Here is a 57226-nt window from a genome sequence, read left to right as displayed (position 1 = left end):
CGCGTCAAGCTTCTGCACGTTCTTCACCTCACGCACCACGTGGTCGCGGTCGTCGATCTCGTCCGGAATCCGTGTCCTGAGCGCGCCGGTCTTCGGGTCGGTCACCTGTATCGGCCGCTTGGCGCCTTGGTCGATGCCGGCGAGCTGTTCGGCGCGGCGGCCCTTGAGGCGGTTGTCGTTGATCCGTTGCGTCGGTGTCGGATCCACCCGTCGTGGCACCAGAGTGAGCAGCGTCTTGACCGCCGGCAACGCGGTGTTCATGGCGGTGGCGGCCGTCGTCAGGTCCGTCAGCGAGGCGGTGGCCGTGGTCCGCAGCGCCGTGTTGAGCCCGTTGATCTGCGTGACCGCCGTCGCGATGAACGTCCGCTTGATGGCCTCGGTGATCATGTGCAGTTGCGGCGGGTAGCCGTCCAGGATCTTGACGATCAGGTCGAGGCTGCGCACGACAAAAGCCATGTCGTCCTTGACCGACTTGAGCTTCTCCCCGTAGTCCTTGGCCGCGCGCGACAAATCCCCGCACGCGCCGGCGATGTCGGTGCTGACGCCGCGCGCCTCGTTGAGCCGGTCCACTACGAAGGCGATCTCCGCGGCCTCGACGTCGACGATGAGGCGCTGCTCCTCCGGCCCGGGCTCATCGTCGATGTGCACCAGGTCGTGTCCGAAGGTTTCCCACGCCGAACCGACCGCCTGCACCCGGTCGGGGTGCCCGTCGGGCCAGCCGTCGGTGATCTGGCCGCGCACCAAATCCCAGTGCGGCGGTTCCGGATCGCCGCCCCCGGCGACCGAGCCGACGTCGACCGCCGCGTCGATGTAGGTCCCGGCGGATTGTCCCGGCGGGGTGATCGGCGCGCCAAAGGCGTCGCGCTGGTTGAGGGTGGACGCCTCTTCGGTCTCGTCGTGGTTGATGCCGTCCTGGCGCAGCAGGCTGCCGAGGTTGTCGAAGACGTTGACCAGCCGGAAGGCTACCTGGCCGGCCTCGTCGGCCGCGGCATCGAAGGCCGTCGCCCACTGCGGGCCCACCCCGTGGGTGCCGGCGGCGTTGGCCGCTTGTACGCCGGCAAGTTTGCGCAACGCGGCGGCGGCGTGGTCGCTGTTGTCCTTGTAGGCAGCGGCCGCGTCGTAGAACAATTCCGGATCGACGTCCGTCACTCCACGCCCCGCTCTCAAACCGGCGAACCGATTCTATGGCAGCCTGGGATTTCGCGTTTACACCCGATAAGGAGCCCGCCATGTCCTATGACCTGACGGTTTACGGGTCAGGCAACGTCGACGACCAAGAGCTGGAAGCGATCGTCGAATCCGTGCCCGGGTTGTCGATCGGGGACAGCGGGGACGGCGAGGTCACCGTCGTGCGCGGCAAGCACGACACCTACGCATTCACCGTGTTCGGGCCCCACGGAATCGAGCCCGAGGATGTGCCCGACGACGTCGTCCCCTACGTGCTCGAGCCTTCCACCAGCTGGCAGATCAGCGTGGAGGGCAGTGACCCGGCGGAGGTGCGGCCGGCCCGGCGGTTCGCCAAGGCGTTGGCCGTCGCCGCTGGCGGCGTGGCGGTCGATGAACAGACCGAGGACATCCTCGGCGCCCGCGGGGCCCGCAAGGTCAGCCGGCCCGACACCGAGCTGATCCGAGTCCTCGAGCTTGATTGGTACTCGCCGGTGTCGGCGCCCAACGCGGCCACAGTTTGGTTGGAGCTTGCGAGAAAGCTTCTCCCCGAGGCCCTTCCGCGCCGCTTCGGCGAAGTGGACCCGCTGCGTTACCGCCTGGACCGCGACGGTGATGCCCGGTTCGTGGACGTGTATTCCGATGTGGCGCGGTTCAAGGCGACGTTCCCCTGCCTCGAGGGCGGGCTCTACCCGAAAGAATGGGGTGGCGTCTGCGTTGACACTCTGTGGCTCGTGGCCGAACCGCTAGACGACTCGCGCTGGCGAAACGCCGTGCGCCGCTTCTTCGTCGAATTCGCCCGCCGCCGCGGCAGCGTGCTGGCTACCGGCGAGGTGCTGCGCAACCACAAGCTCTCCGGGCCGCGCGACGACAGCATAGATCTGAGCGGGTCGCTGCGCGGTGAGGACGGGATCCTGGGCTTACCGGCCAATCCCGTTTGGTGGACCTGGTTCGGCGATGGTTACCTGCCGCTTGTGCGGGACTTCCTGCCACCCGACGACACGACGTTCTACGACGAGGGAGCGCTTTATGCTGCCACCGACGAGCCCACGGACCGCGGCCAGCTCGCGGCACTGCCCGATCCGTTTCCGAAAAGCCTCCGGGTCAGCGCCATTCCGTCGGAATATGGGCCAAGGAGCAGCCCGACCAATACGCCGGCCGCTATCCGCCCCACATCGAGGTGTTGACCTCGGCGTTGTGGGTGTAGTTGCGGTGGGCGATGTGCGCGTTGAGGTGCATGTCGAACACCAGCTCGCTCGTCTCGTCCGCCCAACGCTGCCAGTGCTGCACCCGCTCCAGGAACGCGTCGAAGCCCACACCTTCCCACCTGCCCTGCAGGCCCCGCAAATCCTTGGCCACCTCGGCCAGGCGGTCCTTCATCACGAGACAGAACTGGCGCATCGCGTCGGCCGCGTCGACCAGTTCGTCCTCGTTGACCGTGCGCCTGGCCATGATTCACACCCCCGGGGGCTTGATGGAGTGAAATGCGTTGGCCCCGTTGGCTTCCATGTGCGCGTAGGCCGCCGCGGCCGCGGATAGCGATTCCCCGATCCAGCGCAGGTCTGCGAGCATGGCGCCGCATTCCTCGTCGATGTCGGCCCACACGTTGAGATACGCGGTGGCCGCCTGCCCGGTCCAGGTGCGGCCGAGGTCGCCCATCTGCGTTCCCAGTTTGCGTCGCAGGCCCTCGATCTCGTCGGCCGCGTTCGTCGTCGCCTTTGACGCGTGGGTCAGCTCAGCACAGTAGACGCGCAGCTCGTTGGCGGCCATGCCAAGCACGCTACCCTCGGGCCATGGGTTGGCGCGACACCGTGACGGAGCAGGCGCAGGCCGACCTGGACGGCCTGGTCGACGCCGCGGTCAGCTTTGCGGCCGAGCGCATCGCCGGGGCGGGCGAGTTCCTGCCGTTCGCCCTGGCGGTGTCCGCCCACGGGCAGCGCCAGGCCATCGCGCCGAACTACCCGCGCGGCCGGGATCTGCAGGTGGCCGACCAGCTTGCCGCCCAGTGGAGCGCGCTGATCGAGGTGAAGGACTCGCTGCGGGCCGCCGTCGTGGCGGTGAACGTGACGCTGACCGAACGCAACCGGGACGGCATCGAGCTCACCGCCGAGCACCGCGAGGGCGTGGCGATCGGATTGATCTTTCCCTACACGCTGGACTCCGACGGCCGGTTGGCGCTGGACTCGCCGTCCGCCCACCGGGCGGAGCGCCGCGTCTGGGTCGCGTGAGCGCTACGTCGGCGGCGGCAAGTCCCTCAGCTGCGCCAGCGCGTCGGCAACCCGCGTCTCCAGTTCAACAAGGTCCTCGTCCACCCACTCGTCGGCGAATTCGGCTGCCTCGCCGATTGCTTCGTTGATCCGCCGGGTGACCTCCTGGGCGCCCAGGGCCAGTATGTCGGGCTCGATGACCAGGCCGGTCAGGCGCAGATGGCCGTTCATGGTCACCTCGACGGTGCCGGTCTGGTCGCTGACCACGATCGCCACCCGTTGCATCCGCCGAACCTGTTCGTCGAGAAGCGATATGACCGCCCGGAACTCCTCGATCATTCGCCCGATCTGCGGGTGCGCCGGGTCGGACATGCCGAATCCCTATGCACGGATCGAGAATTGGGCGACCGCGGGCTGGCCCGGTCGCGCGCAGCGGTAGCCGCCGCGGCGCAGCGCGTCGGTCGGGGCGGTCATCGGCTCGAAGCAGACGATCCGTTTCGCGGGGTCGTCCCCGGTGGGCGCGAAGATCTGCGTCGCGGGATACCCGCGCTCGAAATGCACCTCGATGCGGCGCCCGCCACCCGAGACCGCGAACACCGCGCCGTCGGGCACCTGGTCGTAGGCATCGTCAAAAGCCTTTTCCCCCAAGGTATCCGAAAGCGCCACCTGAGGCTCGGATTCGCCGGTGGGCAGCCCGAGGCCGTCGAGCCGCAGATGCCGCAGCGGCGGCGTTTCGATCACCCACTCGGCGCGCGGTGCGTCGGGCAGCTGCAGGTAGGGGTGAAAGCCGAAGCACAGCGGGACGGCGCGGGCGCCGGTGGCGGTCACCGTGGTGCGCACCGTCAGCGTTCGCTCGGCCAGCCGCACCGCCACCGTCAGCACATGCGGATACGGGAAGCTGGCCAGCAATTGCGGATCGGCGGCGAAATCCAACTCCGCGGCCAGCTCGTTGGCCGACTCGGCCGTCACCCGCCAGCCCGGGTAGGCGGCCAGCACGCCGTGGATCGGCAACCCGTTGGGATCGGCACGGACGCCGTTCTGGCCCGGCGTCAGCGTCGCCGTCACGCCTTCGGCGGTATAGCTGTTCGCGCCCAACCGGTTTGCCCAGGGATACAGGATCGGGATGCCCATCGTCTTGCCCGCCGTCACGTAGGCGTCCAGCCCGCGGCGTTGCCCGAGCAGCTCCACGCCGGCATCGCTCAGCGAGGTGCCGATCATGCCCGCCTCGGGCACGAATTCCGCCGCCACCGGCGATGCCGGGTCGCGCAGGGTGACGACGCGCATGCTTACCTCCACAGTGGGTCGTGCTGGATATGTTCCGGCGGAGCGCCTTTGGCGATCAGGGCGGCCTTGGTGGCCTGCACCATCGCCGGCCCGCCGCAGATCAGGATCTGCCGGTCGCCCCACCCGCCGTACTTGGTCACCACGTCGGGCAGCCGGCCGGTCTGCCGCACGTGCAGGCCACGCGGCGGCGTGCAGTCGGGATAGTCAGCGGCCCACGCCGGGTCGGCGCCGTACTCCGAGACCGGCGAGACCGACAGCCACGGATTGTGGGACGCCACCTGCCACAGGGTCGGCAGGTCGTAGAGCTCGCAGCGATAGCGGGCGCCGAAGAACAGGTGCACCCGCGGGTTCACCGCGTACCGGCTCAGGTCCATGATCAGCGCCCGCAGCGGCGCCAGGCCGGTGCTACCGGCGACCATCAGCACGTCGCCGCCGTCCCGGTCGACCCGCAGGCCGCCGTGCGGGCTGGACAGCCGCCAGCGGTCACCGGGCCGGGTCTCGTTGACGATGGCGGTGCTGACCAAGCCGCCGGGCACCACGCGGACGTGGAACTCGATGCCGCCACCGGGATCCGCCGGGATGGCGGGCGACAGGTACCGCCAGCGGCGCGGGCACTGCGGGACGTGGACGTTGACGTACTGGCCGGCGTGATAGTCCATCGGGCGGTCGAGCTGCAGCCGGACCACCGCAAGGTCGCGGGAGGCCCGCATGTGCTCGATGACCGTGCCGTCCCACCAGGCGGGCCCCTCCTCGGCGTCCGCGGCGCCGCGCATCACCCCGATGATCAGGTTGAGTGACTGGTTGGCCGCCTCGTCGACGGCGTCGGTCCAGGCATCGCCGAGGTACGTCCGCAACGTCGACAACAACGCGCGACGCAACGTGTCGTAATGCTCTGGCAGCACACCGTATTTGCGGTGGTCCCGGCCGAGCTGAGCCAGAAAGGCGACCGGTTCCTGGGCTCGTTGGGCGACGAGTTCGCCGTACACCCAGTGCAGGGCGTGGGCGAAAGCGGCCCGCTGGCCGCCCATTTCGGGCGGGAACAGGTCGCGTACCGACACGTCGAGGCCGAACCAGTGGGTGTAGAACCGGCGGATGAGTTCGTTGCCGGGGCCCGACTCCTGCTGCGCGAAGGCGTCGCGCAGCACCCGCAACGCTTCGGTGTCCTCGAGCCCCACGGGGCCCGATTCTAGGCTCGCCGCGCGCCGGGATATTTTCAACAATTAATGAAATGATACCGTCGTCGTATGCCGTCACCTGCTGCTTCCGCATCCGATGCGCGAAAGCGCAGGGGCCGCCGCCAGGGCGAGCCCGTGTCGAAGGATGTGGTGCTCCGCGCGGCCAAGCAGCGGTTCGCCGCCCAGGGCTACGAGAAGACGACGCTGCGTGAGATCGGCGAGGACGCCCACGTGGACGCCGCGATGGTGCTTTACCTGTTCGGGTCGAAGGCCGAGCTGTTCCGCGAGTCGATGCGGCTGGTCCTGGATGGCGGCGTGCTGGTCGCCGCGATGACCGGCGGCTCGCGCGGGGACATCGGCGCCCGGTTGGTGCGTGCCTACCTGCAGATCTGGGACGAGCCGGAGACCGGTCCGACCATGGTCGCCATGCTGCACTCGGCGATGCTGAATTCCGACGCGCACGAGGCCTTCCGCGATTTCATGCGCGGTTACGTGATGGCGGCGATCTCCGGCGTCCTGGGCGAGGGTCCGGACACCTTGCTGCGGGCCAACCTGGCCGGCACCAACCTGGTCGGCACCGCGTTGTTCCGCTATGTGATGAAGGTGGGCCCGCTGGCCGACCTCGGCACCGACGAGGTGGTCGCGCTGATCGGGCCCAGCGTGCAGCGCTATCTGACCGCGGACGCGGACGAGCTGGACCTGCCCGCCGGCTATCGCCCGTAACCGGCTCAGCCCTGCTTGACGGTGTTGGTCGCCCCGGTGTTGACGACGTTCGGTGAGCCCCAGTGGAAGGTGACCGCGTTCCCGGTCCCGGAGGTGCTCACCGCGTCCGTGCTGTCGACCGCGACGCGGTTGCCGTGGCCGGAGACGCTGAGGCTGGTGCAGTGGCCCGTGACGGTGACGGTGTTGGTCTGGCCGCTGACTGACAGGTAGCCGCCCCGGCAGCGGATGGTCTTCGACGTGCCGGCCCCGTTGACCTGCAGCGTGCCCGACTCCGGGACGGTCACCGACGGTCCGGCCCCCCCGAGGTCGGTGCGGAACCCGGCTACGGCGAGTCCCGCCAGCGACAGCCCGCCGACCACGATGGCCAGCCTGAAGGCGCCGCGGACGCGGCCCGCGTCGGCCCGCTCCTGGTGTGGTTCGGTCTGCGTCATCGCCAGGTGGGTACCCCGCACGCCATATTGCCCAAAACTCGTTAGAGTTGAGCGGAACACACTCAACCTTGACGGCGTTGAACAACCCGACAAGCATTTTCCCTACTTATGCGAACGGAGGCGTCGTGGACTCTTTCAACCCGACAACCAAGACGCAGGCGGCGCTGACCTCGGCGCTCCAGGCGGCCTCGGCCGCCGGCAACCCCGAGATCCGCCCCGCGCACCTGCTGATGGCCCTGCTCACGCAGGCCGACGGCATCGCGGGACCGCTGTTGGAGGCTGTCGGCGTCCAGCCCGCGACCATTCGCACCGAGGCCGAGCACCTGGTCGAACGGCTGCCGCAGACCAGCGGTGCCAGCTCGCAGCCCCAACTGTCGCGCGAATCGCTGGCCGCCATCACCACCGCCCAGCAACTGGCCACCGAGATGGACGACGAGTACGTCTCGACCGAGCACCTGCTGGTCGGTCTGGCCACCGGTGACTCCGACGTCGCCAAGCTGCTGACCGGACACGGCGCGTCGCCGCAGGCCCTGCGCGAGGGCTTCGTCAAGGTCCGCGGCAGCGCCCGCGTCACCAGCCCCGAACCCGAGGCCACCTATCAGGCGCTGGAGAAGTACTCGACCGACCTGACCGCCCGCGCCCGCGAAGGCAAGCTCGACCCGGTCATCGGACGGGACAACGAGATCCGCCGCGTCGTGCAGGTGCTGTCGCGGCGCACCAAGAACAACCCGGTGCTGATCGGTGAGCCCGGCGTCGGCAAGACCGCGATCGTGGAGGGTTTGGCCCAGCGGATCGTGGCCGGCGACGTGCCCGAGAGCCTGCGCGACAAGACCGTCATCAGCCTGGACATGGGCTCGATGGTGGCCGGCGCCAAATACCGCGGCGAGTTCGAGGAGCGGCTGAAGGCCGTCCTCGACGACATCAAGAACTCCGCCGGGCAGATCATCACCTTCATCGACGAGCTGCACACGATCGTCGGGGCCGGCGCGACCGGCGAGGGCGCGATGGACGCCGGCAACATGATCAAGCCGATGCTGGCCCGCGGCGAGCTGCGCCTGGTCGGCGCGACCACGCTCGACGAGTACCGCAAGTACATCGAGAAGGACGCCGCGCTGGAGCGCCGCTTCCAGCAGGTGTTCGTCGGCGAGCCGTCGGTGGAGGACACCGTCGGCATCCTGCGCGGCCTGAAGGACCGCTACGAGGTGCACCACGGTGTGCGCATCACCGACTCGGCGCTGGTCGCCGCGGCCACCCTGTCCGACCGCTACATCACCGCCCGCTTCCTGCCGGACAAGGCCATCGACCTGGTCGACGAGGCCGCTTCGCGCTTGAAGATGGAGATCGACTCGCGGCCCGTCGAGATCGACGAGGTCGAGCGCCTGGTGCGCCGCCTCGAGATCGAGGAGATGGCGTTGGCCAAGGAGGAGGACGCCGCGTCCAAGGAGCGGCTGGAGAAGCTGCGCTCCGAGCTGGCCGACCAGAAGGAGAAGCTGGCCGAGCTGACCACCCGCTGGCAGAACGAGAAGAGCGCGATCGACGTCGTCCGCGAGCTCAAGGAGCAGCTGGAGGCGCTGCGCGGGGAGTCCGAGCGCGCCGAGCGCGACGGCGACCTGGCCAAGGCCGCCGAGCTGCGCTACGGGCGCATCCCCGAGGTCGAGAAGAAGCTCGACGCCGCGCTGCCGCACGCCGAGGCGCGCGAGAACGTGATGCTCAAGGAGGAGGTCGGACCCGACGACATCGCCGAGGTGGTGTCGGCGTGGACCGGCATTCCCGCCGGGCGGATGCTCGAGGGCGAGACCGCCAAGCTGCTGCGCATGGAGGACGAGCTGGGCAAGCGCGTCATCGGCCAGAAGCGGGCGGTGACCGCGGTTTCCGACGCGGTGCGCCGCAGCCGGGCCGGCGTCGCCGACCCCAACCGGCCGACCGGTTCGTTTATGTTCCTCGGGCCGACCGGTGTCGGTAAGACCGAGCTGGCCAAGGCGCTGGCGGAGTTCCTGTTCGACGACGAACGCGCGATGGTCCGCATCGACATGAGCGAATACGGCGAGAAGCACTCGGTCGCCCGGCTGGTCGGTGCGCCCCCGGGCTACATCGGTTACGACCAGGGCGGTCAGCTGACCGAGGCGGTGCGGCGGCGGCCGTACACGGTGATCCTGTTCGACGAGATCGAGAAGGCGCACCCGGACGTGTTCGACGTGCTGCTGCAGGTGCTCGACGAGGGCCGGCTCACCGACGGGCAGGGCCGCACGGTCGACTTCCGCAACACAATCCTGATCCTGACGTCCAACCTGGGGTCGGGCGGCAGCGAGGAGCAGGTGATGGCCGCGGTGCGCTCGGCGTTCAAGCCGGAGTTCATCAACCGGCTCGACGACGTGATCATCTTCCACGGCCTCGAGCCCGGCGAGCTGGTGTCGATCGTCGACATCCAGCTGGCCCAGCTGCAGAAGCGGCTGGCGCAGCGCCGCCTCACGCTGGAGGTGTCGCTGCCGGCCAAGCAGTGGCTGGCCCAGCGCGGGTTCGACCCGGTCTACGGCGCCCGGCCGCTGCGCCGGCTGGTGCAGCAGGCCATCGGCGACCAGCTGGCCAAGCTGTTGCTGGCCGGTGACGTCCACGACGGCGACACCGTTCCGGTGAACGTCAGCCCGGACGGGGATTCGCTGATCCTGGGCTAGTGGCGATCGCGAGCGCGGCCGCAGCGGGTCGCCGCAACAGCTCCAGCCGGGCGAAGCGGGTCGCCACCATTGGGCCGATTCATCGGGGGACCGTCCCACTCGCGGGGTGTTACGTCCTGTAATTGGGTTGTGACCAGCCGGACTTCTTTATTCCGGCGGAAATGCGGATACCCTGTGTGGGATGGTCCCCCTTTGGTTCACGCTGTCCGCGCTGTGCTTCGTCGGCGCGGGGGTGTTGCTGTACGTCGACCTCGATCGACGCCGCGGGCGCAGCAGGCGCCGCAGGTCGTGGGCGCGGTCGCACGGGTTCGACTACGAGCGTGAATCGGCCGACATCCTCAAGCGCTGGAAGCGCGGTGTGATCTCGACCGTGGGCGACATCGCCGCCGAGAACGTGGTGCTGGGCCAGATCCGCGGCGAGGCCGTGTACATCTTCGACCTCGAGGAAGTCGCCACCGTGATCGCGCTGCACCGCAAGGTGGGCACCAACGTCGTGGTGGACCTGCGGCTCAAGGGACTGAAAGAGCCACGGGAGAGCGACATTTGGCTGCTCGGTGCGATCGGCCCGCGGATGGTGTACTCCACCAACCTGGACGCCGCCCGGCGCGCCTGCGACCGCCGCATGGTCACCTTCGCGCACACCGCACCGGACTGCGCCGAGATCATGTGGAACGAGCAGAACTGGACGCTGGTCGCCCTGCCCATCACCAGCACCCGCACCCAGTGGGACGAGGGCCTGCGCACGGTGCGGCAGTTCAACGACCTGCTGCGGGTGTTGCCCCCGCTGCCGGAGGAAACCCAACAGGAGGCGGGCGCGCCCGCGGGGCTGCGCAACGCGTCGCCGAGCCGCCCGCTGGCCCCCGCCGGCCGTGCGGAGTTGCCGCCCCGGCGCGCGCAGCAGGACGTCGCGGGGCTGCTGGGCGACGCTCCTGCCCGCCGGCCGACCGAGCCGATCCGCCGGGAGCAGCGCGGCTCGGACGCCGTTCGCCGCCCGCCGCCGGCCGGGCGCAACGGCCACCAGGCCACCAACTATCAGCACTGACGGCGCGCCGGGCGCCGGGTGGGCGGCGCGGCCGCCGTCATTAGGATGTCGCTCATGCCACGTCCTGTCGCCCTGATCACCGGGCCCACATCCGGGATCGGCGCCGGCTTCGCGCGACGCTATGCCAGCGACGGCTACGACCTGGTCCTGGTCGCCCGCGACGTCGACCGGCTGCACGAATTGGCGCGCGAGCTGGAGGGCCGGGCCGGCAAGGTCGAGGTGCTGCCCGCCGACCTGGCCGACGCCGCCGGTCGCGACAAGGTCTGCGAACGCCTGGCCCAGGGCGTCCGCGTCCTGGTGAACAACGCGGGCTTCGGCACCTCGGGCGATTTCTGGGCCACCGACCCCGCGCTGCTGCAATCGCAGCTCGACGTCAACGTCACCGCGGTCATGCATCTCACCCGCGCGGCCCTGCCGGCCATGCTCGAGGCGGGCGCCGGCACCGTCATCAACATCGCCAGCGTCGCCGGCCTGGTGCCGGGACGCGGGTCGACCTACTCGGCGTCCAAGGCGTGGGTGATCTCGTTCAGCGAGGGCCTGTCCGTAGGCCTGCAGGGCACCGGCGTGGGAGTGCACGCCGTGTGTCCGGGCTACGTGCGCACGGAATTTCACGCCCGGGCCGGGATCGACATGGCCAAGTCGCCGTCGTTCATGTGGCTCGAGGTGGACGACGTGGTGGACCAGAGCCTGGCCGACATCGCCCGCGGCAAGGTGATCAGCATCCCCGGCCTGCAATACAAGGCGATCATCGCCGCGGAGCGGATGATCCCGCGGACGCTGATGCGGGCCGTGACCAAGCGGATCGGCGGTGGCCGTGGCCGGACCTGACCTGCGCGAGGAGCTGGCCGACCTGGTCCGCCGGCTGTCGGTGGTGCACGGCAAGGTGACGCTGTCGTCCGGCAAGGAGGCCGACTACTACGTCGACCTGCGCCGCGCGACCCTGAACCACCGGGCCTCCGCCCTGATCGGCACGCTGATGCGCGACCTCACCCACGACTGGGACTACGACGTGGTCGGCGGGCTGACGCTGGGCGCCGACCCGGTCGCCACTGCCGTCATGCACGCGCCGGGCCGGCCGATCGACGCGTTCGTAGTGCGAAAGTCCGCGAAAACCCATGGGCTGCAACGCCTTATCGAAGGATCCGAGGTCGCCTGTAAGCGGGTGCTGGTCGTCGAGGACACCAGCACCACGGGCGCGTCGGCGCTGACGGCGGTGCGCGCCGTCCAAGAGGCGGGCGGCCAGGTGGTCGGCGTGGCCACGGTCGTGGACCGGTCTACCGGCGCTGCCGAGGCCATCGAGGCCGAGGGCCTGCCGTATCGCAGCGTGCTGGGCCTTGCCGATCTGGGGCTGGGCTAGGTTGCATCGCCGTGCGCACCTCCTCGCGGTAGCGGCCTGTGCGCTGGCCCTGCTGACGGGCTGTTCGGGGTCCAGCCAACCGGTTCGGCCCTACGGCGCCCAGGGTGCGCGGCTTGGGGAGTCGATTTCGCTGCTGGGCTGGAACATGGCGGTGTCGAACCTGCGCTGGGACGGCGACTACGTGCTCATCGACGTCGACGCCTCCGCGGCCGACCCGCACGCGCCGCGCGCCAAAGCCGAGGACCTCCGGTTCGGCCTCTACGGCGCGCTGTCGCATCCGATCGAGTCGACCGGACTGGGCAGCTGCGACCGCGGGACGGCCAAACTGCCCGACGTCCACTCCCCGCTGTCGGCACCCGGTGACCGGCTGACCGGCACGGTTTGCCTTGGGCCACTGAAGGATCGGAGTCAGGTCCGCGGTGTGTACAGCTACTCGCCGCGCGACCGGATCCCGAACACCTCGGCGGCCTACCCGGCCGCCTTCCCGGTGGGGCTGATGCCCACCAACGCCAACGACACCGGCCTTGCGGTCAAGACCACCAGCCTGTCGGCCTGGCGCGCCGACGGCGCCCCGGTGACCAAGGCGCAACTCGGCGACCCCGCGGCGTTCAACGGGAACGGCTACATGCTGCTGGGCCTGGAGGCCGACGGGCTGGCGGCCGGGTACCGCGACGACTCGGCCAAACGCGGAGGGCCGCTGATGCTGCTCTCGTCGCCGACGCTGCCCGGCGCCGGACTGAACCCGGCCTGCGCGGCGTACGGGTCGTCGGTGCTCATCCTGCCCGACGCCTCGCTGGACGCGGTGCACGTCAGCGCGTCGCTGTGCACGCAGGGCGAGATCAACGAGGCGTTGCTCTACGCGACGGTGGCCGTCGACGGCACCCATGCCGCTGTGTGGACACCGCGATGAGCGATCCGGGGCCGACCGAGTGGGGCGCACCGGCCGGCGGGGTCGGGCCCTGGGCGGGCGAACCGCCCGACGACCCGCGGTATGACCCAGTCCTGTTGCGCGAGGGCGACACTCGCAACGTCGTCGATGCATACCGGTACTGGACGCGGGAGGCGATCATCGCCGACATCGACCGGCGGCGGCACCCGCTGCACGTGGCGATCGAGAACTTCGGGTACGACGCCAACATCGGCTCGGTGGTGCGCACCGCCAACTCCTTCGCGGTGCACACCGTGCACATCGTGGGCCGGCGGCGCTGGAATCGCCGCGGCGCCATGGTGACCGACCGCTACCAGCGGCTGTGCCACCACGACAGCACCGCCGAACTGCTGGACTTCGCCGTGCGGGCCGGGCTGACGGTCGTCGCGGTGGACAACGTGCCGGGGGCGGCCCGTCTGGAGGAGGCCGCGCTGCCGCGGGAGTGCCTGCTGGTGTTCGGTCAGGAGGGGCCGGGCATCACCGACGACATCCGGGCGGGCGCGGCCACGACGGTGTCGATCGCTCAGTTCGGCTCGACCCGCAGCATCAACGCCGGCGTGGCCGCCGGGATCGCGATGCACGCCTGGATTCGACAGCACGCGGATCTGTCCCGGGCCTGGTAGCGGCCGTCCGCGTCGAGTGTGCGCTCAGGGCGGGCATTCTCGGCGTGTCGCCGCCCTCAACGCACACTCGACGCCAACGATTCACACCCGAAGCCAAGCCGGGTCATGGCTGTCCGCCTACGTTGGACGAGTGCGTGACGTGCTTGCCGAGCTGATGTCGATCTGGCGCGCCGGCGACACCGCTGGGCTGGGGACGGTGGTGCGCACCTTCCGGTCCGCGCCGCGTCCGCCCGGGGCCGCGATGGTGGTGGCGCCGGACGGCTCGGTCACCGGGTCGGTGTCGGGTGGTTGCGTGGAGGGCGCGGTCTATGACCTCGCGACCGAGGCGGCGAAAACCGGGGCCGCGCGGCTGGAACGCTACGGCGTGAGCGACGACGACGCGTTCGCGGTCGGCCTGACCTGCGGCGGCGTCATCGACGTCTTCGTCGAGCCGGTTTCGCGCGCGTCGTTTCCCGAGCTCGGCGCGGTGGCCGACGACATCGCCGAGCGCCGCGCGGTGGCGACCGCGACCGTGATCGCGCACCCGGACCCGTCCTGGGTGGGCCGGCGGGTGGTCATCCGGCCCGACGGGATGGCGGGATCGCTGGGTTCGGCTCGCGCCGACGCCGCGGTCGCCGACGACGCGCGCGGCCTGCTGGCGCTGGGCCGCAGCGAGGTCCTCAAGTATGGGCCCGACGGGCAGCGGCTCGGCGACGGCATGGAGGTCTTCGTGGCCAGCTATGCGCCGCCGCCGCGGATGCTGGTGTTCGGCGCGATCGACTTCGCGGCCGCGCTGGCGCGGCAGGGTTCGTTCCTCGGCTACCGCGTCACCGTGTGCGACGCCCGCCCGGTGTTCGCCACCCGGGCGCGCTTCCCGACGGCCGACGACGTCGTCGTGGACTGGCCCCACCGCTATCTGACCGCCCAGGCCGAGGCGGGCGCCGTCGACCGCCACACGGTGATCTGCGTGCTCACCCACGACCCCAAGTTCGACGTGCCGGTGCTCGAGGTCGCGCTGCGCCTGCCCCAGGTCGGCTACGTCGGGGCGATGGGGTCGCGGCGCACCCACGACGACCGCCTGAACCGGCTCAAAGCCGCCGGCCTGACCGGCGCCGAGCTGGGCCGGCTCGCCAGCCCCATCGGCCTGGACCTCGGCGCGCGCACCCCGGAGGAGACCGCGGTCTCGATCGCCGCCGACATCATCGCCAAGCGCTGGGGCGGCGGGGGCCGCCCGCTGGCCCAGATCGCCGGGCGCATCCACCACGACGCCGGGGACCCCACTCTACTTCCGTAGTGTCGCCCGTAGGCTAGTGCTCGACGCCGTCGCCGCCGCCCACGAGAGGAACCCGCATGAAGATCGCCAACCGGTTCACCGTCAGCGCCCCCATCGACCGGGCCTGGGACGTGCTGAGCGACCTGGAGCAGGTGATCCCGCTGATGCCCGGGGCGGCGCTGACCGGCCACGAGGCCGACGACTACCTCGGCAAGGTCAAGGTGAAGGTCGGGCCGGTCACCAGCGAGTTCAGCGGCAAGGTGCGTTTCGTCGAGCACGACCGCGGCCAGTACCGGGCGGTCATCGACGCCAAGGGCAAGGAGACGCGGGGAACCGGCAACGCGGCCGCCACGGTCACCGCCCAGCTCTACGAGGACGGCGAGCGCACCGGCGTCACCGTCGACACCGACCTCAAGATCGCGGGCAAGCTGGCCCAGTTCGGCAGCGGCATGCTGCAGCAGGTGTCGGAGAAGCTGCTGGGCCAGTTCGTGGAATCGCTCGAAGCCGAACTGGCCGCGCAGAGTGTGGCGGCGCCGGCCACGCCGGAGGGCCCCCCGCAGATCGGACCCGTCCCCGAGCCGCGGCACGCGGCCCCCGCCGCGGAGCCCGCACCGATCGACCTGCTCGAGCTCGCCGGCGGCGACCAGCTCAAGAAGTACGCCCCGCTGGTGCTGGCCGTGCTCGCCGCGCTGGTGCTGGGTTGGCTGCTCGGCCGCCGGCGTTAGGGCGGCTGATCTATTTCTGCCGGCTCGGCCGCCGACTGGGCTAGGCCGATCGCTGCTCGCGTTGTGTCCTTGAGGGCGACCCCCGAGCGGCCGAGTTTGCGGGCCCCGGCCACCAGCGCGGCGGCGACCGCCGCGGCCGTCGCGTAGTCGAGGCCGTCGGGCGGATGGATGTTGGAGATGCAGTTGCGGTCGGCGTCGGTGAGCCCCGGCTTCGGCCGATGCGTCAAGTAGATGCCCAGGCTGTCCGCGACCGACAGGCCCGGGCGCTCACCGATGAGCACGAGAACCGTTGCGACGCCTAGGGCTTGACCGATGTGGTCGCCGAGCGCGACGCGCGCCTGGGTCGCGATGACAGGCGGCGCAATCCGGTAGCGGCCGTCGAATTCGCGGACCAGCGCGTCGACCATGCCCGCCGCGTGGTCGGTCAGGGCGCGCGGTGAGAGCCCGTCGGCGAGGACAAAACCAATGTCCGCGTTGGTCTTTCGCAGACCCGACAGGTCGGCCGGGCTGCGGCCCAGGTCGGGCCGGCGCAGGTACTCGCCACGCGAGGCCGCCCTGCTGCACACCCGCAGCGGCCCGTCGATGCCTTTGACGTTCAAATCGCGCAACCGCGCGATCAGGCCCTCGACGTCGAGCGGCTCGTGCACGGCGTCGCGCGCCGCGGCGTGCGCCGCCTGAAATTCCAGGACGCGCCGGGTCGGCAGCGAGTTGCCCGCCCGCCCGAGCCCGATGCGCGCCTGCGTGGTGGCGCGCAGGGGTGCCCAGATGTCGTCCATCAGCCGGCTGTCAGTGCCCGCAGCGGCGACGTCGCGAGGTCGACAGGCAGGATCCGGCCGTCGGCGTCGACCATGCCCAGGCCGGCCAACCATGTTTCGAATTCGGGTGCGGGCCGCAGCCCCAACGCTTTTCGCACGTACAGCACATCGTGAAAGGACAGGCTTTGATAGCCGAGCATGACGTCGTCGGCGCCGGGAACCGTGATGACGAACGCGGTGCCCGCCGCGCCGAGCAGGGTCAGCAGCGTGTCCATGTCGTCCTGGTCGGCCTCGGCGTGGTTGGTGTAGCAGACGTCGACGCCCATCGGCAGGCCGAGCAGTTTGCCGCAGAAGTTGTCTTCGAGCCCGGCGCGGATGATCTGCTTGCCGTCGTAGAGGTACTCGGGTCCGATGAATCCGACGACGGTGTCGATCAACAGCGGCTGCAGCACCCGGGCCACCGCGTAGGCCCGGGCCTCCAGCGTCTGCTGATCGACCGGCTTGTCACCCACACCCAGGTGGGCCCCGGCCGACAGGGCCGCGCCCTGCCCCGTCTCCAGGTACATGACGTTGTCGCCGACGGTGCCGCGGCGCAGCGACCGGGCGGCCTCGTTGGCCTCCATCAGCATGCCGATGGAGGTCCCGAACGAGGAATTGGCGCCCTCGGTGCCCGCGATCGACTGGAAGACCAGGTCGACGGGCGCGCCCCGGCCGATCAGCTCCATCGTGGTCGTGACGTGGCAGAGCACGCAGGATTGGACGGGGATCGCGAACCGCAGGCGAATGTCGTCGAGCAGGTGCAGCAGCTCCGACGCCGCGTGCGGCGAGTCGGTCGCCGGGTTGATGCCGATCACCGCGTCACCGCAGCCCATCAGCAGGCCGTCGAGCAGCGCCGCCGCGATGCCGCGGGGGTCGTCGGTGGGGTGGTTGGGCTGCAACCGGGTCGCGAGCGTGCCCGGCAAACCGATCGTGGTCCGGAAGGCCGCGGCGGCCGTCGCCGCGGCGGCCACCAGGATCAGGTCCTGGTTGCGCATGATCTTCGACACCGCGGCAACCATTTCCGGCGTCAGCCCGGGGGAGATCGCGGCGATCCGCGCCGCGCCGTCGTCGCGGGACGCCGCATCCAGCAGCCAGTCGCGGAAGCCGCCCACGGTCAAGTCCGCGATCGGTCCGAACGCCTCGGGGTCGTGGCCGTCGATGATGAGCCGGGTGACCTCGTCGGTCTCGTACGGCACCACCACATCGGTGAGGAACGTCGCCAGCGGTATGTCGGCCAGCACCCACGCGGCCGCCGCCCGTTCGGCGTCGGAGCCGGCGGCGCAACCCGCGAGCTCGTCGCCGGAGCGCAACGGTGTCGCCTTCGCCATCACGTCGACCAGGTCGGAGAAGGTGTGCGTGGTCCCCGAAATGGTTTGCCGGTAGCGCATATTTCAGTATGAGGCAGGATCGGGGACTATGGATCAGCTATGGGCCAACCGGGCGGCCAGCTCCGAAGCCGCTGTCGCGCAACGACACCTGAAACGGCTGTGGGGGCTGCCCGGGACCCAGCTGGGCGTGGTGGCCTGGCCGGCGACGCGGCGCGACCGGATGTTCGGCACCTGGCACTACTGGTGGCAGGCGCACCTGCTGGATTGCCTGGTCGACGCGCAGCTGCGCGACCCGCAACCCGAACGGCACACCAAGATCAACCGGCAAGTCCGCTCGCACCGGCTGCGCAACAACTTTCGCTGGACCAACAGCTACTACGACGACATGGCCTGGCTGGCGTTGGCGCTGGAACGCGCCGCCCGGATCGCCGGCGTCGAGCGCCACCGCGCCCTGCCCAAGCTGGCCGAGCAGTTCCTCGACGCGTGGGTGCCCGAGGACGGCGGCGGCATCCCGTGGCGCAAGCAGGACCAGTTCTTCAACGCCCCGGCCAACGGCCCGGCGGGGATCTTTTTGGCCCGCTACTCCGACCGGATGCGGCGCGCCCAGCAGATGGCCGACTGGATCGACGAGACCCTGATCGACCCGGAGACGCACCTGGTGTTCGACGGCATCAAGGCCGGCTCCCTGGTCCGCGCCCAGTACACCTATTGCCAGGGCGTGGTGCTCGGCCTGGAAACCGAACTCGCGGCACGCACCCATGACGATCGGCACGCGCCCCGGGTGCACCGGCTGGTCGCGGCCGTCGCCGAACACATGGCGCCGACGGGCGTGCTGGCCGGCGCCGGCGGCGGGGACGGCGGCCTGTTCTCCGGCGTCACCGCGCGCTATCTCGCGCTGGTCGCCACCACCCTGCCGGGTGATTCGGCCGCCGACGCCGCGGCCCGCGACACCGCCCGGCGGATCGTGCTGGCCAGCGCGAAGTCGGCGTGGGACTACCGCCAAACGGTGGACGGGCTGCCGCTGTTCGGCCCGTTCTGGGACCGCGACGCGCAGCTGCCCAGCCAGGCCGCCGGGGAGGCGCAGTTCGTCGACGGCGCGGTGAACAGTTCCGACGTGGCCGAACGGGACCTGTCGGTGCAGCTGTCGGGGTGGATGCTGATGGAGGCCGCCTGTAACGTCACCGCCGTGACCGCAGGGAGTGCGACGTGACCGAGCCCGGCAGCTGGATTCCCGACGAGGCCACGCTGGCCCAGGCAAACCTCACCCACTTCATGGCGTGGCTCGCCGAGACGGGCCGCGGCCAGTACGGCGACTACCACGCGCTGCAGCGCAAGTCGGTCGAGGACATCGAGTGGTTCTGGGACGCCGTCTGGCAGTACTTCGACATTCAGGGGGACAGCCCGCCCCGCGCGGTGCTGGGCAACCGCGCCATGCCCGGCGCCGAGTGGTTCCCCGGCGCCACGCTCAATTACGCCACCGAGATCTTTCGGCACGCCACCGACGAGCGGCCCGCCATGATCGTGGTCGGCGAGGACGGCGCCTGTGAGTGGTCGTGGGCGCGGCTGCGACGGGAGACCGGCGCGTTCGCCGCCTACCTGCGCGGCCTCGGGGTGCGGCCCGGGGACGCCGTCGTCGGCTATTTGCCCAACGTCGCCGAGGCCGCCGTCGCCGCCCTGGCCGCCGCCGCCGTGGGCGCGAGCTGGGCGGTGTGCAACCAGGATGTGGCCGTCGACGGCGTGATAGCGCGCCTGGGCCAGGTCGAGCCCGCCGTGCTGGTCGCCACCGACGGATCGGTGTACGACGGCAAGCGCATCGACCGGCGCGCGGAACTGGACACGATCCGGGCGGCGATGCCCAGCCTGCGGGCCACCGTGGTGGTGCCGCGACTCGGGCTCGCGGCTGGCGGCGACAGCGTCGCGTGGGCGACGGCGGTAGAATCGGATGCCGAGCTGGACATCACCCCCGTGCCCTTCGCGCACCCGCTGTGGGTGATGTTCTCGTCCGGCACCACCGGCAAGCCGAAGGGCATCGTGCACGGTCACGGCGGGGTGGTGCTCGAGCACCTGAAATACCTGAGCCTGCAACTCGAGCTGCACGCCGGCGAGCGCTTCCTGTGGTACTCCTCGACGAGCTGGATGATGTGGAACCTGCAGCTGTCCGGGCTGCTGGCCGACACCACCATCGTGCTCTACGACGGCAGCCCAACGCATTTGGGCACTGACGGGCTCTGGCGGGTCGCCGCCGAGGCGCAAGTCAATGTGCTCGGCACCGGGGCGGGCTACCTGCTGGCCTGCGCCAAGAAGGAGCTCAAGCCGGGGGCGACGTACCCGCTGGACGGGTTGCGCGCGGTGGGTTCCACCGGTTCGCCGCTGCCCGCGTCCGGATTCCGTTGGGTGCAAGAGGGACTCGGCCGGCCGGTGCCGGTGATCTCGATGAGCGGCGGCACCGACGTCTGCACCGCCTTCATCGGCGGCTGCGCGATCCTGCCGGTGGTGGCCGGCGAGCTGTCGTGCATCTGCCTGGGCGCGGCCATCGAATCCTGGGTCGGGCCGAACCATCCGGTCATCGGCGAAGAGGGCGAGCTGGTGATCACCGAGCCGATGCCCTCGATGCCGGTGTTCTTCTGGAACGACGACGACGGCAGCCGGTACCGGGCCGCCTACTTCGAGAAGTACCCGGGGGTGTGGTGTCACGGCGACTGGATCACCATCACCGATCGGGGATCCGTTGTGGTGCACGGTCGTTCGGACGCCACCCTGAACCGGCTGGGCGTCCGGATGGGCAGCGCGGAGATCTACACCGCGGTGGAGGGCATGCCCGAGGTGGGGGACTGCCTGGTGGTCGGGGTCGAGCAGGACGACGGCGGCTACTGGATGCCGCTGTTCGTGACCCTGGCCGACGGCGCCGAACTCGACGACGGGCTGCGGTCGCGGATCGTGGCGGCCATTCGTCAGCACGCCTCCCCGCGCCACGTGCCCGACGACGTCCTGGCGGTCCCCGGCATACCGCGGACGCTGACCGGCAAACGGCTGGAGATCCCGATCAAGCGGATCCTGCTGGGCGCCGCGCCGGGCGAGGCCGTGCAACAGAGCTCGATCGACCGACCGGAACTGCTAGACGCTTTCGTTGCGTACCGCCGGAGTCGGGTGTCCTGAATCGGGCTCCCCGCCGGCCACGCCGCGCCGGCGGGCCCGGTAGCTCCGCACGGCCGCGACGAACGCCGGCATCAGTGAGATCACCAGGATCGCCAGCAGGATCTTCTGCAGGTTGTGGTGTACGAACGGCACGTTGCCCAGGAAGTAGCCCGCCAGCGTCACGCCGCCGCCCCACAGGATGCCGCCGACGATGTCGAAGCCCAGAAACACCGGGTAGCGCATGTACGACACCCCGGCGACCGGCGGGACGAACGTCCGCACGAACGGTGCGAACCGCGCCAGGATGATCGCCCACGGCCCGTATTTCTCGAAGAAGGCGTGCGACTCCGTCACGTAGTGCTTCTTGAAGAACCGGGAGTCTTCCTTCTTGAACAGCGCCGGGCCGATGCGGCGGCCGATGAAATAGCCGGTCTGATCGCCCAGGATCGCCACCAGGGCGACGGCCGGGGCCAGCACCCAGATGCTGGCCGGCGGGTTCGGACCTGCGGCCAGCAGACCGCCGGTGAACAGCAGCGATTCGCCGGGCAGCAGCGGAAACAGCAGGCCGGTCTCGATGAAGACGATGATCAGGATGCCGGGCAGCACCGCGGACCCGAAGACGCCGTCGGCGCCCAACCAGTACATCGGGTCGAAGATGTGCGGCAGGGCCGTCACGGTGGTGCTCACGATGCTTCAACATACCGGTGTTGCGATACTGGATGGGCCCAGTCGCCAGGAGGAGCCCATGCCCATCGCCACTTCCGAGGTCTACGCCGAGATGCTGGGACGTGCCAAGGAGAACTCGTACGCCTTTCCGGCCATCAACTGCACCTCGTCGGAGACGGTCAACGCCGCGATCAAAGGCTTCGCCGACGCCGGCAGTGACGGCATCATCCAGTTCTCCACCGGCGGTGCGGAATTCGCCTCCGGTCTGGGGGTCAAGGACATGGTGACCGGTGCGGTGGCGCTGGCCGAGTTCACCCGCGTCGTCGCGGACAAGTACCCGATCAACGTGGCGCTGCACACCGACCACTGCCCCAAGGACAAGCTGGACAGCTACGTGCGGCCGCTGCTGGCGATCTCGGCCCGGCGGGTGGCCGCGGGTCAGGACCCATTGTTTCAGTCGCACATGTGGGACGGCTCGGCCGTGCCGATCGACGAGAACCTGGTCATCGCGCAGGAACTGCTCAAGCAGGCCGCGGCCGCCAAGATCATCCTGGAGATCGAGATCGGCGTGGTGGGCGGCGAGGAAGACGGCGTCGCCCACGAGATCAACGACAAGCTGTACACCACGCCGGAGGACTTCGAGAAGACCATCGATGCCCTGGGCCACGGCGAGCACGGCAAGTACCTGCTGGCCGCCACCTTCGGCAACGTGCACGGCGTCTACAAGCCCGGCAACGTCAAGCTGCGCCCCGACATCCTCGACCAGGGCCAGAAGGTCGCGGTCGCCAAGCTCGGCCTGCCCGACGGTGCCAAGCCCTTCGACTTCGTCTTCCACGGCGGATCGGGCTCGCTCAAGTCGGAGATCGAGGAAGCGCTGCGCTACGGCGTGGTGAAGATGAACGTCGACACCGACACCCAGTACGCGTTCACCCGCCCGATCGCCGGCCACATGTTCAGCAACTACGACGGCGTGCTGAAGGTCGACGGCGAGGTGGGCGCCAAGAAGGTCTACGACCCGCGCAGCTACCTGAAGAAGGGCGAGGCCTCGATGACCGAGCGCGTGGTGGAGGCCTGCGCCGACCTGCACTGCGCCGGAAAATCCGTGGGCGGCTAGCCCGATTCGCCGCGAATACCCCGGCCAGCCGGGCACTCGGCACCGGACGCGCGGCTGGCCGGGCACTCGGCGCTTAACGGGGCTAGCCGCTGGGGGACTGGCAGATCTTCCACTGCTCGTCGCGGTATTGCAGGTCCAGGCTGCGGGTCGACCGCAGCGAGGGGTCATACGCCATGAACGTGGTGACGTTGGCCTCGGCGTGCTGGCCGTTGACCACCACCTGGTCGATGCTGGCGATCACCGGATACTGCTTGGCCGCCGAGACCCGGCGGTAGGTCTCGTCCCACGAATGCTCGTTGTAGTCCGCGTACCCGTCGCGGGTGGTGCCACAGGTGATGGTGCGCAGCGTGGTCAGGTCGCCCTTTTGAATCGCGGTGTCGAAGCTCTGGATCGTGGTCCGAACCCGGTCTTCCTGCGACACCTTCGTGTGTTTGCCGCGGGTGAGCAGCACCGTGCCCAGGATCGCGATGGCGGCCAGCGCCAGCACGATCAGGACCAGCGCCAGCACCCAGCCCCAGTTGAACTGCCGGGACGTGCGGAGCTTTCCCCCTAGCCGGGGTGGGATCGATTGCGGCACGGCCGGTTTGGCGGGCTGACCGAACTGTGCGGTCTGGCCTTCCGGCGGTGTCGAGAACACTTCGGTGGCGGGCTCCGGGGTGGTGGCGATCACCGCGGTCTCTTTGGCGTCGAATCCGGGCGCGGTGAAGCGGCGTTCGCGCTGCTGGCCGTCCGCGTCCTGCTCGGGATCCTTCGGATCGCCGGCGGAATCGGGTCTGATCACCACCGTCTCGGTCTCGGAGTCACTCGGCACCAGCGGGACGCTCTCGGTCGCGTCCTCGCCTGATTGCGCGGCCCATTCGTGCCCAGGCGGATTCGGCGCGCCGCCGCGGTCGGGCTCGGGTGGCTGGGGCATGAGTACGGCTGTCCTCCGCTATCGGGTGGGGTAGTTGGAGAGCTTAGCGACCCGCCCCCCTCGATGGGGCGATGGTCGAGGTCCGCCACCCCGGCGAAACGGGGCAGCTGCAGAATAGGAGCCATGACGCCGCCGCGAGACCTTCTGGGACCTGACCCGACCCTGCTGCCGGGCGATCCCGACGCCGAGGCGGAACTGCTCGCCGGCGAGAAACCCGGGATCGTCGCCGCCGCGCACCCGTCGGCGTCGGTGGCCTGGGCGGCACTGGCCGAGCAGGCGCTGGCCGACGACCAGGCGATCACCGCCTACGCGTACGCCCGGACCGGCTATCACCGCGGCCTGGACCAGCTGCGGCGCAACGGCTGGAAGGGTTTCGGCCCGGTGCCGTATGCGCACGCGCCGAACCGCGGGTTCCTGCGGTGCGTGGCCGCGCTGGCGCGGGCCGCCGACACGATCGGCGAGCCCGACGAGTACCTGCGCTGCCTGGACCTGCTCGACGACTGCGACCCCGAGGCGCGCCCGGCCCTGGGGATCTAGAAGTCTTCCGAACAGCCCGCCTCGCCGGGGGTGTCGATCTGGACGGTGGCGTGCTGCAGCCCGCGGGCCGACAGCACCGCGCGCGCGTCGTGGAGCACCCGGGTGGAGTCGCCGGTGCTCCGCAAGTGCGCCGTGCACATGTCCTTGCCCGGCGACAGCGTCCAGACGTGCAGGTCGTGTACCTCGGACACGCCGTCGACGGCGCCCAGCGCCGAGCGCAGCTCCTCCACGTCGATGTGGGTCGGCGACGATTCGGACAGGATCCGCAACGCGTCGCGGGCCAGCGAGATCGCCCGCGGCAGCACCCACAGCGCGACCAGCACGGCGACCACCACGTCGGCATACGGCCAGCGCGTCGTCACGGTCACCACGCCGGCGATCAGTACGCCCAGGCTGCCGACGCTGTCGGCGACCACCTCCATGTAGGCGCCCTTGACCGCCAGGCTCTGTTCGGAGTGCGACCGCAGGAGCAACGCGACCACCAGGTTGGCGAGCAGCCCGGCCAGCGCGACCACGATCATCGGCACCCCGGGCACCGACGGGGTATCCCTGAGCCGCTGGATGGCTTCCCAGAGGATGAACAGCGCGACCCCCATCAGCAGCCCCGCGTTGGCGACCGCCGTGAACACCTCGGCCCGGTGCCAGCCGTACGTCCGCGACGGTGACGAGCTGCCCCGCCGGGCCAGCGTCACGGCGGCCAGGCCCATGAAGACGGCGACGACGTCGGTCAGCATGTGGCCCGCGTCGGCCAGCAGCGCGATCGAGTTGATCAGCAACGAGGTGGTCAACTCGATGACGAAAAACGCCGCCAGAATTGCGGCGGCGGCGACCATGCGGGGAATCAGCCGGGACCCGTCGGTCTCGGCGGGACTGTGATTGTGTCCGGCGCCCATGCCGTGCAATATATGCGGATCCACGCATATATGGCAAGGGTCAGAACCAGCGGCTCCAGAAGCGGGTCAGCACGTTGCCCGCGGACACCAGCCACGTCGGCACACTGGAGAACTCGAACAGCCAGAGCACCATCTGAAAGAACCAGTGGCTGGCGGCCAGGAGCAGGAACAGCAGGATGAAAAAGCCGTACTGCTTGGCCGGCGCCACCGCGCGCTGCGTCTCCGGACTCAGGTGCGGCTCCAGGGCGTCGTAGCCGTCCAGGCCCGGGATGGGCAGCAGGTTGAGCACCACCGCGGTCAGCTGCAGAAATCCCAGGAACGCGACCCCCGCCCACAGCACCTGGTGGAAAGGGTCGTAGAACAACCGCGTCAGCGCGAGCAGCAGCACCGCCAGCACCAGATTGGCGGCCGGCCCGGCCAGGCTGACCAGGCTGCGCCGGTTCGGCGTCATGAACCAGGTCCGCACGTACACCGCGGCGCCCGGCAGGCCGATGCCGCCGAGCGCGATGACCACCATCGGCAGCAGGAGCGACAGCGCGGGATGGCTGTAGCGCCGCGGATCCAGCGTCAGGTAGCCGCGCACGGCGGCGTCGTGGTCGCCGAATCGCCAGGCGGTCACGGCGTGCCCGAACTCGTGCAGGCACAGCGACACCAACCAGCCGGCGATCACGAAGGTGAACACCCCGAAATACGCCAGCGGCCGCACGGTGCTGCCGGCCAGCCAGGCCAGCACGCCGCCCATCGCCGTCAGGCCGACGAGGGCCAGGAATATGGGGCTGGGACGGACCGATTCGCGCCGGGCGGGCAGGCTCACCGGTCGAAACTAGCGGACCGCCAGCCAGCCTGCCGTCGACGGGGTTGGCGCGCTACCGTGCACCCTGCCGCGCGATGACCTGACTCGCGCGGTTCGCGGCGAACAGCGCGCCACCCGCGGCGGCGATCCGCACCAGATTGAGCCGGTACCAGGTCCGGATGAGGCGGTCCCGTTCTTCTGGTGGCGGTGGCGTCGTGGCAAACATCACCGCGAGGTTCACCGCCCGGATCAGGTAGCCGGTGACACCCAATCCGGCGATCGAGCAACCCGCCGTCACGGCTAGCCAACGCCTGGCATCGTCGATCTCCCAGCCTTTGCTCACGGCCGCGGCAGTCGTTGCCACTGTGATCGGCGCGGCTGGCGCGTAGTAGCGCAGCGGACTGCCCGGCGCCAGCAGTGACGACCGAGGGCTGCTTCCCGCCGGAGCGGCAGCTCGGGGCTCGGCGGCGAGCCGGTCCGGGATTTTCACAACCGCTTCGTAGATGTTGCCGAATAACCAGTGGGCGTGGCCGAGCTGGGCCAGGCCCAACACATCCGAAAGTCGGTTGAGGTGGCGGATGGTTGCTGCCATTGGTCTTCCCTCCACGAGGAGTAGATCTCTAGATCACGACGCATCGCCCGCCCAGAATGTGACCGGCCTGCCGGACTGATGCGTCAGCGGACCGCCAGCCAGCCTTCGACGTTGCGGTAGAACGTGGACCGGCGCGCCGGGCGCGGTGCGGGCACGCCGTCGCGCACCACGCTGACGCCGGTGCTGCCCAGCTGGACCGCGCGGCCGGCGACCCAGCGGCGCCGGCCCGTCGCCACGCGGGCGCGCAGGCCCGGGACGGCCAGCGTCGGCTCGACGTCGACGGCGGAGGCCTCGCCGTCGAACAACACGGTGTCGTCGACGACGGCCTCGCCGCGCAGGCGCCGGCCCTCGGCCGGCAGCCAGCCGGCCCGCCCGACGACCACGGACCCGGTCTCGTCGCGGACCAGGGTGACGCGCCGCGCGAGCCCTCGCCGGGCGCGCCGGGCCGCGCGCCGCCCGGCGGGCAGGCGGTAGATCCGGGTCGCGCGGGTGCGGCGGCGCGGCACGTAGGCCACCTCGATGTCGAGCCGGTCGGCGCGCAGCAGCCGGGTCAGCACGGCGGCCAGGTCGGCGTCGGCGCCTACCACCACCAGCCGCCGGTAGGGGCCGATCGCGCCATCGGTGTCGGCCGAGCGAATCGGCACGCCGGTCAGCGTCCGTGGCACCCGCCGATCGCCGAACAGCAACACCGCCAGGGCGGAATCTTCTCGCGTCACAGGCCGTCCAATGAACAGTCCCAATATCCTTGTCGTTCAATGTCTCTCGTCGGCTCGGCAGCCAGACCGCTTGGGCGCGGAACGATCTCGTCATAACGACGCAGTCACAATATCGTTTCGGACTACGAAAGTTGTTGCGTCGCTGCCTGCTAGCAACCGGATACTTTACTCCTGCCACGGGGTCAACGAATGGGTGGCTAAGAGAACGGAGAACTGCCATTCGCCGACTCACCGCCGTCTTCTCAACCGCGCGAACCGCGCCGCCCGTATCTGGTACCGGCCCCGCGCGCGTCCATTGCTGACAAAGCAACTCCGCCGTGTCGGCGCCGTAGCGCTTTCGACTGTCCTGCTGTGCATCACGCCGGCGACGGCCTGGGCCGACGAATCGATCGTGATCGACTTGGTCCGGCACGGCCAGTCGCAGGCCAATGCGGCGGGCGTGATCGACACGTCGGTGCCCGGAGCGGTGCTCACCGCGCTCGGCCAAGAACAGGCGCAGAACATCGCCAACGTGCTCGCCGCGCGGGGCCCGGTGGCCGCGATCTACGCGTCGCAGTTGATCAGGACGCAACAGACCGCGGCGCCGTTGGCGGCCATGTTGGGGATGAATGTTCAGGCATTGCCCGGGCTCAACGAGATCGACGCCGGCGCCTTCAATGGCTTACCGCAGTTCAGCCTCGCGGGGCTGGTGTACCTGCTAGGACCGGTGGCGTGGCTGCTGGGGCTACGCATCGTGCCGATGCTGGCTCCGGGCTCCGCCGACGCTAACGGGTTCGAATTCGACAAACGCTTCAACGGCGCGCTGCAGACGATGTACGGCAACGCGGTGACCAACGGGAGCCGTTTCAACGACTCCCTGCAATTGATGTACGGCAATGCCCTGGCCAGCCCGGTTCGGTCCGCGGGCGGCAAGATCACCGTAGTGGCGGTCTCCAGCGAGTTCGCGATCGGCGTCGGGACGATGATGACCGTCAAGAACCCCGATCCGCTGCTCCTGCTCTTCGATCCGCTGCCCAACGCCGGCGTTGTCGAGATCCAGGGCAATCCGCACGATGGCTGGACGCTGGTCAGTTGGAACGGGAAACCGGTGTGGCAGGGTTGGGCGGCCAAGAGGCCCGGTCGTGCCCCCAAGCAGCCCTTGTGCCTGATGTTGGGCGCGCCGACCGCCAGCGGTGTATGTGCGGCCAAACCGCCCGCGCCGGCAAGTGCTCCGCCCGCCGGCCCATCGGGGCAAATGCCGCTCAGCGGGCGGCTGCCCGCGGCGCCGGATGGATGAGCCGCGACCGTGCGGGACACGAGTCGCGATCAATCGGCCCTTGGCACAAGTCCGTAGCTACCCGACGTTTAGGATCGCCACGTGAGCGCGCCAAGCAAAGACGCGTCCGGCTACGCGCCCGGTCCTGAAGCGGTTAACCGCGGCGCTGGTGCAGGTCGGCAGCCCGGGCCAACGGAAGATGCCGAAAACCGTGGCGGCGCTGAGAGATACGGCGCCCTGCCAGTAGAGCCACAGTAAGCAGGCGGGAGCAAGTCATGCCGGCAATCGTCCTCATCGGCGCCCAATGGGGTGACGAGGGCAAAGGTAAAGCCACTGACCTGCTCGGTGGACGCGTGCAGTGGGTGGTGCGCTATCAGGGGGGCAACAACGCCGGGCACACCGTCGTCCTGCCCAGCGGCGAGAACTTCGCGCTGCACCTGATCCCGTCGGGAGTGCTCACCCCCGGCGTCACCAACGTCATCGGCAACGGTGTGGTGGTCGACCCCGGCGTGCTGCTCGACGAGCTCAAAGGCCTCGAGGACCGCGGCGTGGACACCACCAAGCTGTTGATCTCGGCCGACGCGCACCTGCTGTTGCCCTACCACGTGGCCATCGACAAGGTCACCGAGCGCTACATGGGCAACAAGAAGATCGGCACCACGGGGCGCGGCATCGGGCCCTGTTATCAGGACAAGATCGCCCGCCAGGGGATTCGGGTCGCCGACGTGCTCGACCCCGACCAGCTGACCCACAAGATCGAGGCCGCGCTGGAACTGAAGAACCAGATCCTGGTCAAGATCTACAACCGCAAGGCCCTGGACCCGCACCAGGTCGTCGAGGCGCTGCTGGAACAGGCTGAGGGGTTCCGCCATCGCATCCGCGACACCCGCCGGCTGCTCAACGCCGCGCTCGAGACCGGCGAGACGGTCCTGCTGGAGGGCTCCCAGGGCACCCTGCTCGATGTCGACCACGGCACGTATCCCTATGTGACATCGTCGAATCCGACCGCCGGCGGCGCGGCCGTCGGGTCCGGCATCGGGCCCACCCGCATCACCACCGTGCTCGGGATCCTCAAGGCCTACACCACCCGCGTGGGCTCCGGGCCGTTCCCCACCGAGCTGTTCGACGAGAACGGCGAATACCTGTCCAAGACCGGCGGCGAGTTCGGTGTGACCACCGGGCGGCGGCGCCGCTGCGGCTGGTTCGATGCCGTCATCGCCCGCTACGCCACCCGGGTCAACGGCATCACCGACTTCTTCCTGACCAAACTCGACGTGCTCTCCAGCCTGGAAACGGTGCCGATCTGCGTCGGTTATCGCATCGACGGCGAGCGCACCACCGACATGCCGATGACGCAGACCGACCTGGCCCGCGCCGAGCCGATCTACGAGGAGTTGCCGGGCTGGTGGGAGGACATCTCGGACGCCCGCGAATTCGACGACCTGCCCGCCAAGGCGCGTGACTACGTGTTGCGGCTGGAAGACCTTGCCGGAGCCCATGTTTCGTGCATCGGCGTCGGCCCGGGCCGGGAACAGACGATCGTGCGCCGCGACGTCCTGGCGGCCCGCCCGTGACGGAGCCGGATCCCAAAGAGCTCGACCCCGAATACGAACACCACGGCGGCTTCCCCGAATACGGGCCGGCCAGCCCCGGCCCGGGATTCGGCCGGTTCGTCGCGGCCATGCGCGGTCTGCAGGACCTGGCCGTGTCCGCCGATCCCGGCGATGACGTGTGGGACGACGCGGCCGACCGCGCCGAGGCCCTGGTGCAGCTGCTGGGCCCGTTCCAGGCCGACGAGGGCAAGGCGCCGGCCGGGCGGACGCCTGACCTGCCCGGCATGGGCAGCCTGCTGCTGCCGCCCTGGACGTTGACGAAATACGCGCCGGACGGGGTCGAGATGACCGGCTACTTCAGCCGATTTCACGTCGGCGGGAACCACGCTGTGCACGGCGGCGTGCTGCCGCTGTTGTTCGACCACATGTTCGGAATGGTGTCGCACGCCGCGGGGCGTCCCATCAGCCGGACGGCCTTCCTGCACGTCGACTACCGCAGGGTCACCCCGATCGACGCGCCGCTGGCGGTGCGCGGCCGCGTCACGAGCACCGAGGGCCGCAAGGCGTTCGTGGCCGCGGAACTGCTCGACGGCGACGAAGCGGTGCTGGCCGAGGCTAACGGGCTGATGGTGCGGCTGCTTCCCGGCCAGCCCTAGCGCGGCCAGGCCTGGCACCCGCGCGACCGACCTATCCTTGAGCGGTGACTGACGGCCCGACCGAAGGACAAGACGACAGGACCACCGCGCTCGCCGTGCCCTCGCAAGCGCCGACCACGGAAGCCGACGCCAGGCCGCGGGTGGTGGTGCTGGGTTCCGGTGAGCTCAGCCGGGAACTGTCGATCGCGCTGGGGCGCCTCGGCGCGCGGGTGATCGTCGTAGGTGAGCGCGCGGACGGGGCGGCCGATCAGTCGCTGATGGTCCCGATAACCGACGCAGAGGAGCTGACGAAGGCGCTGCGTGGGCTGCACGCGGACGTCGTCGTGGCCGCCACCGACGCCGTTGCGCCCCGGGCGCTCGAGGGCCTCGAGGCCGCGGGCACCCAGCTGGTGCCCGGCGCGCGCGCCGTGCGGCTGGCCGCCGACCGGGAGGGCCTGCGCCGGTTGGCCGCCGACGAGCTGGGACTGCCCACGGCGCCGTTCTGGTTCGTCGGCTCCGTCGGCGAACTCGAGGCCGTCGGGGCCCACGCCGGTTACCCGCTGCTGGTGAAGCCGGTGCTCGCGGCCGCCGGTCGGGGACAGTCGGTGGCGTCGGGCCCCGACGACCTCGCGGCGGCCTGGCAGCGCGCGACAGGAGGCCACGGGGACCAGCACCGCGTGCTGGCCGAGACCGTGGTGGAGGTCGAGTCTTACGTCACCCTGCTGGCCGTCCGAAGCGACGGGCCCGGGGGGCCGGCGATCGAATTCTGCTCGCCCATCGGCCATCGCGGTGGCCACGCCGACGCGCTGGAATCGTGGCAACCGCAGCAGATGAGCGCGGCGGCGATGGATGCCGCCAAATCGATCGCGGCGCGGATCGTCAAGGCGCTCGGCGGCCGCGGCGTCTTCGGCGTCGAATTGATGATCAACGGCGACGAGGTGTACTTCGCCGACGTCACGCCCTTCCCCACCGCCAGCGCCTGGGCCACCGTGCCCAGTCAGCGGCTCTCGGCGTTCGAGCTGCAGGCCCGCACCGTTCTGGGCCTGCCGGTGGACACCATGATGATTTCGCCGGGCGCGGCCCACCGGGTCGAACGCGCCGACGCGCCGGCCGCCGCGCTGGTCCGGGCGCTGAGCGTGCCGGAGAGCGACCTGCGCGCGGTCGGGCGCGGATACCAGGCGTTGGCGACGGCGCCGGAGGTGGCCGCGGCGCGCGACCGCGCCCGCGAGGTCGCCAGCCGGCTGGTCGCGCGCGAGCCCGCGCACTGAGTTATCCCGCGGCAAGGTGACCTCGTTACGATTCGAGGTCATGAGCACAGAGCGCGCGGGCTACGCCGGAGACATCACCCCCCAGCAGGCATGGGAACTGCTCAGCGAGAACCCCGAGGCGGTGCTGGTCGACGTGCGCACCGACGACGAATGGCGGTTCGTCGGGGTGCCCGACCTGTCCAGCCTGGGCCGCGAGGTGGTGTTCATCGAGTGGAACACCTCGGATGGCAGGTACAACGCCAACTTCGCCGACGAACTGCGCGACCGGGTGCCTGAAACCGACGCCGAACGTCCGGTCGTCTTCCTGTGTCGCTCGGGCAACCGCTCGATCGGCGCCGCCGAGGTCGCCACCCGGACCGGCATCACGCCGGCCTACAACGTGCTGGACGGCTTCGAGGGTCACCCGAACGCCCAGGGGCTGCGCGGCGAATCGGGCTGGCGCGCCATCGGATTGCCCTGGAAGCAGCTATGACCCACCCCTCGGGGGATTCCGTCCGCGCCCCCAAGGCGCTGCCCGACGGCGTCAGCCAGGCCACCATCGGCGTGCGGGGCGGGCTGCTGCGCTCGGGGTTCGACGAGACGGCCGAGGCGATGTTTTTGACGTCCGGGTATGTCTACTCCTCGGCGGCCGTCGCGGAGAAGTCATTCACCGGCGAGCTCGACCACTTCGTGTACTCCCGCTACGGCAATCCGACCGTGACGATGTTCGAGGAGCGGTTGCGCCTGATCGAGGGCGCCCCCGCGGCGTTCGCCACCGCGAGCGGAATGGCGGCGGTGTTCACCTCGCTGGGCGCGCTGCTGGGCGCCGGGGACCGGCTGGTCGCGGCGCGCAGCCTGTTCGGGTCGTGTTTCGTGGTGTGCAACGAGATCCTGCCGCGCTGGGGCGTCGAGACCGTCTTCGTGGACGGCGACGACCTCGCGCAGTGGGAGGAGGCGCTGTCCGTCCCCACCGCGGCGGTGTTCTTCGAGACGCCGTCGAACCCGATGCAGTCGTTGGTGGACATCGCCGCGGTCGTCGAGCTCGCCCACGCCGCGGGGGCAAAAGTGTTGTTGGACAACGTCTTTGCCACGCCGCTGCTGCAGCAGGGCATTCCCCTGGGGGTTGACGTGGTGGTGTACTCGGGCACCAAGCACATCGACGGTCAGGGCCGGGTGCTGGGTGGTGCGATCCTCGGCGACAAGGAGTACATCGACGGCCCGGTGCAGAAGCTGATGCGGCACACCGGACCGGCGCTGAGCGCGTTCAACGCCTGGGTGTTGGTGAAAGGCCTTGAGACGCTGGCGATCCGGGTCGAGCACAGCAACTCCTCGGCGCACCGGATCGCGGAATTCCTGGAGACCCATCCGGCGGTGAGCTGGGTTCGCTACCCGTATCTGCCGTCGCACCCGCAATACGACCTGGCCAAGCGGCAGATGTCCGGCGGCGGCACGGTGATCACCTTCGCGCTCGACTGCCCCGAAGACAAGGCGAAGCAACGGGCCTTCGAGGTGTTGGACAAGCTGCGGCTGATCGACATCTCCAACAATCTGGGCGACGCCAAATCCCTTGTCACACATCCCGCCACCACCACCCACCGGGCGATGGGACCGGAGGGCCGCGCCGCGATCGGCCTGGGCGACGGCGTGGTCCGGATCTCGGTCGGGCTGGAGGGCACCGACGACCTGATCGCCGACATCGACCAGGCATTGAACTAGTCCGGGAGCTAACCGGCCTGTTTCTCGGCGGCTTCGATGCGTTCGGCCGCCGCCAGTGTCCCCTCTTGCGCCTGCCGCTCGACCCAGTCCACCACCGGCCGGGCGTACATCATCTGGCTGGTGATGGCCATCTGGCCGCGGGTGCGACCCAGGAAGGAGATCCCCCAGGAGAACATGGCGGCGATGCGGTTGCGGAATCCGACCAGGTACAACAGGTGCAGCAGCAGCCACGCCAGCCAGGCGATGAAGCCGCCGAACTCCAGCTTGCCGATCTTGGCGACGGCGCTATACCGCGAGATGAGGGCCATGCTGCCCTTGTCGAAGTAGTTGAACTGCTTGCGGTTGGCCGGGTCGTCCTGGCCCTTCACCGCCTGCTTGATCAGCTTGGTGACATAGTGCGCCCCTTGGATCGCACCCTGGGCCATTCCCGGAACGCCGGGCACGGACATCAGATCGCCGACGACGAACACGTAGGGGTGACCCTTGACGCTGAGGTCGGGCTCGACGATCACGCGTCCGGCCCGGTCGGTCTCGGTCCCGTCGGACTGCTCGGCGACCATCTTGCCCAGACCGCTGGCCTGCACGCCGGCCGCCCAGACCTTGCACGCGCATTCGATGCGGCGCTCGCTGCCGTCGTTGTCCTTGACCGTGATGCCCATGTAGTCCACCGCGGTCACCATCGCGTTGAGCTGGATCTCGACGTCCATCTTCTCCAGCCGCCGTTGCGCCTTGAGGCCGAGTTTTTCGCCCATGGGTGGCAGGACCGCCGGCGCGGCGTCGAGCAGGATGACCCGGCATTCGCTGGGCGTGATCGTCCGGAAGGCCCCGGCCAGGGTGCGTTCGGCGAGCTGAACGATCTCGCCGGCCAGCTCGACCCCCGTCGGCCCGGCGCCGACCACCACGAACGTCAGGCGGCGCTGCCGCTCCGCCGGGTCCGTGGCGACTTCGGCGGCCTCGAATGCACCGAGGATGCGGGCCCGCAGTTCGAGGGCGTCATCGATGCTCTTCATCCCGGGTGCGAAGGCGGCGTACTCGTCGTTGCCGAAATAGGACTGCTGGGCGCCGGCGGCCACGATGAGGCTGTCGAAGGGCGTCACCGTCTCCATGCCCATCAGCTGCGACGTGACGGTCTTGGCCGTCAGGTCGATGCCGCTGACCTCGCCCCACAGCACCCGGACGTTCTTCTGCCGGCGCAGGATCAACCGGGTGGTCGGGGCGATGTCGCCTTCGGACAGGATGCCGGTGGCCACCTGGTACAGCAGCGGCTGGAACAAATGGGTGGTCGTCCTCGAGATCAACGTGACATCCACGTCCGCCCGTTTGAGGGCCTTGGCCGCGTTCAATCCGCCGAATCCGCTTCCGATGATGACGACGTGATGACGCGACATGCTCACCCCTTATTGGCCTCGTCGTTCTGGTCGCACGCTGCTTCCAGCGCATGTCCACCGTACGACTAGGACCCCTCGGACGTCACGGCAAGGCACAGATCGGCGCGGGAGCCCGCAGATCCGGCTGTGGCACAGCGCAATCCGGATGAAGTCAGCGGTACGGCAAGGGACCGCCCGCCGCGGGGGCGGGCGATCCCTTGCCGAAGCCGCGAATAAGGCCTGCGCTTACTGGCAGGTCAGGCCCGGACCGCAGTCGATGGTTATCGGCGTCGTACAAGCCGATGCCGCGCAGACGGTGAATCCGAGCATTGCAGCGAGAATGATTTTGCCGGTCAATCGTGACATAACACCAACCCCGTTCATGGATGGACAATTTCTTTTGTTTGCCCGATTGCCCGATCACCCGATGGGCGGGAGTCTACGGCGTCTTCGCCGTTGCGACAGTTGATTTCGAAAACCCGGCGCGCCGGTCTTTTCAATGGGAGTTCCCGTTCGCGTGAAATGTATTGAATTCAAACGGCGGCGACTTATGGCGGGATTAATTGTGGCCGCGGGGATATCCGAGAATGGTAAACCTATCCTTTGTCTGTTCCGGGTCGGCTTGCCGAAGACCGAAACAGCCACTCGCGCAACCCATTTAGTGCCGACGGCTAGAATGGCCACCCGTTGGAGTTGTCCTTGAATTTGCCGTTGACCGCGGTGCAGAAGTCGTCGGCGGTGCCGGCGAGCAGGATGTAGTAGGTCTCGCCGCGGCGGCTCTCGTAGGTGTTCGGGGTGCTCCAGCCGCTATTGCAGAGCGAGCTCTGCGTGCCGGCCGTGGCCCTGCGCCAGTTCGTCTTGGCGCAGCCCGCCAGGCCGTCCACGTTGGGCGTCGCGCTCTTGGCCGCGACCACCATCGCGCCTCCCCATTGCCCATCGCTGCGCCGGTAGGCGCGCGCCCCGAACCCGGCGTTGTTCGTCTGGCATGCCAGCGCCCGGCGCATCAGCGAGAAGGGAGCGGCCAGTTGAGGATTGGCGCTTCCGGCGGCGGCCGTGATGAATTGCGCGGCGTCCGAACCGTCGACCTCCTGCACGTTGGGAGTGCCGAAGCTGAACAGCTGCTGCGCGATCCCGGCGTTGCTGCCGCCGCCGATGATCGGGCCGCCGCCGCTCGACGTCATCGGGGGCAGCGCGACGGTGGGGTCGGCGCCGGCCGTCGGCGCCACGATGACGGCCCCCAGCGCGAACGCGGCGGCCATGTTACGGAGCGCGGTGAGTCTCATGGCTTCATTCCAGCACGTGTGCGTAATCGGCGCGACGGTCGTCGCGCACCAATGCGTGGAGCAGGTGGCGGGTCTGCAGCCGGATGTACTCGTCGCGGGTGTAGGCGGGACCGAAATGCCAGTGCTTGAGCGCCCAGCCGTGGGCGAGCAGCATGATGTCGAACACCGTGAGGTCGACGTCGACATCGCGGAAGACGCCCGCGGCGATACCGGTTTCGATGACCGTGCGCAGCGGTGCGGCGGTGGCGATTTCGAGTTCCTTGATCCTGGCCCGGTCGGCCGGCACCAGTGTCCGGCTCTCCCGATAGGTCAGCACCACGCCGTCGAGGTTCTCGTCCACGATCTGGATGTAGCGGCTGATGCCGGCGGCCAGTTGGTCCACGACGTCGTCGCCGGCGGCGGCCATCACGGGCGCCAGCTGGTCGCGGAACACGTCGAGGATCCGCACGATCGTGGCCAGCAGCAGGTCCTCCTTGCCGCCGAAGTAGGTGTAGATGAGGCCGACGCTGACCTTGGCCTCGGCGGCCAGATCCTGCATCGACATCTGGTGGAAGCCGTGTGTTCCCATGGCCTTGACCGCGGCGTCGAGCACCTGGCGGCGCCGCGCGCTGGCCCGGGCCGCGCGGACGGCCTCCTGGACGGGCAGGGCGCCATAGTCGACCGCCATCAGATGCCCAGGTCCTTGGCGACGATCGTCTTCATGATCTCGTTGGTCCCGCCGTAGATCGTCTGGATGCGGGCGTCGACGAACGCGCGCGCCACGGCGTACTCGCGCATATAGCCGTAGCCACCGTGCAGCTGCAGGCAGCGGTCGGCCGTGCGCACCTGCAGGTCGGTGGTCCACCATTTCAGCCGGGCGGCCCGCGCGGCCGTCAGCTCGCCGGTCAGGTGCTGGGCCAGGCAGTCGTCGAGATAGGTTCGGGCGACGTCGATTTCGGTCGCCACCTCGGCGAGAACGAATTGGCTGTGCTGGAACCCGGCGATCGGCGTGCCGAACGCTTTGCGTCCGCGCACGTACTCAAGTGTCTCGGCCAGGATGGCCTCGGCGGCGGCCACCGCGCCCACCCCCAGCGCAAGGCGCTCCTGCGGCAGGTTCTGCATCAGCTGGTAGAAGCCGGCGCCCTCGTCCCCGAGCAGATCGGCCGCCGGCACCCGCATGTCGGTGAACGTCAGCTCGCTGGTGTCCTGGGCATGCAGGCCGATCTTGTCCAGGTTGCGGCCCCGGGAGAAACCCGGGGTGTCGGCGTCGACCACCAGCAGCGACAGGCCTTTATGTCGATCGGATGACGTCCGCACGGCGACGACGAACAGGTCGCCGCACTGGCCGTTGGAGATGAACGTCTTGGCGCCGTTGACGACGTAGTGGTCGCCGTCTCGGACCGCCGCGGTGCGGATCCCGGCCAGGTCGCTGCCGGTGCCGGGTTCGGTCATCGCGATACCGAGCACCGTCTCGCCGGTCACCACGCCGGGCAGCCAGCGCCGTTGTTGCTCGGGCGTGGCCAGGTCGGTGAGATAGGGCAGCACCACGTCGTTCTGCAGCGTGAACGCGATGGCCTCCGCCGCCGCGCCGGCCCGCTGCAGTTCGTCGATGACGACCGCGTTGTAGCGAAAGTCGTTGACTCCCGGCCCGCCGAGCTGCTCGGGCACCGAAAAGCCGAGCAGGCCAAGCTTTCCCGCTTCGATGAACAGCGAGCGGTCCCACTGCCCCCGGGTTTCGGCCCGCTCGTGCGCCGGGACCACCACCCGCTGTACGAACTCGCGGACGAGCGCCCGGAACTGCCGGTGCTCTTCGGTGTACTCCAGACGTGCGGCCATGTCTTCCCCGGTTACCGGAAGGCGTCACTACCGGTGAACGCCTGGCCCAGGACGAGCTGGTGCATCTCTGGCGTGCCTTCGTAGGTGAGCACCGACTCCAGGTTGACCATGTGCCGGATGACCGGGTACTCGAGCGATATGCCGTTGCCGCCCAGGATCGTTCGAGCGGTCCGGCAGATCTTGATGGCCTCCCGGGTGTTGTTCAGCTTGCCGAAGCTGACCTGCTCGGGCCGCAGCCCGACGCTGTCCTTGAGGCGGCCCAGTTGCAGCGACAGCAGCTGACCCTTGTGCAACTCGACCGCCATGTCGACGAGCTTTGCCTGGGTCAACTGGAATCCGGCGATCGGGCGCCCGAATTGGGTGCGCTGGGTGGCGTAGTCGAGCGCGGCCTGCCAGGCCGACCGCGCCGCGCCCATGGCGCCCCAGATGATTCCGTAACGCGCCTCGGACAAACAGGACAGCGGCCCCCGCAGGCCTTTCGCCTCGGGCAGCATCGCATCGGCGGGCACCCGCACGTCGTCGAGCACCAGCTCGCTGGTGATCGATGCCCGCAGCGACAGCTTGTGGTGGATGGTGTTGGCGGTGAATCCCGGTGTCCTGGCCGGCACCAGAAAGCCCCGAATTCCCTCGTCGGTGGCCGCCCACACGACCGCGACGTCGGCGACCGAGCCGTTGGTGATCCACAGCTTTCGGCCATTGAGCACCCAATCCGAACCGTCGCGTCGCGCACGGGTTTTCATCGCGGCCGGATCGGATCCCACGTCGGGTTCGGTCAGCCCGAAACACCCCAGCAGTTCGCCGGTGGCCATACCGGGCAGCCACTCCTGCTTTTGCTCCTCGGACCCGAAGTTCCAGATCGCGAACATCGCCAGCGATCCCTGCACCGAGACCATCGACCGCAGGCCGGAGTCGGCGGCCTCCAGCTCCACGCACGCCAGGCCGTAGTGCACGGCGGAGGCGCCGCCGCACCCGTACCCTTCCAGGTGCATGCCGAGCAGGCCGAGCTGTCCGAACCCCTTGGCGAGTTCGCGCACCGGCAGGTCGCCGATCTCGAACCACTCCGCGACGTAGGGAAGGACGTGCTCGGCGCAGAACCCTCTGACGGTGGAGCGCACCGCGAGCTCGTCGTCGGACAGCGAGGCGTCCAGGCCCAGGGGGTCGTACCGGTCGAAGGCGGGAGGTTTGTGGGTGCTCATGTGACTCAGCCTGCCACTAACCCGCCATCGTCAGGCCGCCGCTGACGCTGATCACCTGTCCGGTGATGAACGACGCGGCGGGCGACGCGAAGAACAGCACGGCCGCGGCGACCTCCTCGGGTCGCGCCAGGCGGCGAAACGGGATGGCTTTGACTAGCGCTTCTTTCAGCTTCTCGGGCTGGGCGTGGAATAGCGGCGTGTCGGTCGGGCCCGGGCACACGCAGTTGACCGTGATCTGATGGCGGGCCATCTCCCGGGCCAGCGACTTGGTCAGCGCGATCACCCCGCCCTTGGCGCCGGCATAGATGGATTCCCCGGCGCTGCCTACCCGGCCGGCGTCGCTGGCCACGTTGACGACACGCCCGCCGGCGTGCGTCTCGATGATTCCCGGCAGGAACGCCGCGCAGACGTGCACCGGTCCCAGGTAGTTGATCGCCACCACCTTGGCCGCGAATTCCGGTGTGGCGTTGAGGAATTGATCGGTGCGGTCCCATCCCGCGGCGTTGACGACGATGTCGGGCACGCCGGCTTCGCCGTGCGTCGCGTCCCGCAGGGCGTCGACCTGCGCCGGGTCGGCGACGTCCACCGGCAGCGCGGTGATCAGCCCGGGGTGCTCCTTGGCGGTGGCCGCGCCGGCAGCCTCGTCGAGGTCGGCGGCGATCACCCGGTCGCCCTGTGCGGCGAACGCCAGCGCGATCGCCTTGCCGATGCCCGAACCGGCGCCGGTCACCACGGCCAGGCGCCCTTGTGAATGTGCATTCATTCCCGACGAATCTAGGTTCAGCATGGCGGCGGGGTCAAGGTCGGCGGCCTGCCCGGTACTCTCGCTGCATGCGACGGCTCCTGTGGCTGGCCATGGATGTCATCGGTGTGCTGGTGTTCTGCGCCGCCGGGCGTCGCAGCCACGACGAAGGACTCAACCTCGCCGGCGTCGCGACGACCGCCTGGCCGTTTCTCACCGGAACCGTCGTGGGCTGGCTGGCATCCCGCGCCTGGCGGCGCCCCACCGAGGTGGTGCCGACGGGGGTGGTCGTCTGGCTGTGCACCGTCGTCATCGGCATGGTGTTGCGCAAGGCCAGTTCCGCCGGCGTTGCGGCGAGTTTCGTGGTGGTGGCGGCGTCGGTCACCGCGTTGTTGTTGCTCGGCTGGCGGGCGGTCGCCGGGCTGACCCTGCGGCGCCGGTCCGGCGGGTAGAGCCCATGGCAGCGACGACGGGCGTGGCGGTGACCGCGACATTCGGTGCCGCCGCGCGCGCCGTCGCCACCAACAAGGGGACGCTGGACGATCCGTTCGCCGAACCGTTGGTGCGGGCCGCCGGGGTCGACCACTTCGTGCGGGTGATCGATGACGACCGGTTCGGCACGGACGACGCCGACGGTTCGTGGTTCCTGGACGTCTGCGCGGCGCACACCCGGTTCGTCGACGAGTTCGTCGCCGACGCGGGGCGGGCGGGCCTTCGCCAGGTGGTGATCCTGGCGTCGGGGCTGGACACCCGGCCGTACCGGCTGTGGTGGCCGCCGGGGACAACCGTTTACGAGATCGACCGGCCCGAGGTGCTCGACTTCAAATCCGAAGCGCTGCGCGGATTGGGCGCCGAACTGACGGCCAGCCGGCGCGCGGTGGGCGTCGCACTGCATCAGGATTGGCCGGCGGCCCTGCGGCGGGTCGGCTTCGACGCCACCGCGCCCGCGGTGTGGATCGCCGAGCAACTGCTGATCGGGTACCTGACTCCCGCCGTGCAGGACCGCGTGTTGCAGGGCGTCACCGCGATGAGCGCCGCCGGCAGCCGGTTCGCCGCCGACCACATGCCCATCTGGACGCCGCTACAGCTGGAGGCGGAGCGGTCGTTTGTCGATGGCTTGCGCCAGAACGGGGTGGACGTCGACCTGGCCAGCCTGACCCACCCGGGGCAATACCATTACGTGCCGGAGTATCTGACCGCCCGCGGTTGGGAGACGGTGCAGCGCAACGTCACCGAGCTGCTGGGGGCGGTGGGACGGCCGGTCAGGCGGCGCCACCGCCCCGGGGACACGGAGTTCGTCCCCGAATACCTCACCGCCACGCGGGCATAACCGCAGTTCGCGGCTATTTAAGATCGTTAACAGTTAATTAACTTAAATTAGTTGGCCGGATCCTTGAACCCGATGCGCCCTAACGTCGTAGCCGCTTTATGAGCCACGATGAAAGGGGCATGAAACGTTGACCTTGCGTGTTTCGAACCGTCCGCCCGGCGTACTTGCGCAGCCGACGGTCCGCGCCCCGCAACACGCCCCCTCGGTGTGGCCCGCGAGCGGTGCTCCGGGAGGCGAAGAGTGGCGCGCCGGTGTGCGCACCGCGGTGCTGGCCACCGTCGCGGAATTTGTCTCGGCCCGCCGCGCCACCGACCTCGCTGGCGCGGGCCTCGACGCGGTCGGCGACATATTGGCGCAGTTCGTGTCGAACGGAAAATGTCTACGGTCGACCTTCATGTATCTCGGGTGGCTGTGTGGCGCCCCGCCGAGCGGAGCCGCGCTAACGGCGGCGGCGAGTCTGGAGTTACTGCACGCCTTCGCGCTGATCCAGGACGATGTCATGGACCGTTCGGCGCAACGGCGGGGTCGTCCGGCGGCGCACGTGCAACTGGCCCGGTGGCACCGCGAGCGCGAACTGGCCTCGTGCGCAGAGAAATTCGGCGAGTCGGCGGCCGTTCTGCTGGGCGATCTTTGCCTCATTTGGGCGGAGCAGATGCTGCGCGAAAGCGGTATCGAAGCCCCTCGCCTGCAGCGGGTGTGGCCGCACTATGACGCCATGCGGACGGAATTGGCGATAGGTCAATTCGCCGATCTCGCGGCCAATCTCCGCAGCTTTCCGCCGCTCGACGCGGTGCTCGACGTCGCGCGGCGCAAATCGGGCAACTACACGGTGCGCCGCCCACTGGAATTGGGCGCGGCCATGGCCGGCTGCGGCGACCGAACGCTGGCACGGCTTGGCCGCTTCGGCGGCGACGTCGGGGAGGCGTTTCAACTCCGCGACGACGTATTGGGGGTCTTCGGCTCGCCGGCGGCGACCGGGAAGCCAAGCGGGGGAGACCTGCTCGAGCGCAAAGCGACCAGCCTCATCGTGGCCGCTTACCAGCTGGCCGACGCACCGACCCGCCGCCAGCTCGTCGAGCTCATGGATCTCGACGAACTCGATGACGCCGCGCTGCAGCGTTGGAAGCGATTGATCGCCGCAACGGGGGCCGTCGAGATGATCGAACAGATGATCAGCCGGCGGGTTGCATCCGCACTCGACGACGTAAACGGCATGGAGATCAACGAAGCCGTTTGCACCGCTTTGGCCGAGATGGCGGTCGCGTGCGTGCAGCGCCGCGAATAGCGGACCACACCGGGGGCCAGAGGAGTTGAACAAGACCGATCGGGGGGATCGACAGCTAACCATCCCGGAGGACGCACATGCTATCGCGACTGGCCCTGATCGCCATCGCCGCTCCGCGACGAGTGATCGCAAGCGCGATGTTCCTGGCGGTACTCGCCGCCGTCTTCGGTGTCCCGGCCGCAGCGACGCTGCCCGGCGGTGGATTTCTGGACCAGACGGCCGAATCCGCCCGTGCCACAGCGGTTCTGGCCGAAAAGTTCCATCAAGGCGACATGGAGATGACGCTGCTGGTGCACTCGCGGAGCGGGGTCACCCAAGGACCCGCTCGGATGGTGGGCGTGGACATCGTCCGGCAGCTGGCCCAGTCGCCGTTCGTCGCGCAGGTGGCGTCGCCGTGGGATGCGCCCCGGCCGGGGTTGGTCAGCGGCGACGGCGAGTCGGCGCTGATCGTGGCCGCCCTCACCGGCGGGGAAAGCAGCGCGCCCAAGCATGCCCGGGAGCTCGCGGACCGGCTGGCGCGCGATCGCGACGGCGTGACCGTGCAGGCCGGAGGCATGGCGATCATCTATGAAGAGCTCAACCGGCAGACCCAAAACGACCTGTTGCGAATGGAATCCGTTGCGATCCCGTTGAGTTTCGCCGCGCTGGTATGGGTATTCGGCGGCTTGCTGGCCGCGGCACTGCCGATCCTCGTCGGCGGCTTCGCAATCCTGGGTTCCCTCGCGGTGTTGCGCGCGGTCGCGTTGGTCGCCGACGTGTCCATCTTCGCGGTGAACGTGGCGGTGGCCCTGGCTCTGGCCCTGGGCATCGACTACACGCTGCTGATCATCAGCCGTTATCGCGACGAACTGGCCGACGGGCTTCCCCCCGCCGAAGCCCTCCCGCGCACCATGGCGACGGCCGGACGCACCGTGCTGTTCTCCGCCCTGACGGTGGCCCTCGCATTGGCCGCATTGGTGATATTCCCGATGTACTTCCTGAGGTCATTCGCCTACGCCGGCGTCGCGGTGGTGGCTTTCGCGGCCCTGACCGCTATGGTGATCGCGCCCGCGGTGATCGTGGTACTGGGCGACCGGCTTGACGCGCTCAACGTTTGGGACTTGGGCCGCAAGCTCTTTCGGCGTTCCCAACCGCCGCCGGCGACGATCGAGCACACCTTTTGGTACCGGACGGCCAAGCTGGCCATGAGTCACGCGGTCCCGATCGGCTTGGCGATCATCGCCCTCCTGCTCGCCCTGGGCGCGCCGTTCCTCGGCATCAAATGGGGGTATCCCGACGATCGGGTGCTCCCGGCGTCATCGTCGGCGCGCGCCGTCAGCGAGCGGATCCGGCACGACTTCGGTGCCGATTCCGAGATCAGGGTCGTCATCCCCCGCACCGACGGCCTGGCGGTGCGAGACCTTGACGAGTACGCCGCACGGCTGTCGCGCGTGCCCGACGTCTCGGCGGTGTCGGGACCGACCGGAACCTTCATCGCCGGTGAGCGGAAGGGGCCACCGTCGGCACCCGCCGGAATGGCATCCGGCAGTGCCTATTTGACGGTGGCCAGCAGCGCGCCGTTGTATTCGCCGGCGTCGGGCGCGCAGTTGGATCGCTTGCATGCGATCCCGTTGGCCGGTGCCCGCCACGTCGAGCTGGCCGGGATGGCCCAGATGAATCGCGACTCTGTCGACGCGATCACGTCGCGATTGCCCGTGCTGTTCGGTTTCGTCGCTTGCGTCATGCTGGTGTTGCTGTTCCTGCTCACCGGTAGCGTGGTGCTGCCCGTCAAAGCCGTGCTGCTCAACATGCTGTCGCTGACGGCCGGATTCGGCGCATTGGTGTGGATCTTCCAGGACGGGCATCTGGGCGCGTTGGGCACCACCCCGACCGGCACGCTGGTGGCCAACATCCCGGTGTTGATGTTCTGCATCGCATTCGGATTGTCCATGGACTACGAGGTTTTCCTGCTGTCCCGTATCCGCGAATACTGGCTGGCTTCGGACCGCACGCGTGTCGACAATGACGAAAGCATCGCGCTGGGCGTCGCGCGAACGGGCCGGATCATCACGGCGGCAGCCCTGTTGATGTCGATCTCGTTCGCCGCCCTCACTTCCGCGGAGGTTTCCTTCATGCGGATGTTCGGCGTCGGGCTGACCCTCGCCGTCTTGGTCGACGCAACGTTGGTGCGCATGCTGCTCGTCCCGGCCTTCATGCACGTGTTCGGCGGCCTGAACTGGTGGGCGCCGGCACGGCTGGCACGGCTCCGCGGGCGGGAGGATGCCCGAATGGAATGTGTCGCGGTCAGAGGCGTTGGATGATCACGTGGTGCACCGATCAAGCCCGCCCGCCGCGAGTCACCAGCTGCGGTTCGTGTCGGCGACCCACGACGAACCGCTGGCGCGCCCCCTGCTGGCCGAGCTGGCCGACGAGTACGCGCAGCGCTACGGCGGCACACCCAGCACGCACTTGTCCTGGCTGCCCGTGCCGGAGGCCGAGTTGGCCCCGCCGGACGGCGGCTTGCTGATCGGGGTGCTGGGCGGGGTGCCCGTCACCGGCGGGGCATTCCGGCGCTACGACGCCGAAACCGCCGAGCTCAAGCGGATCTGGACCGACCGCGCTCATCGGCGCCGCGGGTACGCGCGAGTGCTGTTGGCGGCGCTGGAGGCGGAGACCGCCGCGCGCGGGTACCGGAGGCTGTACCTGATCACGGGCAATCGGCAACCCGAGGCCGAGGCGCTGTACGACGCGACCGGGTACACCCGGGTGCCCGCCGACCCGCTGCCGTCCTGGGGGCCGTTCGTCCCGATCGCGTTCGAGAAGTGGCTGGTTCCCGACGGTCGGTGAGGCCGACGAGAATATCTCTGCCCCTCCGCTTTCGCGGTTATTGGGCGCGCGGCTAATTGCACGGACCGTATTCGGTGATTGGGTTTTGAGTCACATTTCCCGCCCGGTCGCGCGCTCGCCGAATTTGCTGCTGGAGTGCCCCTGACCTGCGGGTATCGCTCAACTGCGTCGAATCCGGGCCGCCAGAAAAGCGGGGCGTAGGTCCGTCCGATCAAGGCCCTTCGGCTCTACGCGACTTGCCGCGTCCCGGGCGACGCTTGCTGGGAAAGAAAAGGGAGGTCAAGCCGTGTGGGCTATTGGTGGCTTGCGAGAGCGGATGCGCGCGCCGATGTTGATCACCGCCATACGGGACATGCAATGGCGGCAGCGACGCTTCATCATCGCGGCCGTCGGCACCGGAATGGTGTTCGCGATGACGCTCATCATCACCGGGCTGATGATCGGGACCCGGGTCGAGGCCCAGCGCCTGGCCGACTCGATAGGCATCGACCACTACCTCATCAAGGCGGGCGCGGTCGGACCCTTCATTGGTTCATCGAGGTTCCCGCAGGCGGAACTCGAGGACGTAGCCCAGCTTCCTGGCGTCGAATCGGCGATCCCGGTGGTCTACGGCAACACGATCCTGCAGGACCGGCGCCTACCGGAAAACCTCAACGTCTACGGCCTGCCCGAACAGGGGATGCCGCCGATCGTGGCGGGGCGGGCACCGTCGAATCCCGACGAGGTTGCCATGTCGACCACGCTGAAGCGATCCATCGGCGACAACGTCGAGGTGGGATCGCAGGTGCTGCGGATCGTCGGGCTGGTCAACAAGTCCACCACGCTCGCAGGCCAGCCCAATGCGTTTGTGACCGTCACGACGGCGCAGCGGTTGATGTTTTCCGCGCAGCACGTGATTTCGGCCATCGGCTTGCGCGGCGTACCTACGCAAGTGCCCGCCGGCTATCGCGTCGTGGACCGCGCCGCCGCGGTCGATGACATGATCCGCCCGCTGCACATGGCTCGGCTGGCGATGTCGTACCTGGTGATCCTGCTGTGGGCGGTGGCCGCGTCGATCGTGGGATCGCTGATCTACCTGTCCGCGCTGGAGCGCACCCGGGACTTCGCGGTGTTCAAGGCCCTCGGTGTCGCCACCCAGTCGGTGCTCGCCGGGCTCATGCTGCAGGCGGTGCTCGTCGCGTTGGTCGCGGCGATGCTGGGCGGTGTGCTGGCCGTGCTGCTCGGCCCGCTGTTCCCGATGCTCGTGGTGGTGACCCCCTCGGCCTTCCTGTCGCTGGTGGGGACCGCGGTGGGGGTCGGCCTGTTGGCGAGTCTGGTGGGGTTGCGGCGCGCGGTCGCGATCGACCCGGTGATGGCGTTCGGGGCCGGATAGTCATGGGCGATTTGCGCATCAAGGATCTCGTCGTCGAATACTCGAACGGCGGGGAGCCGAACCGCGTCATCGACGGTTTGAATCTGGAGGTCGCGGCGGGGTCGCTGGTGATCCTGTTGGGCCCCAGCGGATGTGGGAAGACCACGCTGCTGTCGTGCATCGGCGGCATCCTCAGCCCGACCAGCGGACGCGTCCAGGTCGGTGACACCGACGTCACGACGCTGGACCGCCGCAGGCTGACCACCTACCGGCGCAAGACCGTGGGCATCGTCTTTCAGTCGTTCAACCTGGTGGCAAGCCTTTCCGCGGTGGAGAACGTCGCGGTGCCACTCTGGGCGGCGGGCTGGTCGCGGCGGGCGGCGCGCGAACGCGCCAAGGAATTGCTGGCCCGCGCCGGGCTGCAGGACCGCATGACGCATCGGCCCAGCGACCTCAGCGGCGGCGAGCGCGAACGGGTGGCGGTGGCCCGCGCGATCGCGCTGGACCCACCGCTGATCCTGGCCGACGAACCCACGGCCCACCTGGACTATGCCCGCGCGGAAGGGGTGCTGCGGCTGCTGAGGGAGTTGGCCAGCGGCGAGCGCATTGTCGTGGTCGCCACCCATGACACCCGGATCCTGCCGTTCGCCGACCGCGTGGTCAGGCTGATGCCGGATGTGCAACTGACCAACTCCGAGCCCGAAACGCTGCATCTGGCAAGCGGTTCGGTGCTGTTCGAGCAGGGCAGCATGGGGGACCTGATCTACGTCATCACCGACGGCGAACTGGAAGTCATGCGGGAATCGAGCGACGGGACCGAGGAACTGGTCAAGGTCGCCTCTCCCGGCGAGTACGTCGGCGAGCTCGGGCCGTTGTTCCGGATGGCCCGCTCGGCGACGGTACGCGCACGCACGGACGCGGTCGTCACCGGCTACACGGTGGAGCAATTCCGCGTACTACTCGAGACCTACACCGAGGGCACCCTAGCCCCGATCGAAAAGCGCCGCAGGACAAGTAAATACCAACCACAACCACTCACTCCTTGATGGAGCGACGCAGATGTCACGGTTCGGCGAAGAAGTAGCCGCTCCGGGACCGACAGAGGGAACGAGATGAGTACCGCCGACAGGCAGCACGCCGAGCACGCAGACGACCATGCCGAATCAGCCTCGGAAACAGGGCATGACGCGTCGTCACTCATGGCACCCACGCTGGTCGAACAGCTGCGGTACCGGGCCGAGCGCTATCGGGACAGGCTCGCGTTCACCTACTCTCGCGATGGCGAGGAGACCGAAGTCACCGAGCTGACCTATCGCGAGCTGGACAGCCGGGCGAAGCGGATCGCAGCCAACCTGCAGCGGCACGGCGCCGCGGGCGAGCGCGTCCTGGTCCTATGCCCCCCGGGTCTGGATTTCATCGCCGGCTTGTTCGGGTGCCTTTACGCGGGCGCGATCGCCGTACCGGTGCATCCGCCGGCGCGCGAGCACCTGGTTCCGCGCGTCGCCTCGATCGTCGCGGATGCCAAACCGCGCTTTGCCCTGTCGAACTCGGAGATGCAAGCGCGAATCAAGGCGACGGTGGACGGTCTGGTCAAGGGACATCCGTTGCGGTGGTTCGTCACCGACACGGGGGGCGACGAGGCGCAGTGGGTTCCACCCGAGATCGACTCAAGCACAATCGCGATGATCCAGTACACGTCGGGCTCCACGGCCGCACCGAAAGGTGTTGTGCTGTCGCATGGCAACCTCGTCTCCAACCTGGAGACCATCCGCCAGTCGTGGAAGTCGGGGTTCGACCGGGACGCGTTCGGTGTGTTCTGGCTGCCGCCCTACCATGACATGGGCCTCATCGGCGGCGTCCTGGAAACCATTTATGTCGGCGGTACCTCCGCCCTCATGCCGCCGAACGCGTTCATCAAGCGCCCGATGCGGTGGCTGGAAGCAATATCCCGGCACCGCGCCAAAATCACCGCCGCCCCCAACTTCGCCTATGACCTGTGTATCGAACTCAGTACCCCTGAGGAGCGTGCCGCCCTGGACCTGTCCAACTGGTCGACGGCCATGTGCGGCGCCGAGCCGGTGCGTCCCTCGACCATGCAGGGCTTCGCCGAGGCGTTCGCCCCGGCGGGTTTTCGGCCTGAGGCGTTCGCACCGGTCTATGGGCTGGCGGAGGCGACGCTGCTGGTGTCCGGCGGGTCGGACTCCCCGGTCCCGGTGGTCCTGCACATAGATCGCGCGGCGCTGGGTGAACGCCGGGTCGTCGAGATCGCGACGGAAGACCCGAGCGCGTTGACGTTGGTCGGTTGCGGCCGGCCACCGGGCGGCCAGGAGGTCATCATCGTCGATCCCGAGACGCGGCGGCCCTGCGGGGCCGACGAGGTCGGCGAGATCTGGGTCGCCGGGCCGAGCGTGGCGCAGGGTTACTGGGGGAAGCCCGAAGTGACGGAAGAGGCGTTGCGCGCGCATCTTTCGGACAGCGGCCGGGGCCCGTTCCTTCGCACCGGGGACCTCGGGTTCTTCCGCTCCGGTGAGTTGTTCGTGACGGGTCGCGTCAAGGATCTCATCATCATTCGCGGCACCAACCACTATCCCGAGGACATCGAGCTCACCGTGCAGGCCTGTCACCCGGCACTGATGCGCGGCCGGGGCGCGGTCTTTTCGGTCGCGGCCGGACCGGACGCCCCCGAACGGGTTGTGGTCGTGCAGGAGGTGAGCGGCTATCAGCTCGGCGACACCGACCTCAACCAGATCGTCGACACCATCCGGACCGCGATCACCGAACACCATGAGATCCAGGCGGACGCCGTTGTGCTGGTGGACCCGTTGCGGATTCCCACCACGTCCAGCGGCAAGATCCAGCGGTCCGCCTGCCGGCAGCAATTCCTCGACGGCCAGTTCGAGCCGGTCGCCGAATGGCGCGCACCGCTGCCCGACATCCGCCCCGCGGCCGCCGCGCCGAAACAGGCCGGGCGCACCGTCGCGGAGATCCAGGAATGGTTGATCGCCCAGCTCGCTCGTGAACTCGGCATTCCTGCAACGGATATCGACCCGTCCCGGCCGTTCGCCTACTACGGCCTCGACTCGGTCCGTGCCGTCAGGATGACCGGCGCCCTGGAAACCTGGCTCGGATGCGAACTTTCGCCCACCATCGCCTACGAACACCCGACGATCGAGCTGCTCGCCCGCCATCTGGGCGGCAAGGGCACCGCCGTCGACCGCACCGCCGAAACCGTCGGTGCGAACGGCCCGCCCGCCGCGGACGAGCCAATCGCGATCATCGGCATCGGGTGCCGTTTTCCGGGCGCCGACGGGCCGGCGGCCTTCTGGCGCGAGTTGTCGGAAGGCGTGGACGCGATCAGCGAGGTCCCGTCGGACCGCTGGGACGCCGACGCCTTCTACGACCCCGATCCGTCCGTGCCGGGCACGTCGGTCACCCGACGGGCCGGCTTCCTGCCCGAGGTCGACGAGTTCGACTTCGGATTCTTCGGCATCTCGCCTCGGGAATCGGCGCAGATGGATCCGCAACAGCGGCTCATCCTCGAGGTGGCTTGGGAGGCATTGGAAGACGCCGGGCAGGTGCCGGAGCGGCTTGCCGGCAGTGACACCGGCGTGTTCGTCGGCATCGCGACCACCGACTATGCCAACCTGCACGGCAACCAGATGCAGCTCGTCGATGCCTACACGGGCACCGGAAACGCGTTGAGCATTGCCGCCAACCGGCTCTCCTATTTCTACGACTTCCACGGGCCGAGCATGGCGATCGACACCGCGTGCTCGTCGTCGTTGGTCGCGGTCCACCTCGCGTGCCGCAGCCTGCGCGACGGCGAGTGCGGGGTGGCGCTGGCCGGAGGAGTGAACGTCATCCTGTCGCCGGCGCTGATGATCAACTTCAGCAAGGCGAAGGTGATGGCGCCCGACGGCCGCTGCAAGACCTTCGATGCCGGCGCCGATGGGTACGTACGGGGTGAAGGCGCCGGAATGGTCGTCCTGAAACCGCTCAGCCGGGCGCTGGCCGACAACGACCCGATCTATGCGGTGATCCGCGGCACCGCCATCAACCAGGATGGCCGGACCAACGGGCTGATCGCGCCCAACCGGCGAGCGCAGGAAGCCGTGGTGGCCGCGGCCTACCGCCGCGCCGGTATTTCCCCGGGCACCGCCCAGTACGTCGAGGCGCACGGCACCGGAACGTTCCTGGGCGACGCGATGGAGGCGAACGCGCTGGGCACGGTGCTCGCGGACGGCCGTCCGCCGGGCAGTCAGTGCCTGGTGGGCTCGGTGAAGACCAACATCGGGCACCTGGAGGCGGCGGCCGGCGTGGCCGGGCTGATCAAGGTGGCATTGGCGTTGCAGCACAAGGAGATTCCACCGAGCCTTAACTTCGCCGAACCCAACCCGGAGATCCCCTTCGACAGCCTGCCGGTGCGGGTGGCGACCACGCTGACCCCGTGGCCGAAAAACGGTGGGCGGGCGGTCGCAAGCATCAGCTCGTTCGGCATGGGCGGCACCAACGCGCACGCCGTGCTGACCGAGGCCCCGCAGGCCCGGGCCGCCACGGCCGAGCGCGGCACGGCACCGGATCGAGCCGAGTTGCTGCCGATCTCCGCGCGGTCCCCCGAGGCCCTCGTCGCGCTGGCCGACCGGTATGAGTCGGCGCTGGCGTCCGGGGTGCCGCTCGCCGACCTCTGCTATACGGCCGGTGTCCGTCGCGGCCACTACGAGCATCGGTTGTCGGTCGTCGCCGACTCGCCCGCCGCGATGTCGGAGACCCTCGACGCCTACCGGCACGGGCAGTCACGGCAGGGGTTCTCCGTCGGACAGTGCCGTCCCGGCCAACGACCCAGGGTGGTCTTCGCCTTCCCCGGGCAGGGCTCACAGTGGCACGGCATGGGGCGGCGACTGCAGGCCGAGGAGCCGGTGTTCCGCGACGCCTTGGTGGCCTGCGACCGCGCGCTCAAGCCCCACCTGGGACATTCCATCGTCGAGCTGCTGGCCAAGGACGAGGAAATCACCGACATCAGCCTGATCCAGCCCGCGATCTTCGCCATGCAGGTCGCGCTGGCCGCCCTGTGGCGATCCTGGGGGGTCGAGCCGACCGCCGTGGTGGGGCACAGCATGGGTGAGGTTGCGGCGGCGCACGTCGCCGGCGCGCTGAGCCTCGAGGACGCCGCACGGGTGATCCGCTTCCGCGCGCTGATGCTGCGAACCGTGCGCGGCCGCGGAACCATGATGGCCGCGGAACTCAGCCCCGCCGAGGCGCAGGAGCTCATCGCCGGCCAGGAAAGCAAGGTCTCGATCGCCGCCAGCAACAGCTACCGATCGACGGTGTTGTCCGGGGATCAAAAGGTTTTGGCCAAGCTGATGGAGTTGCTGCAGCAGCGCGACCGGTTCTGCCGATGGGTCGACGTCGATGTGGCCGCCCACAGCCCGCAGATGGACCCGTTGGTTCCCGCTCTGCGCGGCGGGCTCGTCGGACTGCGGCCGACCGCACCGGCGATACCCATCTACTCGACGGTGACCGGCGACCTGCTCACCGACCGCCTGGCCGACCCCGACTATTGGGCCGAGAACCTGCGCTCGCCCGTGCATTTCTCGCCCGCGCTGCGCCGGCTGCTGGAGGGCGGTCATGACGCGGTCGTCGAGATCAGCCCGCACCCGGTCCTGCTGAACTCCATCCGGGAGGACGCCCAGGACCTGGGGGCCAGTTGCGCCGCGCTGCCGTCGATGCGGCGCGACGACGGGGGACGGGGGACCGCGCTGACGTCGCTCGGCACCCTCTACACCCTCGGTCAGCCGGTCACCTGGGAGGCGGTGTACCCCCCGGGCAGCCACTACGTGACCGCACCGACGTATCCGTGGCAGCGTGTTCATTCCTGGTTGGAAGTCGGGCCGATCACCCCGAACGGCAGCGGCCCGCTGCCGCAGACCCCCGGCGCGACCGGGGCGGCGGGTTTGCGCGACCGGATGTATCGGCTGCGCTGGCAGCCCGCCACCGGTCCGGCGGACCGGGACGGGTCGAGCCGCGCGGACGAAGCCGGCAGTTGGCTCATCTTGAGCGACGGCGCGGACACCGCGAACGCCCTCCGCAAACAGCTCGAATCGCATTCTCAGCGGTGCGTGCTCGTCGAGCCGGCACCGAACGGCGGCTTCGAGCGTCTCACCCCGGACAGATACCGCCTTGACCCGACGCAACCCGACCACTTCAAGCAGCTGCTGGAAGACGCCTTCCCCGACGACCGGCCACCGTGCCGGGGGGTGGTGCACCTGTGGGACCTGCTGGCCGCACCGCCGGCCGAGACCTCACTCGAATCCCTGGATTCGGCAACAACTTTGGGCCCGGTCAGCGTCGTGCATCTGGTCCAGGCGCTGGCGCGGGCCGGTTGGTCGGCGTCGCCGCGGCTGTGGCTGGTGACGCGGGGAACGCAGGTGACCGATACCTCGGCAGCCGACGCCGAGCCCGTGTCGATCGCGCAGGCCCCGGTGTGGGGAATGGCCCGCACGATCGACCACGAGCAACCGGAACTGCGCTGCACCTGTGTCGACCTGTCCGCCGGTGGCGGGAGGGACGAGGCCCAACAAGAGATCCAAGCCCTGTTCCGGGAGATGTGGGCCGACGAGCGCGACGGTGACGTGGCACTGCGGGGCGACCGCCGCTATGTCGAACGACTGACCCGCTACGACGAGCCGGAACCCTCCGAGACCGCGTCCTTCAAGGAAGACGCCACCTACGTCGTCACCGGCGGGCTCGGTGCGCTGGGGCTCGTGGTGGCCAAGTGGATGGCCGAGCACGGCGCCCGCCACCTGGTCCTGATGGGACGTGGCGGCGCCTCGGAGGAGGCGCAGGAAACGCTGGACGCGCTGCGCGCGGCCGGCACCGAGGTGACCATCGCACAGGGCGACGTCGCGAAAGCCGACGACGTCGCGGCCATGCTGGAATCGATCGCCGAGTCGATGCCGCCGCTGCGTGGGGTGGTGCATGCGGCCGGGATCGCCGACGACGCCATCCTGCTGTGCCTCGACGAGGCGAAGCTGCGCAAGGTCATGGCGCCCAAGGTTCAGGGCGCCTGGAACCTGCACGCGCTGACCAAAGACGCGGACCTCGACCTCTTCGTGCTGTTCTCGTCGGCGTCGGCCCTGCTGGGTCCGCCCGGGGCGGCCAACTACGCGGCGGCGAACGCCTTCCTGGACGCGCTGGCGTGGCACCGACGTGCCGAAGGCCGGCCGGCGTTGAGCGTGGACTGGGGGCCATGGGCCGGGCTCGGCTTCTTCACCCGGTCCGAGCTGCAGGACTACTTCGCCCAATACGGCGTGGAGGCCATGTCCGCGGCCGACAGCCTCCGGGCGCTGTCGTCGTTGCTGGAGCGGTCGGCCACCCAGGCCGTGGTTCTCGACATCGACTGGGCGGTGTGGCAACCCGATCTGCAGCCGCCGCTGCTCGCGGACCTTGGAATCGCGCCCTCGGCCGGCAAGGCGGAGGCCGAGCCCGCAACCGGGCCGGGAGCCGGACTCTGCGACGCACTGCAGGGCGCGACGCCGGAGGAGCGCCAACGGCTGCTGGAGACCTATCTGTCCGAGCTCGCCGCCGGCAAACTCGGTCTGACACCGGCGAACCTGGACAAACAGACGCCGCTGAACACCCTCGGCGTCGACTCGCTCATCACGCTGGAGCTGCGCATGCAGGTCGAACGCGACCTGGGCCTGGTGGTGCCGGTCACCCGGCTGCTGGAGGGGCCCAGCGTGGCCAGCCTCGCCGAGTGGCTGCGCGAACATCTGCCGGAGCAAGCGGCCGGCGCACCCACGACGCACGAGGCGCCGCCGCGGCAGGCCACCCCGGAGCCGACGGTCCACCGGCAAGCCGACGGCGCGCCGTCGGGCGGCATCGACCTGCTGACCCAGGTGCCGGAGCTTTCCGACGACGCCGTGGACGAACTGCTCCAAAAGGTCTTGGCCGAAAGAGGGGCCGAGCTTGCCGCGAAGGACGCCGGCGATGACTGACAAGCCCATCAACGTCTCCGGCCTGTCTCCGGAGAAGAAGCGGGCACTGCTCGCTCAGCTGCTGATGCAGAAGGCCGAGGAATCGGCCTCGGTGCATCCGCAGTCGTACGGCCAGCGATCGATGTGGTTCATTCACAAACTCGCACCGGCCAGCGCCGCCTACAACGTCACGTACGCCGGCCGGATCAGGGGCGAGCTCGATGTCCCGGCGCTGGAACGCGCGGCCCAGGCGCTCGTCGACCGGCATCCGGCGCTACGGACCACGTACGCCGAACGCGACGGGCAACCGGTCCAGCTCGTGCATCCGCAATGGCCGGTGCGCATCGCCCGGCACCGCCTCGGCCCCGGTGAGCCCGAGGTCGACGAGTGGATCCGGCGCGAGACCAACCGTCCTTTCGACCTGTACACCGGCCCGGTGCTGCGGCTGACGCTGCTCGAGCGCACGCCCGACGAACACGTGTTGCTCCTGGGTTTGCACCACATCGCCGTCGACTTCTGGTCCATCGACATCATTCTCGACGAGCTGCGCTTGCTGTACGCCGCCGAGCACGGCGCGACCCCGCCTCCCCCGCCCGCGGAAAGCTTCGTCGAATACGCCGAGCAGCAGGCCCAGATGCTGGCGGGCGCCGAGGGCGAGGACCTGTGGGCCTACTGGCGTAAGGAGTTGGCCGGCGAACTGCCGGTCCTGCAATTGCCCACCGACCGGCCGCGGCCCGCCGTCCAGACCTACCCGGGCACCGTGCACCGGTTCAACGTCGACCCCGCGGTGACGGCCGGGATCATTCAACTGGGCCGCAAGGTGGGGGCGACGCCCTACATGACATTGCTGGCGGCCTACGCCGCGTTGCTGCACCGCTACAGCGGCCAGGGTCACCTGGTGATCGGCTCGCCGTTCGCCTGCCGCGACCGGGTCGCGCTGGAGGGCCTGGTCGGCTACCTCACCAACCCGGTCGCCCTGCGGGCCGACCTGCACGACGATCCGACGTTCATGACCCTGCTCGGCCGCGTCAAGGACACCGTGCAGGGTGCCCTCGAACACCAGGACTATCCCTTCGCGCTGCTCGTCGAGCGGCTTCGGCCGCCGCGCGACCCGAGCCGCACGCCGCTGTTCGGAGTCTCGTTCGCCTGGGAACAGACCCGCCGCTTCACCGACGACGCCGGCCCGGAACCCGGGGGGCTGCCGCTCGAGACCCTCCACGTCGGGCAGGGCGGCGCGCCGTTCGACCTGATGATGGAGGTCGGCGAACACGACGGAAAGCTTTCCGGCGTATTGCAATACAACACCGACCTGTTTGACGCCGACACCATCGAGCGGCTGGCCGGGCACTTCGCCACCCTGCTCGCCGGCATCGTCGCCGACCCCGGCCGGCCGGTCTCGCAGCTGCCGCTGCTCACCGAGGCGGAGCGCAGCCAGCTGGCCGCCTGGAATCAGACCGAGGTCACCTACGACGGCCCGGCCTGCCTGCACGAGATGGTCGCCGCCACGGTCGCGCGCACCCCGGACGCCGTCGCGGTGACGTGTGAGGACCGCGACGTGACCTATGCGGAACTCGACCGCCGGGCCAACGGTCTGGCCCACCGGCTGCGCGAGCTCGGCGTGGGGCCCGAGACGGTTGTGCCCGTCCTGCTGGACCGCTCCGAGGATCTGGTGGTGGCCGTGCTGGGCGTCCTCAAGGCCGGCGGCGCCTTCATGCCGCTCGACTCCGCGCAGCCCGCACAGCGCATGGCCGCGATGCTGGGCGACGTACCGGACGCGCCGGTCTGCGTCACCCACCGGAGCAAACTGGCGCACCTGCCGCCCGGCTTCACCGGTCACCGGCTCTGCCTGGACGAGCCGTCGGCGCCATCGGAAGACGCCGCCCCGGTCTGCGAGACGACGTCGGCAAACCTCGCTTACGTCATCCACACGTCGGGTTCCACGGGTAAGCCGAAGGGAACGCTCAACACCCACGCCGGGATTCGTAACCGGCTGCTGTGGATGCAGGACGCCTACCGGCTGACCGCCGACGACCGGGTGCTGCACAAGACGCCGGTGAGCTTCGACCCGTCCGTCTGGGAGCTGTTCTGGCCCTTGATCGTCGGGGCCCGGGTGGTCATCGCCAAACCCGAGGGGCACAAGGATGCCGCGTACCTGGTTCGGACCATCGTCGAACAGAGGGTCACCACAATGCATTTCGTGCCGTCGATGATGCGCCGCTTCCTCGCCGAGCCCGGGGTGGCCGCGTGCACCGCACTGCGCCGGGTGATCTGCAGTGGCGAGGCGCTGCCGTATGACCTGCGCGACCACTTCATGGCCACGCTGGACGCCGAGCTCTACAACCTCTATGGGCCCACCGAGGCGGCGATCGACGTCACGCACTTCCACTGCGAGCGAGGCGAATCCGGCACGCTGGTGCCGATCGGGCGGCCGATCGCCAACATCCGCGCCTACATCCTGGACGCGCACCTGCAACCGGTGCCGATCGGTGTGCCCGGCGAGCTGTACGTCGGCGGGGTGGGCCTCGGCCGCGGGTACCTCAACCGGCCGGATCTGACGGCCGCCATCTTCGTGGCCGACCCGTTCGGCG

The 57226-nt window shown here is 69.4% G+C and carries 51 protein-coding genes (2 of these 51 cut by a window edge); 30 read left to right on the top strand and 21 right to left on the bottom strand.

The genetic code is table 11. The features are described 5' to 3' along the window. Nucleotides 1-1149, bottom strand: partial view of a putative toxin gene (locus H7J89_RS25800; protein ID WP_264046855.1) — the 5' portion only. 165 nt of this gene lie to the left of the window's left edge; the window shows 1149 of its 1314 coding nt (coding positions 1-1149); its start codon is at nt 1147-1149; its stop codon lies off the left edge, out of view. Nucleotides 1150-1229: 80 nt separating this feature from the next. Between H7J89_RS25800 and H7J89_RS22505 the strand changes: the two genes are divergently transcribed. Continuing rightward, the gene (locus H7J89_RS22505) at nt 1230-2351 is read left to right on the top strand and encodes a hypothetical protein (protein WP_264046853.1); all 1122 of its coding nucleotides are present in this window, start codon (nt 1230-1232) and stop codon (nt 2349-2351) included. On the opposite strand, the gene H7J89_RS22500 is transcribed toward H7J89_RS22505, so the two are convergent. Then, nucleotides 2326-2616 carry a WXG100 family type VII secretion target gene (locus H7J89_RS22500; RefSeq protein WP_264046851.1) on the bottom strand — a complete coding sequence of 97 codons (291 nt, stop codon included), beginning with the start codon at nt 2614-2616 and terminating at the stop codon, nt 2326-2328. The genes H7J89_RS22505 and H7J89_RS22500 overlap by 26 nt on opposite strands. A 3-nt stretch (nt 2617-2619) precedes the next feature. After that, complete coding sequence (locus H7J89_RS22495) at nt 2620-2934, bottom strand: WXG100 family type VII secretion target (RefSeq protein WP_264046849.1); 315 nt, start codon at nt 2932-2934, stop codon at nt 2620-2622. A 23-nt stretch (nt 2935-2957) separates the two neighbouring features. Here H7J89_RS22495 and H7J89_RS22490 point away from each other — a divergent pair, with 23 nt between their 5' ends. Continuing rightward, nucleotides 2958-3392, top strand: a complete 435-nt coding sequence (locus tag H7J89_RS22490) for a hypothetical protein (protein WP_264046847.1) — start codon at nt 2958-2960, stop codon at nt 3390-3392. A 3-nt stretch (nt 3393-3395) separates the two neighbouring features. Here H7J89_RS22490 and H7J89_RS22485 read toward each other — a convergent pair whose 3' ends face one another. From H7J89_RS22485 to H7J89_RS22475, 3 genes are read right to left on the bottom strand one after another with little or no spacing between them, the layout of a single operon-like run. After that, nucleotides 3396-3743 carry a YbaB/EbfC family nucleoid-associated protein gene (locus H7J89_RS22485; protein WP_264046844.1) on the bottom strand — a complete coding sequence of 116 codons (348 nt, stop codon included), beginning with the start codon at nt 3741-3743 and terminating at the stop codon, nt 3396-3398. 9 nt (nt 3744-3752) lie between these two features. Continuing rightward, nucleotides 3753-4655: an aldose 1-epimerase gene (locus H7J89_RS22480; protein WP_264046842.1), complete on the bottom strand. Its 903-nt coding sequence runs from the start codon at nt 4653-4655 to the stop codon at nt 3753-3755. Between the two features lie 2 nt (nt 4656-4657). Beyond that, the gene (locus H7J89_RS22475) at nt 4658-5830 is read right to left on the bottom strand and encodes an FAD-binding oxidoreductase (RefSeq protein ID WP_264046840.1); all 1173 of its coding nucleotides are present in this window, start codon (nt 5828-5830) and stop codon (nt 4658-4660) included. Nucleotides 5831-5899: 69 nt separating this feature from the next. Here H7J89_RS22475 and H7J89_RS22470 point away from each other — a divergent pair, with 69 nt between their 5' ends. Continuing rightward, on the top strand, nt 5900-6553 hold the full coding sequence (locus tag H7J89_RS22470; protein WP_264046838.1) for a TetR/AcrR family transcriptional regulator: 654 nt from the start codon (nt 5900-5902) through the stop codon (nt 6551-6553). A 5-nt stretch (nt 6554-6558) separates the two neighbouring features. On the opposite strand, the gene H7J89_RS22465 is transcribed toward H7J89_RS22470, so the two are convergent. Continuing rightward, nucleotides 6559-6984, bottom strand: a complete 426-nt coding sequence (locus tag H7J89_RS22465) for a DUF3060 domain-containing protein (RefSeq protein ID WP_264046835.1) — start codon at nt 6982-6984, stop codon at nt 6559-6561. Nucleotides 6985-7109: 125 nt separating this feature from the next. On the opposite strand from H7J89_RS22465, the gene clpB reads away from it, so the two are divergent. From clpB to H7J89_RS22425, 8 genes are all read left to right on the top strand, one after another. Continuing rightward, a complete protein-coding gene (clpB, locus tag H7J89_RS22460) occupies nt 7110-9656 on the top strand; it encodes an ATP-dependent chaperone ClpB (protein WP_264046833.1) in 2547 nt (848 codons plus the stop codon). A 181-nt stretch (nt 9657-9837) separates the two neighbouring features. Further along, on the top strand, nt 9838-10698 hold the full coding sequence (gene ttfA, locus H7J89_RS22455) for a trehalose monomycolate transport factor TtfA (protein WP_264046831.1): 861 nt from the start codon (nt 9838-9840) through the stop codon (nt 10696-10698). A 54-nt stretch (nt 10699-10752) separates the two neighbouring features. Next, nucleotides 10753-11526, top strand: coding sequence for an SDR family NAD(P)-dependent oxidoreductase (locus H7J89_RS22450; protein WP_264046829.1), 774 nt, complete (start codon nt 10753-10755; stop codon nt 11524-11526). Beyond that, on the top strand, nt 11513-12055 hold the full coding sequence (gene pyrE, locus H7J89_RS22445) for an orotate phosphoribosyltransferase (protein WP_264046827.1): 543 nt from the start codon (nt 11513-11515) through the stop codon (nt 12053-12055). Before H7J89_RS22450 ends, pyrE begins: the two co-directional genes overlap by 14 nt. Before the next feature lies 1 nt (nt 12056). Then, nucleotides 12057-12965, top strand: a complete 909-nt coding sequence (locus tag H7J89_RS22440; RefSeq protein WP_264046800.1) for a hypothetical protein — start codon at nt 12057-12059, stop codon at nt 12963-12965. After that, nucleotides 12962-13606, top strand: a complete 645-nt coding sequence (locus tag H7J89_RS22435; protein ID WP_264046799.1) for a TrmH family RNA methyltransferase — start codon at nt 12962-12964, stop codon at nt 13604-13606. The genes H7J89_RS22440 and H7J89_RS22435 overlap by 4 nt, the downstream gene beginning before the upstream one ends. Before the next feature lie 130 nt (nt 13607-13736). Beyond that, a complete protein-coding gene (locus H7J89_RS22430; protein ID WP_264046798.1) occupies nt 13737-14879 on the top strand; it encodes an XdhC family protein in 1143 nt (380 codons plus the stop codon). 56 nt (nt 14880-14935) lie between these two features. Next, entirely contained in the window at nt 14936-15583 is a 648-nt protein-coding gene (locus H7J89_RS22425; protein WP_264046795.1) for an SRPBCC family protein, read from the top strand. On the opposite strand, the gene eutC is transcribed toward H7J89_RS22425, so the two are convergent. Together eutC and H7J89_RS22415 are read right to left on the bottom strand one after the other, a co-directional pair. Continuing rightward, entirely contained in the window at nt 15580-16359 is a 780-nt protein-coding gene (gene eutC / locus H7J89_RS22420) for an ethanolamine ammonia-lyase subunit EutC (protein ID WP_264046793.1), read from the bottom strand. The two genes, H7J89_RS22425 and eutC, sit on opposite strands and share 4 nt — an antisense overlap. Further along, a complete protein-coding gene (locus H7J89_RS22415) occupies nt 16359-17765 on the bottom strand; it encodes an ethanolamine ammonia-lyase subunit EutB (protein ID WP_264046790.1) in 1407 nt (468 codons plus the stop codon). The genes eutC and H7J89_RS22415 overlap by 1 nt, the downstream gene beginning before the upstream one ends. Nucleotides 17766-17793: 28 nt before the next feature. On the opposite strand from H7J89_RS22415, the gene H7J89_RS22410 reads away from it, so the two are divergent. Together H7J89_RS22410 and H7J89_RS22405 are read left to right on the top strand one after the other, a co-directional pair. Beyond that, nucleotides 17794-18915 carry a glycoside hydrolase family 76 protein gene (locus tag H7J89_RS22410; RefSeq protein ID WP_264046788.1) on the top strand — a complete coding sequence of 374 codons (1122 nt, stop codon included), beginning with the start codon at nt 17794-17796 and terminating at the stop codon, nt 18913-18915. Next, on the top strand, nt 18912-20861 hold the full coding sequence (locus H7J89_RS22405; protein ID WP_264046787.1) for an acetoacetate--CoA ligase: 1950 nt from the start codon (nt 18912-18914) through the stop codon (nt 20859-20861). The genes H7J89_RS22410 and H7J89_RS22405 overlap by 4 nt, the downstream gene beginning before the upstream one ends. Here H7J89_RS22405 and H7J89_RS22400 read toward each other — a convergent pair. Continuing rightward, on the bottom strand, nt 20820-21527 hold the full coding sequence (locus tag H7J89_RS22400; protein WP_264046785.1) for a DedA family protein: 708 nt from the start codon (nt 21525-21527) through the stop codon (nt 20820-20822). The genes H7J89_RS22405 and H7J89_RS22400 overlap by 42 nt on opposite strands. A 58-nt stretch (nt 21528-21585) precedes the next feature. Here H7J89_RS22400 and fbaA point away from each other — a divergent pair, with 58 nt between their 5' ends. After that, on the top strand, nt 21586-22620 hold the full coding sequence (fbaA, locus tag H7J89_RS22395) for a class II fructose-bisphosphate aldolase (protein WP_264046783.1): 1035 nt from the start codon (nt 21586-21588) through the stop codon (nt 22618-22620). 82 nt (nt 22621-22702) lie between these two features. On the opposite strand, the gene H7J89_RS22390 is transcribed toward fbaA, so the two are convergent. Next, nucleotides 22703-23533, bottom strand: a complete 831-nt coding sequence (locus H7J89_RS22390; protein WP_264046781.1) for an Rv0361 family membrane protein — start codon at nt 23531-23533, stop codon at nt 22703-22705. A 123-nt stretch (nt 23534-23656) separates the two neighbouring features. On the opposite strand from H7J89_RS22390, the gene H7J89_RS22385 reads away from it, so the two are divergent. Further along, nucleotides 23657-24070, top strand: coding sequence for a DUF3151 domain-containing protein (locus H7J89_RS22385; protein WP_264046779.1), 414 nt, complete (start codon nt 23657-23659; stop codon nt 24068-24070). Here the strand turns inward: H7J89_RS22385 and H7J89_RS22380 are convergent. From H7J89_RS22380 to H7J89_RS22365, 4 genes are all read right to left on the bottom strand, one after another. Beyond that, nucleotides 24067-24963 carry a cation diffusion facilitator family transporter gene (locus H7J89_RS22380; RefSeq protein ID WP_264046778.1) on the bottom strand — a complete coding sequence of 299 codons (897 nt, stop codon included), beginning with the start codon at nt 24961-24963 and terminating at the stop codon, nt 24067-24069. The genes H7J89_RS22385 and H7J89_RS22380 overlap by 4 nt on opposite strands. A gap of 40 nt (nt 24964-25003) precedes the next feature. Continuing rightward, nucleotides 25004-25777 (bottom strand): site-2 protease family protein, encoded by a 774-nt coding sequence (locus H7J89_RS22375; RefSeq protein WP_264046776.1) that lies wholly within the window; start codon nt 25775-25777, stop codon nt 25004-25006. Between the two features lie 52 nt (nt 25778-25829). Continuing rightward, complete coding sequence (locus H7J89_RS22370; RefSeq protein ID WP_264046774.1) at nt 25830-26348, bottom strand: anthrone oxygenase family protein; 519 nt, start codon at nt 26346-26348, stop codon at nt 25830-25832. A gap of 83 nt (nt 26349-26431) precedes the next feature. Continuing rightward, entirely contained in the window at nt 26432-27076 is a 645-nt protein-coding gene (locus H7J89_RS22365; protein ID WP_372513821.1) for a peptidase M50, read from the bottom strand. Between the two features lie 283 nt (nt 27077-27359). On the opposite strand from H7J89_RS22365, the gene H7J89_RS22360 reads away from it, so the two are divergent. The 6 genes from H7J89_RS22360 (at nt 27360) to H7J89_RS22335 (ending at nt 33470) form a co-directional block, all read left to right on the top strand. Further along, entirely contained in the window at nt 27360-28340 is a 981-nt protein-coding gene (locus H7J89_RS22360) for a histidine phosphatase family protein (protein ID WP_264046770.1), read from the top strand. A 254-nt stretch (nt 28341-28594) separates the two neighbouring features. Beyond that, nucleotides 28595-29893, top strand: a complete 1299-nt coding sequence (locus H7J89_RS22355) for an adenylosuccinate synthase (protein WP_264046768.1) — start codon at nt 28595-28597, stop codon at nt 29891-29893. Further along, nucleotides 29890-30528 carry a PaaI family thioesterase gene (locus tag H7J89_RS22350; RefSeq protein ID WP_264046766.1) on the top strand — a complete coding sequence of 213 codons (639 nt, stop codon included), beginning with the start codon at nt 29890-29892 and terminating at the stop codon, nt 30526-30528. The genes H7J89_RS22355 and H7J89_RS22350 overlap by 4 nt, the downstream gene beginning before the upstream one ends. Nucleotides 30529-30572: 44 nt before the next feature. Then, entirely contained in the window at nt 30573-31775 is a 1203-nt protein-coding gene (gene purT, locus H7J89_RS22345) for a formate-dependent phosphoribosylglycinamide formyltransferase (RefSeq protein WP_372513820.1), read from the top strand. Between the two features lie 40 nt (nt 31776-31815). Beyond that, nucleotides 31816-32247 (top strand): rhodanese-like domain-containing protein, encoded by a 432-nt coding sequence (locus H7J89_RS22340; protein WP_264046764.1) that lies wholly within the window; start codon nt 31816-31818, stop codon nt 32245-32247. After that, nucleotides 32244-33470: an O-succinylhomoserine sulfhydrylase gene (locus H7J89_RS22335; protein ID WP_264046762.1), complete on the top strand. Its 1227-nt coding sequence runs from the start codon at nt 32244-32246 to the stop codon at nt 33468-33470. The genes H7J89_RS22340 and H7J89_RS22335 overlap by 4 nt, the downstream gene beginning before the upstream one ends. Before the next feature lie 8 nt (nt 33471-33478). Here the strand turns inward: H7J89_RS22335 and H7J89_RS22330 are convergent, their stop codons facing one another. The 6 genes from H7J89_RS22330 to H7J89_RS22305 form a co-directional block, all read right to left on the bottom strand. Next, a complete protein-coding gene (locus H7J89_RS22330; RefSeq protein ID WP_264046760.1) occupies nt 33479-34858 on the bottom strand; it encodes an NAD(P)/FAD-dependent oxidoreductase in 1380 nt (459 codons plus the stop codon). 650 nt (nt 34859-35508) lie between these two features. Continuing rightward, the gene (locus H7J89_RS22325; RefSeq protein WP_264046758.1) at nt 35509-36120 is read right to left on the bottom strand and encodes a hypothetical protein; all 612 of its coding nucleotides are present in this window, start codon (nt 36118-36120) and stop codon (nt 35509-35511) included. A gap of 4 nt (nt 36121-36124) precedes the next feature. Then, the gene (locus tag H7J89_RS22320) at nt 36125-36787 is read right to left on the bottom strand and encodes a TetR/AcrR family transcriptional regulator (RefSeq protein ID WP_264046756.1); all 663 of its coding nucleotides are present in this window, start codon (nt 36785-36787) and stop codon (nt 36125-36127) included. Further along, nucleotides 36787-37935 (bottom strand): acyl-CoA dehydrogenase family protein, encoded by a 1149-nt coding sequence (locus tag H7J89_RS22315; RefSeq protein ID WP_264046754.1) that lies wholly within the window; start codon nt 37933-37935, stop codon nt 36787-36789. Before H7J89_RS22315 ends, H7J89_RS22320 begins: the two co-directional genes overlap by 1 nt. A gap of 11 nt (nt 37936-37946) precedes the next feature. Next, nucleotides 37947-39131, bottom strand: a complete 1185-nt coding sequence (locus tag H7J89_RS22310) for an acyl-CoA dehydrogenase family protein (protein ID WP_264046752.1) — start codon at nt 39129-39131, stop codon at nt 37947-37949. A gap of 16 nt (nt 39132-39147) precedes the next feature. Further along, nucleotides 39148-39894 carry an SDR family NAD(P)-dependent oxidoreductase gene (locus H7J89_RS22305; protein WP_264046750.1) on the bottom strand — a complete coding sequence of 249 codons (747 nt, stop codon included), beginning with the start codon at nt 39892-39894 and terminating at the stop codon, nt 39148-39150. A 68-nt stretch (nt 39895-39962) separates the two neighbouring features. On the opposite strand from H7J89_RS22305, the gene H7J89_RS22300 reads away from it, so the two are divergent. The 9 genes from H7J89_RS22300 to H7J89_RS22260 form a co-directional block, all read left to right on the top strand. After that, the gene (locus tag H7J89_RS22300) at nt 39963-40325 is read left to right on the top strand and encodes a DUF3054 domain-containing protein (protein WP_264046748.1); all 363 of its coding nucleotides are present in this window, start codon (nt 39963-39965) and stop codon (nt 40323-40325) included. 5 nt (nt 40326-40330) lie between these two features. After that, nucleotides 40331-41203: an SAM-dependent methyltransferase gene (locus H7J89_RS22295; RefSeq protein ID WP_264046746.1), complete on the top strand. Its 873-nt coding sequence runs from the start codon at nt 40331-40333 to the stop codon at nt 41201-41203. A gap of 205 nt (nt 41204-41408) precedes the next feature. Further along, nucleotides 41409-42488 (top strand): polyprenyl synthetase family protein, encoded by a 1080-nt coding sequence (locus H7J89_RS22290; RefSeq protein ID WP_264046892.1) that lies wholly within the window; start codon nt 41409-41411, stop codon nt 42486-42488. Between the two features lie 77 nt (nt 42489-42565). Further along, a complete protein-coding gene (locus H7J89_RS22285; protein ID WP_264046744.1) occupies nt 42566-44788 on the top strand; it encodes an MMPL family transporter in 2223 nt (740 codons plus the stop codon). 4 nt (nt 44789-44792) lie between these two features. After that, on the top strand, nt 44793-45314 hold the full coding sequence (locus H7J89_RS22280; RefSeq protein ID WP_264046742.1) for a GNAT family N-acetyltransferase: 522 nt from the start codon (nt 44793-44795) through the stop codon (nt 45312-45314). A 328-nt stretch (nt 45315-45642) separates the two neighbouring features. Beyond that, nucleotides 45643-46686, top strand: coding sequence for an ABC transporter permease (locus H7J89_RS22275; RefSeq protein WP_264046740.1), 1044 nt, complete (start codon nt 45643-45645; stop codon nt 46684-46686). A 2-nt stretch (nt 46687-46688) separates the two neighbouring features. Next, entirely contained in the window at nt 46689-47711 is a 1023-nt protein-coding gene (locus tag H7J89_RS22270; RefSeq protein WP_264046738.1) for an ABC transporter ATP-binding protein, read from the top strand. Between the two features lie 66 nt (nt 47712-47777). Continuing rightward, the gene (locus tag H7J89_RS22265; RefSeq protein WP_264046736.1) at nt 47778-54659 is read left to right on the top strand and encodes a type I polyketide synthase; all 6882 of its coding nucleotides are present in this window, start codon (nt 47778-47780) and stop codon (nt 54657-54659) included. Next, nucleotides 54652-57226, top strand: the 5' portion of a protein-coding gene (locus H7J89_RS22260; protein ID WP_264046734.1) for a non-ribosomal peptide synthetase. 2744 nt of this gene lie beyond the right edge of the window; the window shows 2575 of its 5319 coding nt (coding positions 1-2575); the start codon lies at nt 54652-54654; its stop codon lies beyond the right edge, outside the window. Before H7J89_RS22265 ends, H7J89_RS22260 begins: the two co-directional genes overlap by 8 nt.

The organism is Mycobacterium paraffinicum, assembly GCF_025822865.1.
Lineage (GTDB): Bacteria > Actinomycetota > Actinomycetes > Mycobacteriales > Mycobacteriaceae > Mycobacterium > Mycobacterium paraffinicum.
This window is presented reverse-complemented; position numbering and strand designations above follow the sequence as displayed.

What these genes read in the sequence shown, in the direction of transcription:
- H7J89_RS22435 (WP_264046799.1), top strand. Translation starts at nt 12,962, where the DNA reads ATGAGCGATCCGGGGCCGACCGAGTGGGGCGCACCGGCCGGCGGGGTC.
- H7J89_RS22425 (WP_264046795.1), top strand. Translation starts at nt 14,936, where the DNA reads ATGAAGATCGCCAACCGGTTCACCGTCAGCGCCCCCATCGACCGGGCC.
- H7J89_RS22490 (WP_264046847.1), top strand. Translation starts at nt 2,958, where the DNA reads ATGGGTTGGCGCGACACCGTGACGGAGCAGGCGCAGGCCGACCTGGAC.
- H7J89_RS22340 (WP_264046764.1), top strand. Translation starts at nt 31,816, where the DNA reads ATGAGCACAGAGCGCGCGGGCTACGCCGGAGACATCACCCCCCAGCAG.
- H7J89_RS22450 (WP_264046829.1), top strand. Translation starts at nt 10,753, where the DNA reads ATGCCACGTCCTGTCGCCCTGATCACCGGGCCCACATCCGGGATCGGC.
- H7J89_RS22480 (WP_264046842.1), bottom strand. Translation starts at nt 4,655, where the DNA reads ATGCGCGTCGTCACCCTGCGCGACCCGGCATCGCCGGTGGCGGCGGAA.
- H7J89_RS22310 (WP_264046752.1), bottom strand. Translation starts at nt 39,131, where the DNA reads ATGAGCACCCACAAACCTCCCGCCTTCGACCGGTACGACCCCCTGGGC.
- H7J89_RS22300 (WP_264046748.1), top strand. Translation starts at nt 39,963, where the DNA reads ATGCGACGGCTCCTGTGGCTGGCCATGGATGTCATCGGTGTGCTGGTG.
- H7J89_RS22470 (WP_264046838.1), top strand. Translation starts at nt 5,900, where the DNA reads ATGCCGTCACCTGCTGCTTCCGCATCCGATGCGCGAAAGCGCAGGGGC.
- H7J89_RS22410 (WP_264046788.1), top strand. Translation starts at nt 17,794, where the DNA reads ATGGATCAGCTATGGGCCAACCGGGCGGCCAGCTCCGAAGCCGCTGTC.
- H7J89_RS22415 (WP_264046790.1), bottom strand. Translation starts at nt 17,765, where the DNA reads ATGCGCTACCGGCAAACCATTTCGGGGACCACGCACACCTTCTCCGAC.
- H7J89_RS22485 (WP_264046844.1), bottom strand. Translation starts at nt 3,743, where the DNA reads ATGTCCGACCCGGCGCACCCGCAGATCGGGCGAATGATCGAGGAGTTC.
- H7J89_RS22275 (WP_264046740.1), top strand. Translation starts at nt 45,643, where the DNA reads ATGTTGATCACCGCCATACGGGACATGCAATGGCGGCAGCGACGCTTC.
- H7J89_RS22505 (WP_264046853.1), top strand. Translation starts at nt 1,230, where the DNA reads ATGTCCTATGACCTGACGGTTTACGGGTCAGGCAACGTCGACGACCAA.
- H7J89_RS22495 (WP_264046849.1), bottom strand. Translation starts at nt 2,934, where the DNA reads ATGGCCGCCAACGAGCTGCGCGTCTACTGTGCTGAGCTGACCCACGCG.
- H7J89_RS22385 (WP_264046779.1), top strand. Translation starts at nt 23,657, where the DNA reads ATGACGCCGCCGCGAGACCTTCTGGGACCTGACCCGACCCTGCTGCCG.
- H7J89_RS22270 (WP_264046738.1), top strand. Translation starts at nt 46,689, where the DNA reads ATGGGCGATTTGCGCATCAAGGATCTCGTCGTCGAATACTCGAACGGC.
- eutC (WP_264046793.1), bottom strand. Translation starts at nt 16,359, where the DNA reads ATGGACGACATCTGGGCACCCCTGCGCGCCACCACGCAGGCGCGCATC.
- H7J89_RS22305 (WP_264046750.1), bottom strand. Translation starts at nt 39,894, where the DNA reads ATGAATGCACATTCACAAGGGCGCCTGGCCGTGGTGACCGGCGCCGGT.
- H7J89_RS22320 (WP_264046756.1), bottom strand. Translation starts at nt 36,787, where the DNA reads ATGGCGGTCGACTATGGCGCCCTGCCCGTCCAGGAGGCCGTCCGCGCG.
- ttfA (WP_264046831.1), top strand. Translation starts at nt 9,838, where the DNA reads ATGGTCCCCCTTTGGTTCACGCTGTCCGCGCTGTGCTTCGTCGGCGCG.
- H7J89_RS22380 (WP_264046778.1), bottom strand. Translation starts at nt 24,963, where the DNA reads ATGGGCGCCGGACACAATCACAGTCCCGCCGAGACCGACGGGTCCCGG.
- H7J89_RS22315 (WP_264046754.1), bottom strand. Translation starts at nt 37,935, where the DNA reads ATGGCCGCACGTCTGGAGTACACCGAAGAGCACCGGCAGTTCCGGGCG.
- H7J89_RS22500 (WP_264046851.1), bottom strand. Translation starts at nt 2,616, where the DNA reads ATGGCCAGGCGCACGGTCAACGAGGACGAACTGGTCGACGCGGCCGAC.
- H7J89_RS22390 (WP_264046781.1), bottom strand. Translation starts at nt 23,533, where the DNA reads ATGCCCCAGCCACCCGAGCCCGACCGCGGCGGCGCGCCGAATCCGCCT.
- H7J89_RS22330 (WP_264046760.1), bottom strand. Translation starts at nt 34,858, where the DNA reads ATGTCGCGTCATCACGTCGTCATCATCGGAAGCGGATTCGGCGGATTG.
- H7J89_RS22465 (WP_264046835.1), bottom strand. Translation starts at nt 6,984, where the DNA reads ATGACGCAGACCGAACCACACCAGGAGCGGGCCGACGCGGGCCGCGTC.
- H7J89_RS22265 (WP_264046736.1), top strand. Translation starts at nt 47,778, where the DNA reads ATGAGTACCGCCGACAGGCAGCACGCCGAGCACGCAGACGACCATGCC.
- H7J89_RS22370 (WP_264046774.1), bottom strand. Translation starts at nt 26,348, where the DNA reads ATGGCAGCAACCATCCGCCACCTCAACCGACTTTCGGATGTGTTGGGC.
- H7J89_RS22325 (WP_264046758.1), bottom strand. Translation starts at nt 36,120, where the DNA reads ATGAGACTCACCGCGCTCCGTAACATGGCCGCCGCGTTCGCGCTGGGG.
- H7J89_RS22285 (WP_264046744.1), top strand. Translation starts at nt 42,566, where the DNA reads ATGCTATCGCGACTGGCCCTGATCGCCATCGCCGCTCCGCGACGAGTG.
- fbaA (WP_264046783.1), top strand. Translation starts at nt 21,586, where the DNA reads ATGCCCATCGCCACTTCCGAGGTCTACGCCGAGATGCTGGGACGTGCC.
- H7J89_RS22295 (WP_264046746.1), top strand. Translation starts at nt 40,331, where the DNA reads ATGGCAGCGACGACGGGCGTGGCGGTGACCGCGACATTCGGTGCCGCC.
- H7J89_RS22355 (WP_264046768.1), top strand. Translation starts at nt 28,595, where the DNA reads ATGCCGGCAATCGTCCTCATCGGCGCCCAATGGGGTGACGAGGGCAAA.
- H7J89_RS22335 (WP_264046762.1), top strand. Translation starts at nt 32,244, where the DNA reads ATGACCCACCCCTCGGGGGATTCCGTCCGCGCCCCCAAGGCGCTGCCC.